Annotated in this window: 49 protein-coding genes; 25 read left to right on the top strand and 24 right to left on the bottom strand. The window is 64.7% G+C overall.

Translation table 11 applies throughout. From position 1 onward, the window contains the following. The 4 genes from xsc to FHP89_RS17445 all read left to right on the top strand — a co-directional run. A partial coding sequence (gene xsc / locus FHP89_RS17460) for a sulfoacetaldehyde acetyltransferase (RefSeq protein WP_144224977.1) occupies positions 1-1,519 on the top strand: 1,519 nt, incomplete at its 5' end. Between the two features lie 164 nt (positions 1,520-1,683). Next, positions 1,684-2,697 carry a phosphate acetyltransferase gene (gene pta / locus FHP89_RS17455; RefSeq protein WP_144178309.1) on the top strand — a complete coding sequence of 338 codons (1,014 nt, stop codon included), beginning with the start codon at positions 1,684-1,686 and terminating at the stop codon, positions 2,695-2,697. A gap of 5 nt (positions 2,698-2,702) precedes the next feature. After that, positions 2,703-3,461: a sulfite exporter TauE/SafE family protein gene (locus FHP89_RS17450; RefSeq protein WP_144178307.1), complete on the top strand. Its 759-nt coding sequence runs from the start codon at positions 2,703-2,705 to the stop codon at positions 3,459-3,461. Positions 3,462-3,553: 92 nt separating this feature from the next. Further along, on the top strand, positions 3,554-5,434 hold the full coding sequence (locus tag FHP89_RS17445) for a methyl-accepting chemotaxis protein (RefSeq protein WP_144178305.1): 1,881 nt from the start codon (positions 3,554-3,556) through the stop codon (positions 5,432-5,434). 24 nt (positions 5,435-5,458) lie between these two features. On the opposite strand, the gene FHP89_RS17440 is transcribed toward FHP89_RS17445, so the two are convergent. Further along, positions 5,459-6,313: an IclR family transcriptional regulator gene (locus FHP89_RS17440; protein ID WP_144178303.1), complete on the bottom strand. Its 855-nt coding sequence runs from the start codon at positions 6,311-6,313 to the stop codon at positions 5,459-5,461. Between the two features lie 150 nt (positions 6,314-6,463). On the opposite strand from FHP89_RS17440, the gene FHP89_RS17435 reads away from it, so the two are divergent. The 4 genes from FHP89_RS17435 (at position 6,464) to FHP89_RS17420 (ending at position 11,267) form a co-directional block, all read left to right on the top strand. Further along, positions 6,464-8,059, top strand: a complete 1,596-nt coding sequence (locus FHP89_RS17435; RefSeq protein WP_144178301.1) for a GMC family oxidoreductase — start codon at positions 6,464-6,466, stop codon at positions 8,057-8,059. Positions 8,060-8,130: 71 nt separating this feature from the next. Further along, positions 8,131-9,357, top strand: coding sequence for a TRAP transporter substrate-binding protein (locus FHP89_RS17430; protein WP_144178299.1), 1,227 nt, complete (start codon positions 8,131-8,133; stop codon positions 9,355-9,357). 85 nt (positions 9,358-9,442) lie between these two features. Further along, positions 9,443-9,976 carry a TRAP transporter small permease gene (locus FHP89_RS17425; RefSeq protein ID WP_144178298.1) on the top strand — a complete coding sequence of 178 codons (534 nt, stop codon included), beginning with the start codon at positions 9,443-9,445 and terminating at the stop codon, positions 9,974-9,976. 4 nt (positions 9,977-9,980) lie between these two features. Further along, on the top strand, positions 9,981-11,267 hold the full coding sequence (locus FHP89_RS17420; RefSeq protein ID WP_144178297.1) for a TRAP transporter large permease: 1,287 nt from the start codon (positions 9,981-9,983) through the stop codon (positions 11,265-11,267). 57 nt (positions 11,268-11,324) lie between these two features. Here FHP89_RS17420 and FHP89_RS17415 read toward each other — a convergent pair whose 3' ends face one another. Next, complete coding sequence (locus FHP89_RS17415; protein WP_144178295.1) at positions 11,325-12,137, bottom strand: AraC family transcriptional regulator; 813 nt, start codon at positions 12,135-12,137, stop codon at positions 11,325-11,327. Positions 12,138-12,222: 85 nt separating this feature from the next. Here FHP89_RS17415 and FHP89_RS17410 point away from each other — a divergent pair, with 85 nt between their 5' ends. Next, complete coding sequence (locus FHP89_RS17410; RefSeq protein ID WP_144178293.1) at positions 12,223-13,215, top strand: bile acid:sodium symporter family protein; 993 nt, start codon at positions 12,223-12,225, stop codon at positions 13,213-13,215. Positions 13,216-13,276: 61 nt separating this feature from the next. After that, the gene (locus tag FHP89_RS17405; protein ID WP_144178291.1) at positions 13,277-13,996 is read left to right on the top strand and encodes a haloacid dehalogenase type II; all 720 of its coding nucleotides are present in this window, start codon (positions 13,277-13,279) and stop codon (positions 13,994-13,996) included. 68 nt (positions 13,997-14,064) lie between these two features. Here the strand turns inward: FHP89_RS17405 and FHP89_RS17400 are convergent, their stop codons facing one another. The 4 genes from FHP89_RS17400 to FHP89_RS17385 are packed head-to-tail and all read right to left on the bottom strand — an operon-like array spanning position 14,065 to position 18,778. Further along, positions 14,065-14,853 carry an enoyl-CoA hydratase-related protein gene (locus FHP89_RS17400; RefSeq protein WP_144178289.1) on the bottom strand — a complete coding sequence of 263 codons (789 nt, stop codon included), beginning with the start codon at positions 14,851-14,853 and terminating at the stop codon, positions 14,065-14,067. Continuing rightward, positions 14,853-17,027, bottom strand: a complete 2,175-nt coding sequence (locus FHP89_RS17395; RefSeq protein ID WP_144178286.1) for an acetate--CoA ligase family protein — start codon at positions 17,025-17,027, stop codon at positions 14,853-14,855. The genes FHP89_RS17400 and FHP89_RS17395 overlap by 1 nt, the downstream gene beginning before the upstream one ends. 2 nt (positions 17,028-17,029) lie before the next feature. Beyond that, on the bottom strand, positions 17,030-17,812 hold the full coding sequence (locus FHP89_RS17390) for an enoyl-CoA hydratase/isomerase family protein (protein ID WP_144178284.1): 783 nt from the start codon (positions 17,810-17,812) through the stop codon (positions 17,030-17,032). Between the two features lie 27 nt (positions 17,813-17,839). Further along, on the bottom strand, positions 17,840-18,778 hold the full coding sequence (locus tag FHP89_RS17385) for a MurR/RpiR family transcriptional regulator (RefSeq protein ID WP_222105434.1): 939 nt from the start codon (positions 18,776-18,778) through the stop codon (positions 17,840-17,842). A gap of 290 nt (positions 18,779-19,068) precedes the next feature. Between FHP89_RS17385 and FHP89_RS17380 the strand changes: the two genes are divergently transcribed. Beyond that, positions 19,069-20,022, top strand: a complete 954-nt coding sequence (locus tag FHP89_RS17380) for a restriction endonuclease (protein WP_144178280.1) — start codon at positions 19,069-19,071, stop codon at positions 20,020-20,022. Next, complete coding sequence (locus FHP89_RS17375) at positions 20,022-20,339, top strand: hypothetical protein (RefSeq protein ID WP_144178278.1); 318 nt, start codon at positions 20,022-20,024, stop codon at positions 20,337-20,339. Before FHP89_RS17380 ends, FHP89_RS17375 begins: the two co-directional genes overlap by 1 nt. 160 nt (positions 20,340-20,499) lie before the next feature. Here FHP89_RS17375 and FHP89_RS17370 read toward each other — a convergent pair whose 3' ends face one another. Further along, on the bottom strand, positions 20,500-20,877 hold the full coding sequence (locus tag FHP89_RS17370) for a RidA family protein (protein ID WP_144178276.1): 378 nt from the start codon (positions 20,875-20,877) through the stop codon (positions 20,500-20,502). 44 nt (positions 20,878-20,921) lie between these two features. Further along, positions 20,922-22,175, bottom strand: a complete 1,254-nt coding sequence (locus tag FHP89_RS17365; protein ID WP_144178274.1) for a D-amino acid dehydrogenase — start codon at positions 22,173-22,175, stop codon at positions 20,922-20,924. A 269-nt stretch (positions 22,176-22,444) separates the two neighbouring features. Between FHP89_RS17365 and FHP89_RS17360 the strand changes: the two genes are divergently transcribed. Together FHP89_RS17360 and FHP89_RS17355 are read left to right on the top strand one after the other, a co-directional pair. Further along, the gene (locus tag FHP89_RS17360; RefSeq protein ID WP_144178272.1) at positions 22,445-23,974 is read left to right on the top strand and encodes a sigma-54-dependent transcriptional regulator; all 1,530 of its coding nucleotides are present in this window, start codon (positions 22,445-22,447) and stop codon (positions 23,972-23,974) included. Between the two features lie 101 nt (positions 23,975-24,075). After that, on the top strand, positions 24,076-24,984 hold the full coding sequence (locus FHP89_RS17355) for an alpha/beta hydrolase (protein WP_186300318.1): 909 nt from the start codon (positions 24,076-24,078) through the stop codon (positions 24,982-24,984). A gap of 326 nt (positions 24,985-25,310) precedes the next feature. Here FHP89_RS17355 and FHP89_RS17350 read toward each other — a convergent pair whose 3' ends face one another. The 3 genes from FHP89_RS17350 to FHP89_RS17340 all read right to left on the bottom strand — a co-directional run bounded on the left by FHP89_RS17350 (position 25,311) and on the right by FHP89_RS17340 (position 27,372). Then, positions 25,311-25,844 (bottom strand): REP-associated tyrosine transposase, encoded by a 534-nt coding sequence (locus FHP89_RS17350; protein ID WP_144178266.1) that lies wholly within the window; start codon positions 25,842-25,844, stop codon positions 25,311-25,313. A gap of 238 nt (positions 25,845-26,082) precedes the next feature. After that, positions 26,083-26,367 (bottom strand): DUF2502 domain-containing protein, encoded by a 285-nt coding sequence (locus tag FHP89_RS17345; RefSeq protein ID WP_144178258.1) that lies wholly within the window; start codon positions 26,365-26,367, stop codon positions 26,083-26,085. Positions 26,368-26,520: 153 nt separating this feature from the next. Beyond that, entirely contained in the window at positions 26,521-27,372 is an 852-nt protein-coding gene (locus FHP89_RS17340) for a LysR substrate-binding domain-containing protein (protein ID WP_144178256.1), read from the bottom strand. Between the two features lie 129 nt (positions 27,373-27,501). On the opposite strand from FHP89_RS17340, the gene glyA reads away from it, so the two are divergent. From glyA to FHP89_RS17325, 3 genes are all read left to right on the top strand, one after another. Further along, positions 27,502-28,767, top strand: a complete 1,266-nt coding sequence (gene glyA / locus FHP89_RS17335) for a serine hydroxymethyltransferase (protein WP_144178254.1) — start codon at positions 27,502-27,504, stop codon at positions 28,765-28,767. A 16-nt stretch (positions 28,768-28,783) separates the two neighbouring features. Further along, complete coding sequence (locus FHP89_RS17330) at positions 28,784-30,163, top strand: L-serine ammonia-lyase (protein ID WP_144178252.1); 1,380 nt, start codon at positions 28,784-28,786, stop codon at positions 30,161-30,163. A gap of 66 nt (positions 30,164-30,229) precedes the next feature. Further along, positions 30,230-32,035 (top strand): ABC transporter transmembrane domain-containing protein, encoded by a 1,806-nt coding sequence (locus FHP89_RS17325; protein ID WP_144178245.1) that lies wholly within the window; start codon positions 30,230-30,232, stop codon positions 32,033-32,035. A gap of 10 nt (positions 32,036-32,045) precedes the next feature. On the opposite strand, the gene FHP89_RS17320 is transcribed toward FHP89_RS17325, so the two are convergent. After that, the gene (locus FHP89_RS17320) at positions 32,046-33,089 is read right to left on the bottom strand and encodes a GGDEF domain-containing protein (RefSeq protein WP_144178243.1); all 1,044 of its coding nucleotides are present in this window, start codon (positions 33,087-33,089) and stop codon (positions 32,046-32,048) included. Positions 33,090-33,302: 213 nt separating this feature from the next. Between FHP89_RS17320 and FHP89_RS17315 the strand changes: the two genes are divergently transcribed. Beyond that, complete coding sequence (locus FHP89_RS17315) at positions 33,303-33,635, top strand: thioredoxin family protein (RefSeq protein ID WP_144178241.1); 333 nt, start codon at positions 33,303-33,305, stop codon at positions 33,633-33,635. After that, positions 33,632-34,339, top strand: coding sequence for a hypothetical protein (locus FHP89_RS17310; RefSeq protein ID WP_144178239.1), 708 nt, complete (start codon positions 33,632-33,634; stop codon positions 34,337-34,339). The genes FHP89_RS17315 and FHP89_RS17310 overlap by 4 nt, the downstream gene beginning before the upstream one ends. A gap of 19 nt (positions 34,340-34,358) precedes the next feature. Here FHP89_RS17310 and FHP89_RS17305 read toward each other — a convergent pair whose 3' ends face one another. The 3 genes from FHP89_RS17305 to FHP89_RS17295 form a co-directional block, all read right to left on the bottom strand. Next, positions 34,359-34,757 carry a hypothetical protein gene (locus tag FHP89_RS17305; protein WP_144178237.1) on the bottom strand — a complete coding sequence of 133 codons (399 nt, stop codon included), beginning with the start codon at positions 34,755-34,757 and terminating at the stop codon, positions 34,359-34,361. Positions 34,758-34,955: 198 nt separating this feature from the next. After that, entirely contained in the window at positions 34,956-35,576 is a 621-nt protein-coding gene (locus tag FHP89_RS17300; RefSeq protein ID WP_144178235.1) for a flavin reductase family protein, read from the bottom strand. A 40-nt stretch (positions 35,577-35,616) separates the two neighbouring features. Then, entirely contained in the window at positions 35,617-36,540 is a 924-nt protein-coding gene (locus FHP89_RS17295) for a LysR substrate-binding domain-containing protein (RefSeq protein WP_144178233.1), read from the bottom strand. A 396-nt stretch (positions 36,541-36,936) separates the two neighbouring features. Between FHP89_RS17295 and FHP89_RS17290 the strand changes: the two genes are divergently transcribed. The 6 genes from FHP89_RS17290 (at position 36,937) to FHP89_RS17265 (ending at position 42,478) form a co-directional block, all read left to right on the top strand. After that, positions 36,937-37,404 carry a tripartite tricarboxylate transporter TctB family protein gene (locus FHP89_RS17290; RefSeq protein ID WP_144178230.1) on the top strand — a complete coding sequence of 156 codons (468 nt, stop codon included), beginning with the start codon at positions 36,937-36,939 and terminating at the stop codon, positions 37,402-37,404. 13 nt (positions 37,405-37,417) lie between these two features. Further along, a complete protein-coding gene (locus FHP89_RS17285) occupies positions 37,418-38,956 on the top strand; it encodes a tripartite tricarboxylate transporter permease (protein WP_222105433.1) in 1,539 nt (512 codons plus the stop codon). A 135-nt stretch (positions 38,957-39,091) separates the two neighbouring features. Then, positions 39,092-40,039 (top strand): Bug family tripartite tricarboxylate transporter substrate binding protein, encoded by a 948-nt coding sequence (locus FHP89_RS17280; protein WP_144178221.1) that lies wholly within the window; start codon positions 39,092-39,094, stop codon positions 40,037-40,039. A gap of 66 nt (positions 40,040-40,105) precedes the next feature. Beyond that, entirely contained in the window at positions 40,106-40,477 is a 372-nt protein-coding gene (locus FHP89_RS17275) for a RidA family protein (RefSeq protein ID WP_144178214.1), read from the top strand. Positions 40,478-40,480: 3 nt separating this feature from the next. Then, positions 40,481-41,725 carry an NAD(P)/FAD-dependent oxidoreductase gene (locus FHP89_RS17270; RefSeq protein WP_144178212.1) on the top strand — a complete coding sequence of 415 codons (1,245 nt, stop codon included), beginning with the start codon at positions 40,481-40,483 and terminating at the stop codon, positions 41,723-41,725. 36 nt (positions 41,726-41,761) lie between these two features. Next, a complete protein-coding gene (locus FHP89_RS17265; protein WP_144178210.1) occupies positions 41,762-42,478 on the top strand; it encodes an aspartate/glutamate racemase family protein in 717 nt (238 codons plus the stop codon). A gap of 86 nt (positions 42,479-42,564) precedes the next feature. On the opposite strand, the gene FHP89_RS17260 is transcribed toward FHP89_RS17265, so the two are convergent. From FHP89_RS17260 to FHP89_RS17220, 9 genes are all read right to left on the bottom strand, one after another. Next, positions 42,565-43,428 (bottom strand): universal stress protein, encoded by an 864-nt coding sequence (locus FHP89_RS17260; RefSeq protein WP_144178208.1) that lies wholly within the window; start codon positions 43,426-43,428, stop codon positions 42,565-42,567. 11 nt (positions 43,429-43,439) lie between these two features. Then, on the bottom strand, positions 43,440-44,921 hold the full coding sequence (locus FHP89_RS17255) for a SulP family inorganic anion transporter (protein WP_144178206.1): 1,482 nt from the start codon (positions 44,919-44,921) through the stop codon (positions 43,440-43,442). Positions 44,922-45,503: 582 nt separating this feature from the next. Further along, positions 45,504-45,701 (bottom strand): hypothetical protein, encoded by a 198-nt coding sequence (locus FHP89_RS17250; protein WP_144178204.1) that lies wholly within the window; start codon positions 45,699-45,701, stop codon positions 45,504-45,506. A 4-nt stretch (positions 45,702-45,705) separates the two neighbouring features. Continuing rightward, positions 45,706-46,077, bottom strand: a complete 372-nt coding sequence (locus tag FHP89_RS17245) for a Lin0512 family protein (RefSeq protein WP_144178201.1) — start codon at positions 46,075-46,077, stop codon at positions 45,706-45,708. Further along, positions 46,070-46,423 (bottom strand): Lin0512 family protein, encoded by a 354-nt coding sequence (locus FHP89_RS17240; RefSeq protein WP_144178199.1) that lies wholly within the window; start codon positions 46,421-46,423, stop codon positions 46,070-46,072. Before FHP89_RS17240 ends, FHP89_RS17245 begins: the two co-directional genes overlap by 8 nt. Before the next feature lie 3 nt (positions 46,424-46,426). Continuing rightward, positions 46,427-46,801 (bottom strand): cupin domain-containing protein, encoded by a 375-nt coding sequence (locus tag FHP89_RS17235; RefSeq protein ID WP_144178194.1) that lies wholly within the window; start codon positions 46,799-46,801, stop codon positions 46,427-46,429. A gap of 29 nt (positions 46,802-46,830) precedes the next feature. After that, the gene (locus FHP89_RS17230; protein WP_144178319.1) at positions 46,831-48,570 is read right to left on the bottom strand and encodes a cobaltochelatase CobT-related protein; all 1,740 of its coding nucleotides are present in this window, start codon (positions 48,568-48,570) and stop codon (positions 46,831-46,833) included. Further along, entirely contained in the window at positions 48,570-49,547 is a 978-nt protein-coding gene (locus tag FHP89_RS17225; protein WP_144178193.1) for an AAA family ATPase, read from the bottom strand. The genes FHP89_RS17230 and FHP89_RS17225 overlap by 1 nt, the downstream gene beginning before the upstream one ends. 80 nt (positions 49,548-49,627) lie before the next feature. Then, positions 49,628-50,174 (bottom strand): IclR family transcriptional regulator (locus tag FHP89_RS17220; RefSeq protein WP_144178192.1); only part of this gene is annotated, 547 nt, incomplete at its 5' end.

The raw sequence follows: 50,174 nt of genomic DNA, 5'->3' as shown, positions 1-50,174 counted from the left end.
GGCCGCTTACTGGGCGCACACCCCGGTGGTGATGATCACGCCGGAGACGGGCACGGGCACGATGGGTCTGGGCGGCTTTCAGGAGTGCAACCAGCTGCCGATGTTCCAGGAGTTCACGAAGTACCAGGGCCATGTGACGCATCCGGCCCGGATGGCCGAGTACACGGGTCGCTGCTTTGATCGCGCCATGAGCGAGATGGGCCCGACGCAGCTGAACATTCCGCGTGACTATTTCTATGGCGAGATCACCTGCGAGATTCCGAAGCCTTCGCGTCTGGATCGCGGCCCCGGCGGCGAGCAGTCGCTGAACGAGGCGGCCGAGCTGCTGGCCACGGCCAAGTTCCCGGTGATCATCTCGGGCGGTGGTGTGGTGATGTCGGGTGCGATCGAAGAGTGCAAGGCACTGGCCGAGCGCCTGGGTGCGCCGGTGGTCAATAGCTATCTGCACAACGATTCCTTCCCGGCCAGCCACCCGCTGTGGTGCGGCCCGCTGGGCTACCAGGGTTCCAAGGCGGCGATGAAGCTGATGGCGCAGGCCGACGTGGTCATCGCGCTCGGTTCGCGTCTGGGCCCCTTCGGCACGCTGCCCCAGCACGGTATGGACTACTGGCCCAAGCAGGCGAAGATCATTCAGATCGACGCGGACAACAAGATGCTGGGTCTGGTGAAGAAGATCTCGGTGGGTATCTGCGGCGACGCGAAGGCCTCGGCGATTGCGCTGACCAGCCGTCTGGCGGGCAAGGATCTGGTGTGTGACGCGAACCGTGGCGAGCGCGCCGCGATCATCGCCAACGAGAAGGCCGCGTGGGAGAAGGAGCTCGACGAGTGGACCCACGAGAAGGATGCGTTCAGCCTGGACATGATCGAGGAGAACGCGAAAGAGAAGACTTTCCAGGGCGGCGACTACCTGCACCCGCGTCAGGTGCTGCGCGAGCTGGAGAAGGCGATGCCGCCGCGTGCGATGGTGTCGACCGACATTGGCAACATCAACTCGGTGGCCAACAGCTATCTGCGCTTCGAGGAGCCGCGCTCCTTCTTCGCCGCGATGAGCTTCGGTAACTGCGGTTACGCCTTCCCGACCATCATCGGTGCCAAGGCCGCGGCCCCCGATCGCCCGGCCATCTCCTACGCCGGTGACGGCGCCTGGGGCATGAGCCTGATGGAAACCATGACCTGCGTGCGTCACAACATTCCGGTCACGGCGGTGGTCTTCCACAACCGTCAGTGGGGTGCCGAGAAGAAGAACCAGGTCGACTTCTACAACCGTCGCTTCGTCGCCGGTGAGCTGGACAACACCTCCTTTGCCGAGATCGCCCGCGCCATGGGCGCCGAGGGCATCACGGTCGACAAGATCGAGGACGTGGGCCCGGCACTGAAGAAGGCCATCGACATGCAGATGAACGAGGGCAAGACGACCATCATCGAGATCATGTGTACCCGCGAGCTGGGCGACCCGTTCCGCCGCGATGCGCTGTCCAAGCCGGTGCGTCACCTCGACAAGTACAAAGACTACGTTTAAGGGCGGCCCTGACCGTATTTCTCCTCCCGCCTCGCCCCGCCCTCGCATAACGGGGTAGAGGCTTTGCCGGAACGTCAGCATCATTCCCCCGATGCATCGTTCCGGCATATTTTTTTCGGTTGGCTGACGGGCTCCCCCGTCACCCGACACTGGAGCTGATGATCATGAAAGCACTGAATCGCATCATCGAGCAGGCCCGCAAAGCACCGGGCCGCATCGCCCTCTCCGAAGGCGACGACGCGCGTGTTCTGACCGCAGCCGTCCGCGCTACCCAGCAAGGCATCGCCCGAATCATTCTGGTTGGCAACCGGGCCAACGCCGAAGCGCTCGCCGCCAAGGAAGGCCTGCCGCTGGACGGCGTCGACTTTGTTGACCCGACCGATTCGCCACTCATGCCCGAGCTGACCGACGCCCTATTCGAACTGCGTCGCCACAAAGGCATGACCCGCGAGCAGGCCGCCGAACAGGCCGCCCAGCCGCTGATCTGCGCCAATTTGCTGGTCAAGACCGGCCACGCCGATGGCACCGTGTCGGGTGCGGTCCACACCACGGGTGATGTGGTGCGCGCGGCCATCCAGATTCTGGGGGTGAAGCCCGGCTTCAAGCTGATCTCCAGCTTCTTCCTGATGATGATGTGCGAGCCCTTCCACTCGCTCAAGGGCGGGCTGATCTTTTCAGACTGCGGGCTGGTGGTCGATCCGAATGCGGAAGAGTTGTCGGAAATCGCCATGGCCGCCGCCGACAGCGCGCGCGACCTGCTGATGGAAGAGCCGCGCGTGGCAATGCTATCGTTCTCCACACGCGGCAGCGCCCGACATGCGGCCGTGGACAAGGTGGTCGAGGCCGCGCGCCGCGTGAAGACACAGCGCCCGACCATGGCGATTGACGAAGACGTGCAACTCGACGCCGCCATCGTCGCTGAAATCGCCAACCGCAAACTGCCGGACTCACAGGTCAAAGGCAACGCCAACGTGCTGATCTTTCCCAATCTCGAAGCCGGCAACATCGGCTACAAGCTGGCCGAGCGGGTCGGCGGCGCGGTCGCCATCGGCCCGCTGATGCAAGGCCTGAGCCAGCCGGCCAACGACTTGTCGCGTGGCTGCAGCGCAGAGGACGTGTTCCATGTGATCGCCGTGACCGTGGTGCAAGGCCACAGCGCCGCCGCAGCCCAGGCCTGACCGGCATGCCCGATCCCGCCCTCATCGCCCTGCTGGCCTTCTTCGCCATCGGCACCTATTTCCAGACCGTCACCGGTTTTGGACTGGGCATGATCGTGATGGGGGCGGCGAGCGGCTTTGATCTGGCGCCGCTGCCGGTGGTGGCGGCGGTGGTCAGCCTGATGGCGCTGACCAACAGCGCGATCGCGCTGCGCGGGAACCTGCATCTCATCGACTGGCCGGCGGCCCGCGCGGTGCTGATCGGCGTGGTGCCGGCGATTGTCGCCGGCGTGCTGCTGCTCGACTATCTCAGCGCGGTCGCGGCCACCGCACTCAAGCTGCTGCTCGGCGTCGTGATCACCTACAGCGGCATCGTCTTTGCGCTACGCCCCACCCAGCTGGCCGAACGCTCGCCCAACCGCAGCTTCTTCGTCAGTGGCGTGCTCGCGGGTCTTTTTGGCGGCCTGTTCGGCATGGCTGGTCCGCCGGTGATCTTCCATTTCTATCGGCAACCGATGGCACTGCCCGCGGTGCGCAGCATGCTGTTGCTGGTGTTCACCTTTACCTCGGCCAGCCGCACCGTGTTCGTCGGCGCCCAGGGCGGGCTCACCACCGAGGTCTGGCTGCTCACCGGCTTCGCCTTCGTGCTGGTCGCAGGGGCCGCCTTTGCCGGGCGACGCTACCCGCCCCCGGTCGCACCGACCACGCTCAGGCGCATCGCCTTCAGCGTACTGATCCTGATTGGTCTGAGCCTGATCGCCTCCGCAGTCAGCGCCCTTCAGTAAACCGCCGCATGTCCGATAACACCGGAAACCAGACATCGATCTGGGCTTAACCCGAGTTGCGCTCAAGGCGCAGCCCAACGGAGACATGCATCGTGAAGATTTCCCACAAAGTCGGCATCGCGGCCGCGGCCGTACTATTTCTGACCGTCGGCATCCTGTCATGGATTCAGGTCAGTCAATTACGCAGCAGCCTGCAAAGCCAGGCCGAGTCGAGCATTTCGCAATCGGGCAGCGCGCTGGCGCGGCAGATCGAGAACTGGCTCAACGGCAAGCTGCAACTGATCGACATGATGTCGCAAAGCGTGGACGCCGAATTCACCCCCGAGCACATCCAGCGAGTCTTCGACCAGCCGATTCTCAAAGAGCAATTCCTGCTGATCTTTGGTGGCCTGGAGACCGACGGCCAGCGCATCACCAACACCCAAAGCTGGAACCCCACCGCCTGGGACGCCCGCAAGCGGCCCTGGTATCCCGTGGCCAAGGACAGCCCCCGCGCCGCGCTCACCGAGCCCTATGCCGATGCCGCCACCGGCGAGATCCTGATCTCGGCCGTGGCCAAGCTGACCGACAAGGGCCAGTTCATGGGCGCCTTCGGCGGCGACCTGAGCCTGAAGACCATCTCGGACGCCGTCAACGCGCTGGACCTCAACGGCGCGGGCCAAGCCTTCCTGATGGCGGGCAACGGCAAGATCATTTCGCACCCGGACGCCAGCCGCAATGGCAAGCCGTATGAAGAACTGTTCGACAACCAGCGCCCCGCGCTCCAGGCCACGCTGGCCACGGTGCAAAGCGGCGGCAAGGAGCTGATGGTGTCCTTCACGCCGCTCAGCAATCTGAAGGGCATGGAGTGGTATCTGGGCATCGCGCTGGATAAAGCCGTGCTGATGCAGGAGGCGCAGGCGGCCACCGTGCGCGCGATCATCGGCACGGTCATTGGCGTGGTGCTGAGCATCATCGTGCTGGCCGCGCTGATGGGCCGCATGCTCACCCCACTGCAACGCCTGCATCAGGCCTTGCAGGAGATCAACGGGGGCGCGGGCGACCTGACCCGCCGTCTGCCGGCCGATGGCAAGGACGAGGTCGCGCAGCTGTCGCAGGAGTTCAACCGCTTTGTTGAGTCGCTGCAGTCGCTGATCGGCAACGTCATGGGCAAGGCCAGTCAGGTCAGCGACGCCAGCTCCGAAACCTCCAGCCAGGTACAAACCGCGGCCGGCCGGCTGCACCGCCAGCTCGAAGAGCTCGATCAGCTGGCGGCTGAAATGGATGGCATGAACAGCACGGCGATCTCCGTGGCCGATCAGGCGGCCGCCGCGGCCCATGCCGCCCAGGCCGCCAACACCCAAACCGAGCAAGGCGTGAAAGTGGTGTCGCAGTCCTCGGACGCGATCGGCCGCCTGGCCAATGACCTGAGCGACACGGGCCAGTCGATCAACAAGCTGGTGCAGCTGAGCAAGAACATCGACAGCATCCTGGCCAAGATCACCGGCATCGCCGATCAGACCAACCTGCTGGCACTCAACGCGGCCATTGAAGCGGCGCGCGCCGGCGAGTCGGGGCGGGGTTTTGCGGTGGTGGCCGACGAGGTGCGCACCCTGGCCTCGCTGACCCAGGAGTCCACCGGCGAAATCCGCAACATCATCGAGCAGCTGCAAAGCGGCGTGACGCTGGCCGAAAACAACATGCGCCAATGCAGCAAAACCGCGGTCCAGACCGTCGAAGACGCCAGCACGGCGAACACCATTCTTGGCGAAGTCAGAACGGCGATTACCCGAATCAACGACTTGAATCTGCAGATCGCCGATAGCGCCAAAGCGCAAAGCACTCGGGCCGGCGAGTTGAACCAGCGCACCGGCAGCATCCGCGACATCAGTCAGGAGGTCGCTGGCGGGGCGAAGACGCGGGTTGGTCTGTGCGCCTCCATGGTCGAGCACATCGGCCAGCAAAACGCGCTGCTGGCGCGATTTAAAGTCTGAGCACGCCGGGGGCCCGCCCCCGCGTCACGCCTCGCGCGGCAGCAACACATCACGCATGAGTTCGGCAGCGGTGCGCATCTGCGGCACGTTGCCGAGCAAGTCCTCGAGCGACACGCGGGCGCTCGGCCCGTGACAGGCGATGGCCGCCACCAGCTTGCCCTCGTGGTCGCGCACCGGCACGGCGACGGCGATCATGCCGCGCACGAACTCCTCATTGTCGATGCCGACGCCGCGCTTGGCGATGCGGTCCAGCTCGACTTCCAGCGCGGCCCGGTCAGTGATGGTGCGCGGCGACGAGCGCGGGAGCGGCATGTGCGCGAGCACCGCCTGCCGCTCAAGCAATGACATCGAGGCCAGAAACAGCTTACCGCTAGCGGTGCAATGCATGGGCACCCAGGTGCCCGGCTGCACATACATGCGCAGCGGCTCGGCGGTGTCGACCCGCTCGACGTAGAGCACCCGCCCGGCGTCGGGCACGGTGAGGTTGCAGGTCTCGCCCAGGCGCCGCACCAGAGCGCGCAGCACCGCCCGACACTCCCGGCGCATGTTTGACCCGCGCAAGGTGTTGAGCGCCAGCGCCACCGAGCGCGTGCCGGTCACATAACCGCGGTCGGCCGGCATGTGCAGCACATAACCCTGCGCCTCCATCGAATGCAGCAGCCGCATCAGCGTGCTCTTGGGCACCTGCATCTGAAGCGCCAGTTGCGCCAGCGTCAGCGGCTGCGGTGAGTGGGTCAGCAACTCCAGCACGGTGAGCGGGCGCAAGCGCCGGATGTCCTCATTGGCGCCCGAGGTGGCCGCGTCTTCCACATCGTCAAAAACGGGCTCAATCGGTGTTGCAGTGCGATTCTGGTTCGTCTCGTCCGGGTTTCGTTTCATTTCAGGCCTCTTGTGCGATTAGCGCTTGGCTTTTCATCTCAATGCCACAATAGTGCATTCAAGGATTTATTGGAACGATACGTTTCATTTATAACTAGATTTTCGGTAGGGCACGCCGTGTCATCGACCGAACCCCAGGAGACGAGAAACATGTCCATCGACGTTGACTACATTGTGGTCGGTGCTGGCTCTGCCGGCTGCGTACTGGCCAATCGCCTGTCGGCCGACCCGGCCAACCGCGTCCTGCTGCTCGAAGCGGGCGGCCCGGACAACAACCCGTGGATTCACATCCCGGTCGGCTACTTCAAGACCATGCACGACCCGAAGTACGACTGGTGCTACAAGACCGAGGCCGATGCCGGCATCGCCGGACGTCAGCTGCAGTGGCCGCGCGGCAAGGTATTGGGCGGCTCCAGCTCGCTCAACGGCCTGCTGTATGTACGCGGTCAGCACGAAGACTACGACCGCTGGGCTGCGCTGGGCAACGAGGGCTGGAGCTTTGCCGAGGTATTGCCCTACTTCAAGAAGTCCGAAGACCAGGAGCGCGGCGCGAGCGAATACCACGGCGTCGGCGGCCCGCTGAAAGTCTCTGACCTGCGCCTGCGCCGCCCGATCGCCGACCACTTCATCGCGGCGGCCAAAGACATCGGCATCCCCTACAACGACGACTACAACGGCGCGGTACAGGAAGGCGTGGGTTACTTTCAGCAGACCGCCCACAAGGGCTTCCGCTGGAGCACCGCCAAGGGCTTCCTGAAGCCGGCGCGTAGCCGCGACAACCTGATCGTCGAAACCCGCGCGCAGACCACCCGCGTGCTGTTCGAAGGCAAGGTCGCCGTCGGCGTGGAATACATGAAGGGCGGCAAGCTGCAGCAAGCCCGCGCCAAGGCCGAAGTCATTCTGGCCTCGGGCGCCATCGGCTCACCGCAGATTCTGCAGAACTCCGGCGTCGGCCCGGCCGAGGTATTGCAAAAAGCGGGCGTCGCGGTGCTTCACGACCTGCCCGGCGTCGGCGAGAACCTGCAAGACCACCTGCAGGTCCGTCTGGTCCTCAAGACCCGCGAGCGAACGCTCAATGACGAGGTCAACAACCCGATCAACAAGCTGTGGATCGGCATGCAGTACATGCTCAACCGCACCGGCCCGCTGACGCTGGCCGCCAGCCAGGTGACCATCTTCACCCGCTCGGGCCCGGATGTGGATCGCCCGGACATCCAGTTCCACATGCAGCCGCTCAGTGCCGACAAGCCGGGCGAAGGCGCGCATCCGTTCTCGGCCTTCACCGCCTCGGTCTGCCAGCTGCGCCCGTTCAGCCGCGGCCATGTGCGCATCACCAGCTCCGACCCGCTCAAGTATCCGGCCATCCAGCCCAACTATCTGTCGGATGAACGCGACCACCCGGTGGTGATCGGCGGCATCAAGGTGGCCCGCGCCATTGCCGAGGCGCCCTCACTCAAGAAACACATCATCGACGAGTTCGTGCCCGGCCGGCAGTTCCAGACCGACGACGAACTGCTCGACGCGGCCCGCCGCTTCAGCCAGTCCATTTACCACCCGGCCGGCACCTGCAAGATGGGGAATGACCCGATGGCGGTGGTCGACGCACGCCTTAAGGTGCACGGGCTGGGCAATCTGCGCGTGGTCGATGCCTCGATCATGCCGGAGCTGGTCTCGGGCAACACCAACGCGCCAACGATCATGATCGCCGAGAAAGCGGCCGACATGATCCTGGCCGACAAGCGCTGAACATCGCGATACCTATAAAACGTTTCACAAGGGCAATCATGCCCGCCCTGCCACCCAGAGGAGACACTCAAATGGCTAACGACAACACTCTCGATCGTCGTGGATTCCTGCGCATTGCGAGTCGCTACGGTCTGACGTCAACCGCCTTTGCCGCGGCGACCGTCGCCGGCCCGCTGACACTCAGCAGCGTCGCCCACGCAGCCTCGAAAAACGCCGATGCACGTGCCGCCAGCACCCCGCTGGTGACGCTCAAGTTTGGCGCATCGGGTTTTAACGAAAACAACCTGAAGATTCAGGAGTCGGGCCAGCTGTGGTTCGCCCAGCAACTGGAGCAGCGCAGCAACGGCGCGATGAAGATCGAATTCATCGGCAGCAACGCCATCTGCAACCAGCTCGACTGCGTCAAGAAAACCCAACAAGGCATCGTCGATCTGTACTCCGCCAGCACCCAAAACTCGGCCGGCTCGGCACCGTATTACAACGTGCTCGACTTCGCCTACATGTTCCCGTCGCGCGCGGCCCAGCATCACTTCTTCTATCACCCGAAGAGCGAGAAGCTGCTGCGCGAACCCTTGCGCAAGCTGCACAACATCCAGTTCCTCTACACCCACTGCGAGCTGCGCGGCATCATGCTGGGCAAGAAGTTCGCCGACAAGCCACTGGTCACCAGCATCGACGAGCTCGCCGGCACCAAGAACCGTGTCACCGGCACCCAGCTGGGCCGCATCGCCATGCAGTTGATGAATCTCAACCCGATCCCGCTCGCCTGGGAGGAAACCCTCGACGGCCTCAAGCAAGGCCTGATCGACGGCGCAGAAACCTGGATGGGCGCCGCCGCCTACGCCAACATGTCGCCGGTGCTGTCACAAGCGGTGGATCTGAAGTTCTTCTGCGGTACCGAACACACCGCCATGAACAACAAGACCTTCGAAAAACTGCCCTCCACACTGCGTGACATCGTGATGGAAACCGCTTACGACGCACAGCAATACACTCAGCGCGAACAGGAACGAGCGCTGATCGAAGTCGTCGGCGCCGCACCCAATCCGGGTCCGAACACCGAGTTCGGCAAGAACGGCGTGCGCGTTGCGACGCTGTCCGACGCCGAAATTCTCAAGGCCGAAAAAATGTGCTCGCCCGAGTACCAACCGAAGCCGTGGGAAGAGTGGCGCGAGCGTCTCAACAAGATGTCGGGCGGTCAGGATGTGTACAAGGAAATCTACGCCATCGCGCGCGAAATCCCCAAAGACATGGCCGCCACCGATGTGAAGCCCCGCCGCTGGTGGCAGAGCGCCTGATCGGCGCCTGATTCACCCCGTCATCACTCTCCCAGCCCCGGCAAAGACCGGGGCGGGCTTTCCCCCTGACTTCGGAGGCCACCTCATGTCTTTCCTGATGGCAATACTTCGGTGGCTGGACCGCCACGCCGAGCGCACGCTCATACTGATCGCCTACTCAAGCATGGCTTTGATCATTGTGTACGCGGTCTTCGAGCGGTACGTGTTCAGCACCCAGATTCCCTGGAGCGCCTCGATCCCGATCTACCTGTTTTTGTGGGTCACCTGGGTCGGCTGCGCCTACAACGTCAACCAGCGCACCCACCTCGTGTTCAACGAGTTTCGCCTGCGCATGTCCTACGGATGGCAGTTCGCCATGATGTGGCTGGACGCCATCCTGTGGATCAGCTTCGGCTCCATGGTGGCCTGGTTCACCATCGAGCAGACCCAGCTGGCGTACATGAACTTCGCCATCGTGCAGGGCACCGACAACGTCATGCAGTGGTGGTTCTATCTCGCTACGCCGATCGGCTGGGGCCTGCTGATGTTCCGCGCGCTACAGAACCTGATTCAAGACATCGGCCGTTATCGCCGCGGCGATCCCTTCCTGGTCGACATCCAGACCATCGGCGGAGACTGAGACCATGGACCAAACACTGCTTATTTCGCTCGTCACCCTGGGTGTCGGCATCCTGTTCCTGGTCGGCGTACCGATCTTTCTGGTCATCGGCTTCTGGGTCACCGGCGTCTCGATCGTCATCGACTTCACACTGGCCAACATCGGCGTCACGCTGTTCGAAGGCCTCAACTTCTTCGGCCTGCTGTCACTGCCGCTGTTCATCCTCACCGGTGACCTGATCGCCGCCGCCGGCATCGCCACCCGCCTGGCCAACTTCGCCCACGCCTGCCTGAGCTGGATGCGTGGCGGTCTCGGCCTGGCCACCATCGGCTCCTGCGGCCTGTTCGCGGCCATCTCGGGCTCCAACTCGGCAACGACGGCCACCATCGGCGGCATCATGCATCCGCTGCTGGTCAAGGATGGTTACGACACCCGCTTCGCCGCGGCCACGGCCGCCGCCGGCGGTACGGTCGGCATCATCATCCCGCCATCGATCATCTTCATCGTCTATGGCTTCCTGATGAACCTGTCGATCTCCGACCTGTTCGTCGCCGGCATCCTGCCTGGCTTCTTGATGGTGATCGCCATGCAGCTGGTGTGCTGGTGGATGTGCCGCAAGCACGGCTGGGGCTCGGTCACGCCGCTCGACATGGGCCGCGTGCTGCGCACCGCACGCAGCGCCTACCTCGGCTTCTTCGCGATCTTCATCGTCATCTTCGGCATCTACTCGGGCATCTTCTCGCCCACCGAGGCAGCGGCGATCACCGTCGGCTTCTGCCTCATCGCCGGTTTGCTGATCACGCGTGAAATCAAGTGGAAGGCGCTGCCCGACATCCTGCTGCGCTCCGGCCAGCTCACCGGCATGCTGGCACCGATGATCGCCATCTCCATCGTCATGCAGCAAGTCTTTGCCCTGCTCGGCGCGGCCGAGACGGTGCAAGCCTTCGTGGCCTGGTTCGGTGACGGCGAGATCGTCGTGCTGCTGGTGTGCATGGCCATCGTGCTGGCCGCCGGCTGCATCCTGGAGAGCCTGCCGGTGACCGTCATCTTCGCCCCCATCCTGGCGCCCATCGCGGTGGCCACAGGGGTCGATCCGGTGCATTTCTCGGTGATCTTCCTGGTCGGCGCCGCCATCGGCTTCATCACCCCGCCCTTCGGCCTCAACCTGTTCGTGGCCAGCGGCGTCACCGGCATCCCCTACGCCAAGCTGGTGAAGTTCGCGGTGATGTACATGACCGGACTGATCATCTCCTGGCTGATCATCGCCTTCATCCCGTGGCTGTCGCTTGGACTGATACCGGCGCCGGGCTGAGCACCGCCCATGCCCGCAACACCGCCCCGGTTGTCCCTTGGACACCGGGGCGTCTTCTTATGTGTCCTCGGCGAGGTCGCGATTGGCCAGCACGAACGCACCCGGCGTGGCGTCGAACTGCTGCTTGAAGGCGGCGATGAAGGCCGACAGTGAATCGTAGCCGCAGGCCAGCGCCACGTCGGTGACCCGCTCGCCCCGCGCCAAGGCCGGCAGCGCACCCAGTAAGCGCACACGCTGCCGCCAGACCCGAAAGCTCAACCCGGTTTCGCGCAGAAAAATACGGCTCAAGGTCTTCTCCGACACCCCGACCCGCGCGCTCCAGTCGGCCAGCTTCACGCGTCGATCGGGGTGGGCCTGCACTCGCGCGCACAGCGTTCGCAGCCGCGGGTCGGTCGGCAGGGGCAGCATCAGCGCCATCTCGGGCGCGGCAGCAATCTGATCGAGCAACACCGCCGCCAGCCGACCGTCGGGGCCGGCCTCGTCATAGGCTTCCGGCACCTGACTGAAAGCGCGGATCAGTTCGCGCAGCAAGGGGCTGACCGCCAGCACTCGGCAGCGGTCGGTCGCCCAGCCGGGGATCTCGGGCGCCACATACAAGCTGCGGATGCGCGTCTGCGCGCTGCACACCACCCGATGCATCACCTCCGCCGGAATCCACACTGCTCGCTGCGGCGGCGCCACGAAGCGCCCAGCGCTGCTGCGCACCTCGACCACCCCTTGTTCGGCGTAGGCAAACTGCCCCCACGGGTGGCGGTGGCGATACCCCAGCACCAGATTAGGCAAGGCTTCGACATGGCCATAGAGCGGGCGTGGCAATTGCGTCAGTTCGCTCAGCCGGCGGGCGATGCCGCCGGGCGTTTGTCCGTTCATCGACACTTGATGGCCTTTCTGCGTTAGTCGGAAATTTCAGGTCACGCTACCGTGTGCCCTATCTCAACGCAAGCCGGGGCTCGCCATGCTCTTCCTCCGACGCCTGTTCGACCCATTTTCCATCGCGGTCATCGTCGCCGTGCTGATCGCTACGCTGTTGCCGGCGGTCGGCCGGGGCGCCACCGTGTTCGGCGGCCTCACCCACCTGGCCATCGCGCTGCTGTTCTTCCTGCACGGCGCCCGCCTGTCGCGCGCGGCGATCCTCGCCGGCGCCGGCCACTGGCGCCTGCATGCGCTGGTGTTTGCCTGCACCTTCGTGCTGTTTCCGGTGCTGGTGCTGGCGCTCAAGCCGCTGATTCTGCCGCTGGTGGGCGAGACGCTGTACCGCGGCATGGTCTACCTGTCGGTGCTGCCGGCCACGGTGCAGTCGGCCATTGCCTTCACCTCGATGGCGCGCGGCAATGTGCCGGCCGCCATCTGCAGCGCCGCGGCGTCCAGCCTGCTGGGCATCGTCCTCACGCCGCTGCTGGTGATGGTGCTGATGGATGCCGGCGACGGCAGCGGCTCGGGCCTCGACGCGGTGGGCAAGATCGTGCTGCAGCTGCTGGTGCCCTTCCTCGCCGGCCACGCCGCGCGCCACTGGATTGGCGCCTGGGTGGCACGCCACCAGCGTTGGCTGAAGTTCGTCGATCAGGGCTCGATCCTGCTGGTGGTGTACACCGCCTTCAGCGATGCGGTGACCGGCGGCCTGTGGCAACTGGTGCCGGCAGCCGATCTGCTCGCGCTCGCACTGGTGTGCTGCCTGCTGCTGGCCATGGTGCTGTGGATCACCCAGTTGCTGGCGCTGCGCCTGGGCTTCAGCACCGAAGACTGCATCACCATCGTCTTCGCCGGCTCAAAAAAGAGCATGGCCACCGGCGTGCCGATGGCGCAGATCCTCTTTGCCGGCGGCGCGGTGGGCCCGCTGATCCTGCCGCTGATGCTGTTCCACCAGATCCAGCTGATGGTCTGTGCGGCGCTGGCGCAACACTATGCGCAGCGCGACGAGACGCCGACAGGCACAACCGACGCCGCCTGATACCGGCCAACGGCCGGCCTCTGCTATCGTCGGGACAACGCAATACCGACAGGAGGGGCGCATGGCCCGGATCAAGGCACTGGTGTTCGACGTTTTCGGCACACTGGTCGATTGGCGTACGTCCATCGCACGGGAAAGCGAACAGGCGCTGACCCCGCTCGGCATCGCCGTCGATTGGCTCGCCTTCGCCGACGCCTGGCGCGATCAATATCAACCGGCGATGGAAGAAGTGCGCGCCGGCCGCATCCCCTTCTGCAAACTCGACTGCCTGCACCGGCGCAACCTCGACGTGGTGCTCGCCGACCTCGGCCTCGACCAGCTTAACGAAGCCACCCGCCAGCAGCTCAACCTCGCCTGGCACCGCCTCGACGCCTGGCCCGACGTCAGCGCGGGCCTGCATGCGCTGCGGCAGCACTACCGGCTCGCGCCCTGCTCCAACGGCAACATCTCGCTGATGGTCGACCTGGCGCGGCGCAACGACTTCCCCTGGGACGCCATCCTCGGCGCCGAAGTGGCGCGCGACTACAAACCCAAGCCGACGGTGTACCTGTCGGCCGCCGACGCCTTCGACCTGCGCCCCGACGAGGTCATGATGGTCGCCGCCCACTCGTCCGACCTGGCCGCGGCGGCCGAGGCCGGATTGCGCACTGCCTTCATTGCCCGGCCAGACGAGTACGGACCGGGGTTGGGGGAGTCGGCAGCGACGGTGCCGGTCGATGTATCGGCTGGCAGTTTGATCGCGCTGGCGCAAGCGCTCAGCACCGCGAACACGCCGCCCTGATGAACATGGGCACACCAATAGAAAACGGACCTCGCGGTCCGTTTTCTATTGCAGCGGCCTGACGTCGCCTAGCGCTTCAACATCTGATGCACCGCTTCCAGGTGCTCCGGCTCGTTGTGGCACATACCCTGGAAGGTGGCGCACAGGTCGAGGAAGTCTTTCAGCTCCATGCGCTGCGCCATCTTCATCAGGCGTTTGGTCAGGCGGGTGGCCTTGGGCGGCTGGCTGGCGATGCGGGCGGCGATCTCCTGCGCCCGCGCCATCAGCTGCTCAGGCGCCACCACGTCGAGCACGATGCCCAGCGTCTTGGCTTCATCGGCGCCGACGATGCGGCCACTCAGCGTCAGCTCGAAGGCTTGCTGGTAGCCGATCAGGCGCTGCATGAACCACGCCCCGCCGTCGCCCGGGATGATGCCCAGGTTGAGAAAGGTTTCGCCGAACTTGGCCTTGCTGGAGGCCACGCGGATGTCGGCCATGTTGGCGAGATCGAAACCCGCGCCGATGGCCGGGCCATTGACCGCGGCGATGACCGGGATCTCGACATTGTGCAGCGCCAGCGGAATGCGCTGGATGCCGCGGCGGTAGCGGTCGGCGCATTCGGCCACGTCGCCGGCGAAATCGCCGCCGCGCTCGGCCATGTCCTTGACGTTGCCGCCGGCAGAGAAGGCGCTGCCGGCGCCGGTCATGACCAGCACCGAGACCTCGTCGCAGCCATTGACCCACTCGGCCACCTGTACGATGTCGTCGATCAGGCCGGTGCCGGTGAGGGCGTTGCGCACATCGTCACGGTTGAAGGTCAGCGTGGCGACGCGGTTTTCGACGCTCAGCAGCGCGTCTTTCAGGATCGGTGGAGTCATCAGATGGCGTCCTTGCGATTGACGATGATGCGGGCATCAACGATGGCGTAGCCGTCGTCGTAAGCCAGCACAGGGTTGAGGTCCAGCTCGGCCAGTTGCGGATAGGCCGAAACGATGCTGGAGACCTTGAGCAGCAGGTCGACCAGCGCGGCCTTGTCCACCGCCGCCTCGCCGCGCGCGCCTTCGAGGATCTTGCGCGCCTTGATCTGGTTGACCATCGACTCGGCCGCATGCCGCGACAGCGGAATGGCGCGGAAGGCGACGTCTTCGAGAATTTCGACAAAGATGCCCCCCAGGCCGAACATCAGCACCGGGCCGAAGATCGGATCGCGGCTCACGCCGATGATGATCTCGGTGCCCTTCTTGGCCATCGGCGTCACCAACACGCCCTTGATCTCGGCGGTCGGCAGATAGGCCTTGCACGAGCGCATGATCTGCTCGTAGGCGTCTTTGAGCGCCACTTCGCCGCGCAGGAAGAGCTTCACCCCACCCGCGTCGGACTTGTGCAGGATGTCTTTTGACACCACTTTCATCACCAGCGCCTGATCGCCAAAGTGCGCGGCGACATCGCCCAGTTCCTTGGCGTCTTCAACCAGAATCTCTTCGGCCACGCTGACGCCATGCGAACGCAGCAGCGCCTTGGCTTCAACCTCGAACAGGTCGCGCCCCTCGGCTTGCGCCTTGGCGAACACCGCCAGTTGGTCGGCATGCGGCACCACCGCTGCAGCCGGCACCTGCTCGGCCGCACCCTTGAGGTAAATGCCCCGCTCCCCCAGCGCCGCCAGCACACGCACGGCAAGTTCGAGCGAGCTATACACCGGCAGACCGGCTTCGTGCAGGCGACGCAGCGGCGGCGGCTTGACCGGCGCATACAAGCTGTAAATCACCAGCGGCTTATCGATGCGGTGGGCCAGCTCGATCATTGTCTCGGCGCCACGCATCTCGTCGCCGAGCAGATGTTCGGCAAAACGAATGCTGTAGCCGCCGAACATGCCGACCAGGAAGATCGCATCGACCCCTTCGTCGTCGGCCACGATTTCCATGCAGGTGGCGAGCAGCGCGGGGTCGGCGTCGGTGCTGCCAGCCACGTCGACCGGGTTGATCACCGAGGCTTGCGCAAACAGCACCTCGCGCAAGCGCGCCTGGGTGGCGTCAGACAACTCAGCCAACTCCAGCCCCGCCTCCGACAGCCGGTCAGAGGCAATGGTGGCCTGACCGCCACCGTCGGCGATCACCGCGATGCGCTTGCCCGGCGCCTTCTGCAACTGCGCCAGACCCTCGGCCACCGGCAGGATCTCGTCGGAGTTCTGCACCACACTGACGCCCACCTGGCGCAGCAGATCGACCGTCATCGCATAGCTGCCGGCCAGCGCGCCGGTGTGCGAACTGGCGGCCTTGGCGCCCAATTCGGTCGAGCCGGACTTGTACACCACCACCGGCTTGACCGCAGTCACATCGCGCGCCACTTCGAGGAAGCGCTCGCCGTCGCGGAAGCCCTCAACATACAGCGTCGCCACATGGGTGTTTTCGTCCTCGCCCAGATAGCGCAGGTAATCGTTGAAGCCGATGTCCACCTGGTTACCCGGGCCAACATAGGTCGAAAAGCCAACATGGCGGTTGTGCTCGGCTTCGAGCACCAGCGACAGCAACATGTTGCCCGACTGCGAGATGAAGCCCACATGCCCCGGCTTGACGTTTGACAGCGCCAGCAGGTTGACCTGCTTGTGCAGGTTGAACATGCCCGAGGTGTTCGGGCCGATGATGCGTACGCCGCCCGCCCGCGCAGCCGCCATCATCTGCTCTTCGAGCGCCGCGCCTTCGGGGCCAACTTCCTTGAAGCCGCTGGCCAGCACCACCGCGCCCTTGACGCCCTTCTTGCCGCACTCGGTGAGAATGCCGGGCAGCGTCGCCGCCGGCGTGCAGATCAGTGCCAGATCGATCTTGCCGGGAATCGACTCCAGCGACGGGTAGGCCTTGACGCCCAGCACCCGGTCCGCCTTGGGGTTGATCGGATAGATGTCGCCGGCGTAGCCGTCCTTGATCAGGCCGACCATGGCCTTGTAGCCGCGCTTGGTCGGGTCGGCCGACGCGCCAACAATGGCGATCGCGTCGGGGGAGAGAAACTCATGCAGCGGGCTGCGGCCGCTCAATGATTGATGTTTTGCAATTGCCATGTTCAAACCCCCTTGAAAACCGGTGTGCGCTTCTCGGCGAAGGCGTCGATGCCTTCCTGCCAGTCCTGGGTCGTGCCGACAAACATCATGCCTTCGAGCTCGGCGGTGAGCGCCGCGTCGAGCGTGCGCTCGGCGGCCATGTTGAGCTGCTCCTTGGCCAGTTGCATCGAGAACGGCGCCTTGCTGGCGATGCGCTGTGCAAACTCGCGCACCCCGTCCAGAAAGCCCGCGTCCGGCAACACCCGGTTGGCCAGGCCAATGCGCACCGCCTCCTCGCCCTTGATTCGCTCACCGAGAAACACCAGCTCGCGCGCCTTGGCCAGCCCGACCAGACGCGGCAACAGATAGGTCACGCCACCACCCAGATAGTTGCCGATGCTCACCTCGGGCAGCCCGATCTGCGCGCTCTCGGCCATCAGGATGAAGTCCGAGGCCATGGCCACTTCGGCGCCTGCGCCCAAGGCATAGCCATTGACCGCCGCAATCACCGGCTTCGACAGCAACATCAGCCGCTTGCAGACAATCTGCTCGCCTTGCAGATACTGGCGCCGATCAAACGCCGTACGGCCGGTCTTGTGTTCTTTCAGGTCGGCACCCACGCAAAACGCGCGGCCCTCGCCGGTGAGCAGCACCACACGCGCGTCCTTGTCGGCCTCGGCCACGCCCAGCGCATCGTTCAGCTCGTCATACAGCGTCTGCGTCACCGCATTCATGCGATGCGGCCGGTTGAGCCGGATCTCGGCGATGCCATTTTTCATCTCATACAGAATCGTTTCGTAAGCCATGTTGTCCTCTCCGAATCCCGTCAAACCTCATCTCATCTCGACGCCCAGGGCATCGAGAAACTGCTCTTGTCGCTCCAGCGCCCGCAGCGCCTTGCCGCCCAACTCTTTGGCCACCAGATTGATCAGCCCCTCGCTGAACACCACGTAGGCGCCAATGCTGTTGCTGATGAAACTGCTCTGATGCGGGATGAAAAACGTGTGCCGGGCCCGCGCGGCCAAGGGGGATGCGCGCGAATCGGTCAGCGCAATCACCGCAACGCCCGCCTCGCTGGCCACCCGCGCCACCTCGACCACACGCCGGCTATAGGGTTTGACGCTGGACACCACCAGCACATCGTTCTTGCTCAATTGCGCCAGCCCTTCGGCCAGCCCCTGCCCTGGCATGTCCAGTTGCGACACCCCCGGTCGTACCAGGCTCAAGCCATACGAGATCAAACTGGTCACCGCGTGGATCTGCCGCACCCCAAACACCCGCACCCGCTGCGCACGCGCAAGCAGTCGCGCCGCCTGGCGCAGCTCGGCGGCATCGAGTTGGGAGAGAAAGCCATCCACATTGGCAATCGATTCACGCGCCAACTGGCCGACCACGCCGATGTAGTCGTCGCCGCCGGCATCGGCATCGATCAGGCGGTGGCCCTGGCGGCTATAGAAGTTGCCGTGCGCGCCGGCGATGCGGTCGCGAAACACATTCTGGAAGTCCGAAAACCCCGCGTAGCCCAGGCTGCGCACCAGGCGCGACAGCGTCGAAGCGTTGACCCCGAGCGTGCTCGCCAGCTCGGTAATCGAACGCACCGCCACTTCCTCGGGGCGATCCACCAGCCGCGCCACCACATCCAGCGCCTTCTTCCCCAAGGACACCGCAGCCTCGCCCCGCCGAATACACACCACCAACTCACGCAGCGCTTCCAGGCTACGCGGCGGGAGTGGCGGCTCAACAAGCTGCGCCGAAGAAAGCGGGGAATTCACGAGGGGGGGAAGCTCCTGATCAAGGCCGGAATTGATACCGCGCCAGCGCGCAATAAAATTTGCATCACGAAGAACAACATCAAGAATAATTGCATTTTGCTCGCCATGGCAAGTCGGCCGGGCCGGCGACGCAGGCGTAAAAACATCCATATGACATCGCTGCAGCGCAATGCATCGGCCGGGCTTCACCGCGGCGCCGCACACGCCTGGCCACACCCGTAAAGAATCATGCGTCCCCTTTGGCATATACTTCGCCACTCGATGACTGCCCATGGAATGACACCCCGCACATGGCCCGACGACGACGCAAATCGAAGGACTCCCCGCTCGACCTCGCCCTAGCTTCCGATTGGCGCTTCTCAGCCGTCATGGCCGGCGTGTGCTTCTTTGGCCCCAGAATCCTGAGCGCCATCCTCGACACATCGCCCCTGCTCAAAGGCCTGGGCACCGCCTTCTCGATGATTGGCACCGTGCTCGCTGCAGTGTTCGGCGCAATCGCCGTGATCAAACTGGGCAAACAGCTTCTCAAACCCCGCCCCTTGCCCGAGTGGCCCAGCCTCTCGCCGGCGGACCGCCAGATACTCAAAGGCACACCGCGCAGCGAGCCCAGCATTCGCGTCGCCCCGCGCGGGCCCGTGCCGACGCCCGCGGCCACGCCCGAAGCCTGGTCCATCGACGTGTTGCATCGCATTGAATGGAAGCGTTTCGAAGACCTGTGCTGCGCCTTTTATGTCGAAAAAGGCATTCGCGCGCGCACCACGGCGCTGGGGCCGGACGGTGGCGTAGACATTCATCTGTTTCAGGACGACGCCGCGCCCAGCCAGGCCACCGCCATCGTTCAATGCAAGGCACACAACAGCCGCATTGGCGTCAAACCGATCCGCGAGCTGCGCGGCGTGATGGTCCACGAGAAGGTCGACAAGGCCTTCTTCATGGCGCCCGGCGGCTTCACCGACGAGGCCCGCGCCTTTGCCACCGAACACCGCATTACCCTGCTCGACGCCAAACTGTTCTACGCCATGATCGCCCGCCTGCCCCCCGAGTCCCGCCAACGGCTGCTCGCGCTAGCCACCGATGGCGACTGGACCACGCCCACGTGCCCAAGCTGCGGCAAAAAGCTCGTCGCCCGCAACAGCAAGCGCGGGCCGCTGTGGGGCTGCCCGAGCTACCCACGCTGCAAGGGCATGATCCCAATGCGGCAGAGCGACGCCGCCGCGCGTGCGCCCGCCATGGAGATGTCCTGATGACAAAGACCTTGCTCACTTGCCTGCTGGCCGTGCTGTCCGCCAACGCCACGGCCGAGTCCATGCTGCACAGCGCCGGCAAGGCGCTTGGTCAGATCAGTACCGGCATTGCGGAGGGCGTGACCCAGCCGCTGCGTGAAACGCAGCCAGAGTGGGTGACCATCGCGCCGCGATCGAAGCAGGAATGCATCGCCGAGTCTGGCGGAGAGCTGAACACGATCTACATGCGCTGTCGCAACGGCCGCCAGGAATATATTCGCCACGACGCCGCGGGCCGCAAGCGCGTGCTGTCCGAGCGCCCGATTCCGCCGTACTAAAAAAAAAGCCCCAACACACGGTCGGGGCCATAAACCACGCAAGCGGGGGGGCTTGCGCGCTTTGGGCGCCATCCGGGTGATCCTGAGGGAGATCGGGACGGCGCCCTGGGAGCGTGTCCGGGCGGGGGAAGCCGCCGGGACGGGGTAGCTGGATCGCGCCTTAGCGCGGCAGACGGGCGATGGCTTCGATCTCGACGCGGGCGCCGGTCGGCAGGGCGACCACTTGCACGGTCGAACGCGCCGGGCGGTGCTCGCCGAAGCGCTTGGCAAACACGGCGTTCATGGCGGCGAACTCGCCGAGATCCGTCATGAACACGGTGACTTTGACCACGTCGGACAACGTGGCGCCGGCGCTGGTCACGATGCCCTCGAGGTTGTTGAACACTTGCTCGGTCTGTGCGGCGATATCGCCTTCGACCTTGGCGCCATCGGCGGTCAGCGGGATCTGGCCGGAGGTGAACAACAAGCCGTCGAGCGCGATGGCTTGCGAGTAGGGGCCGATGGCCTGCGGTGCTGCGGTCGTGGAAATAATCTTCATTGCGGGTTCTCCTTTGGTGCGTCAGTTTTTTTATTGGGTATCAGTCAACTGTAGCGGGCAACGGTCAGCCCTTCCATGCTGATGTCGGGCTGGCGGCCGCTGATCAGGTCGGCCATGACGCGGCCCGTGCCGGCGGCCATGGTCCAGCCCAGCGTGCCGTGCCCGGTGCTGAGGTAGAGGTTGCTGTAGCGCGTTTCGCCCAGAATCGGCGTGCCGTCCGGCGTCATCGGGCGCAGGCCGGTCCAGAATTCGGCCTTGCTCACATCGCCGCCTTTCGGGAACAAGTCAGTCACCACATGGTTGAGCGTCTTCTGGCGCGAGGCGTCGAGCGCCAGGTCGTAGCCCGACAGCTGCGCCGTGCCACCGACCCGGATGCGGTCGCCCAGACGGGTCACCGCCACCTTGTGGGTCTCGTCCATGATGGTCGACTCCGGCGCCATGGTGGCATCGGTGATCGGCACCGTGATCGAGAAGCCTTTGACCGGATACACCGGAATCTTGATGCCGATCGGCTTGAGCAACTGCGGCGAATAGCTGCCCAGCGCGAGGATGATCTTGTCGCCAGTGAGCACGCCCGCATCGGTGCGCACACCGGTCACGCGGTCGCCTTCGCAGTCGATGCCCTGAATGTTCACGCCAAAGCGGAACTTCACGCCCAGCGCCTCGGCCATCGTGGCGAGTGTCTGGGTGAACTTGAAGCAGTCGCCGGTCTCGTCGGCCGGCAGGCGCAGCGCGCCCACAAACTTGTGCTTCACCTGCGCCAGCGCCGGCTCGTATTGCAGATAGGCATCGCCCGCCAGCACCTGATAGGGCACACCGTATTGCTTGAGAACGTCGACATCCTTGCCCACGCTGTCGAGCTGCTTCTGGGTGCGGAACAACTGCAGCGTGCCCTGGGTGCGGTCGTCGTACTGGATGCCGGTGTCGGCGCGCAGCTGCTTGAGGCAATCGCGACTGTACTCGGCCAGACGCACCATGCGGCCCTTGTTGATGCCATAGCGCGCCTCCGTGCAGTTGCGCAGCATGGCCAAGCCCCAGCGCCACATGGCCGGATCGAGCATGGGCTTGATCACCAGCGGGCTGTGATGCATCAGCATCCACTTGACCGCCTTCACCGGCACGCCGGGGCCGGCCCACGGTGCCGAGTAGCCCGGCGACACCTCGCCCGCGTTGGCATAGCTCGTCTCCAGCGCCGGGCCGGGCTGCCGATCCACCACCGTCACCTCGTGCCCGGCCTTCGCCAGGTAATAGGCCATGGTGGTGCCAATCACGCCGCTACCAAGAATGAGGACTTGCATGAGGCCGCTCCGCCGCTGTGAATGAGGCAGCACCAAAGCGGCGCCGCAATGCTAGGTCAATTAGCAACCGCCATGCCAGAAGCAAAAAGGCAGGAAAACCAATCACTTGCGCGACATCGCCGCAGGCGCAGGTGCGGAATTGTGTATCGATATCAATACACCTCGGCTCAATGGCATGTCACCGACGGCTATTGACCATTACGAATCAAAACGTTGCAACAGCTGTACTGATATCCATACACTGTACGCAAATCAACACGGAAGCCGCCATGCGCATTGCCATCCTCTTTGCCGACCGCGTCGGCATCGCGCAGGAAATCCTCGCCGTCCTCGCCCAGCGCGCGCTCAGCGTGACCGCCGTCGAAGTCGAGCCGCCCTATATCTATATTGAAGCGCCGGCATTGGCGCAGGCCGATTTCGTCAAACTGCGCGGGCAACTGCAACAGGTGCGCGACGTGCAGTCGGTCGACGTGGTCGATATGCTCCCCGGCGCCCAGCGGCGGCTCTACCTCGCCGCCCTGCTCGCCTCCCAGGCCGACCCCGTGTTCGCCATCGACGCCCAGGGCCGCATCGTCATCGCCAACGGCGCCGCCGTCACCGCCTGTGGCATGCCCGAATCCGCGCTGCTCGCCACCACCATCCAGACCCTCATCGGCGACCCCAGCCTGCTCGACGTGCTGGTCGACGGCGGCTTTCACCTGCCCGTGCGCGAGATCGAAATCCACAGCGAACCCTACATGCTCGAAACCCTGCCGCTGCACGAAACCAGCGGCCGCGCCGCCGGCGCCGTGCTCACCTTGCACGCCCCCAGCCGCATGGGCGAACGCCTCAGCGCGCTGCAAAACCACAACGCCGGCGGCTTCGAAGCCATCCTCGGCAAATCGCCGGAAATCGAACAACTCAAACAGCGCGCCGCGCGCATGGCGCAAGTCGACGCCCCGCTGCTCATCACCGGCGAAACCGGCACCGGCAAAGAACTGCTCGCCCACGCCTGCCACGCCGGCAGCAGCCGCCACGCCGAACCCTTTTTCGCGCTCAACTGCGCCGCCCTGCCCGAGAGCCTCGCCGAGAGCGAACTCTTCGGCTACTCCCCCGGCGCCTTCACCGGCGCCCTGCGCGGCGGCAAGCCGGGCCTGCTCGAAATGGCCGACGGCGGCACCGTGTTTCTGGATGAGATCGGCGAAATGTCGCCCTACCTGCAAGCCAAGCTGCTGCGCTTTCTCAACGACGGCAGCTTCCGCCGCGTCGGCGGCGACCGCGAAGCCAAAGTCGACGTCCGCATCATCAGCGCCACCCACCGCCCGCTCGAAGCCATGGTCGAAGCCGGCCACTTCCGGCAAGACCTGCTCTTCCGCCTCAACGTGCTCAACCTGCACATGCCCGCCCTGCGCGACCGCCCCGGCGACATCCTCCCGCTCGCCGACACCTTCCTCGCCCGCGCCTGCGCCCAGGCCGCCCGCCCCGCCATGCGCCTGTCACCCACCGCCAAAGCCGCCCTGCTCGCCAACCGCTGGGTCGGCAACGTGCGCCAACTCCAAAACACCATCTTCCGCGCCGTCACCATGGCCGAACGCCTCGTCATCGACGCCGCCGACCTCGAACTCGCCGACGCCGCCACCCCGGCCGACACCACTGCCGACGGCGACATCACCACGCTTGACGCCGCCGTCGCCGACTTCGAAAAGTCGCTGCTCCAACGGCTTTACCGCGACTACCCGTCCAGCCGCCGGCTGGCCAAGCGGCTTGCAGCATCGCATTCGGCGATCGCGGTGAGGTTGAAGCGCTACGGGATTGGGTGACATCCGGCACACGACGCCGCTGCGCGCTTGTCCAGATCCGCAAAGCGGCGTTTAATCCTCATTAGGCGTCAATTTCAACTCGGTAGAGGTGCTCGGTGCCTGTGGAACAACAAGTCGATTTCCAGTCTGAGGGCGCAACGCTGCGAGGCGTTCTGATCACCCCAGACGACCACTCCGGGAAGTATCCAGTGGTTGTCATGGCTCACGGCACCTCGGCCACCATTCAGATGGTCGCAATCGAGTACGCCAGGGCCTTCGCCCAAGCAGGCATCGCCGCGTTGATCTATGACCACAGGAGCTTTGGCCGCAGCGGCGGAGAACCCCGCAGCGAGATTAACCCCTGGGTGCAGTGCCGCGGCTACGTCAGCGCCATAGACTTCGCTCTGGAGCTACCGCAGGTGAACCCCAGCAAGCTGGCACTATGGGGCGACAGCTACACGGGCGGTCAGGTCATGGTCGTCTCCGCGTGTGATGCACGGGCGAAGGTAATCGTCGCTCAATGCCCCGTGTTAGGCCCCAGTGCGCCAAGTTCCCCGCCGAGTATCGAGGCGATGCAGCAGATTCGGTCAACCTTGCAGACAGGCAACGTTCAGGGGACCCCTGACACAACGACTGGCCCGCTTCCTGTCGTCTCACCCAGTCAGTTGGCGTATCCGTCGCTGCTCGCGCCGATCCAGGCGTTCCGTTGGTTCCTCGACTACGGAGGTCGCCCGGGGTCCGGATGGATCAACGAAGCAAAGCGAGTTCTACCGCCGACCCCTGTTCTCTACAGCCCGTTCCTGTGCGCGCCGTACGTGCAGGCGAAGGTACTGTTCATGGTCGCGCCCGAGGACGAGATGGTTCATGCCAACTACAGCGTCGCTCAGCAAGCGTACGAGCTGATTCCCACCGAGAAACGCTGGTACGACATCCGCGGTGGTCACTTTGGCCTGCTCTATCACCCCGGAGAGCTCTTCAACGAAGCAATCGATGTTCAGGTCCACTACCTGCGCGCCGCGCTTGACGCCTAACGACTAAGGTTAGATCGTGATCGCGAAGCGAGCCACGATCTGAACCGTTTGTTGGACGAGCCCGCGTAGAACGCAATAGCCGAAGAACACAGCCCGCGTAGGGCGCAATAACCGAAGGGCATTGCGCCGTATGTCTCGCCCAATCCGCAAGGCACATCCGAAGCGGCACCCCCGGCCAACCCTCCAAGGCATTGGCGCGCCAACGAAATTTCGGCGCCCGCCGATCGGCAATCGCGTCTCTTCGAAAGGCATCGCGGCGGCAACCGTTGAATGGTGCAATGCCCTTCGGTTATTGCACCCTACGAAGGTGCGCGTTCCTCGGCATGTCACTCCAGACCATCCAACGCGTCTGCGTCGGCACTGCCCGCCCAATCCTGCGGATACACACCGACCGCCACCAGCCGATGGAAGGTTGAGTACGGCCAGTCGACTACACGTGACACATGCCCGTGCTTGACCGGGTTGAAGTGCAGGTAGTCCATGTGCGCCGCGAAATCGCGCTCATCGCGAATCAGGTGTTCCCAATAGCGCCGTTGCCACAACCCGCGCTCGCCTCTTGCCCGCCGCACGGTCGACCGGTGTTCGACGTCGGGCAGGCGCTTTGAAAACCCGGCCTTGATCAAGCGCCAGCGTGTGGCGAAGTTGGCGTCATTCGGGGGCAACTCGATCACGCAGTGCATGTGCTCTGGCAACACCACCCAACCGTGAATGACGAAGGTATGCCTTTGGCGGACATCCTGCACGACATCCCGTAGCATTTCGATGTGGCGGGTGAAGATGTCATTGTCGTGTCGCTGCAAGGCATTGACGGTGAAGAAGTAGGTGCCGCCGGGGTGCCGGGCGCGTCGGTAGTCGGGCATGCCGAAATAATGACAACGCCAAATCGATGAGGCAATCCCTTTGTAGGGTTCTACCCCGGTTCTTCCAGACATCGCCGCGACAACCGTTGAATGGTGCAATGCCCTTCGGTTATTGCACCCTACGGGAGGCGTTTGGCGCGTCGGGCGGAAGAGCGAAGCTTCATCCGCCATCTGTCATGGCTTCAGCCTCGTTCGGCGAAAGGCGTTGCGCTTTTCAAGGCGACGCGAGGCGCCAAGGTCAGCAGTTGCCTTTCTTGGCCTGCCCCGGCGGGCAGTGATAGCCCTTGTTCCCTTTGCGGCGGTGGTCGTCGTCGTAGTCACGGTGGTGGTGCTTTTTCCAATACACCGGATCGCGCCACACGCCACCATCCCAGTAGTAGCCGCGTCGGTCGCGGTCGCCGATGGAAACGGTAACGCCGCCGGCCTGGATTCGGACACTGTCGACGTCGATACGGACGTCCGACGCGTGGCTTAGCGCGGAGGCGCCAGCCAAGAACGCTGCGACAAGCACAATCTTCTTCATTCACTGCTCCGGGTCATGGGTCGTCCGTAGCGCGCTGCTACCGCTGATGAACGGTTCGCGCCGCCTGATTCTGCTAACGACATGGAAGGGGCGAAATTTACACCGCCTCGGCCTGAAGACGGTGACTGTTTGATCTCACGATGTATCGCGCGCTCAGGCCAGGCTGCTGGCGATGTAGTCCGACAGGCAGGCGGTAGCTTCGCTGGCCGACGCCGGCGCGGTGTGCAGGCGCACGTCCAGGCTCCCGATGGCGGGGAAGCCGTCGCGCTCGCCGAGCCGGCGCACGCCGTCCGGAATCGTGCTCTCGGCCAGCACGGTCACGCCAAGGCCGGCGCGCACGGCGGCGGTGATGCCGCTGTAGCTTGAGCTGGTGTAGGAAATCTGCCAGGGCATGGCGAGGCGATTGAGGTTGAGCAAGACGCGGCTGCGGTAGATGCACGGCGGCGGCGCGACCACCAGCGACAGCGGGCGTTCTTCGTGGCGCGCATGGTCCTGGCTGGTGACCCACACCAGCGGCTCGGTGAGCACTTTGACGCCGCTGGCGTCGTCCGGCCCGTCATGCAGGGCCACCACGAGATCAAACTCACCTTCGTCCATCCGCTTGAGCAGGTTCTTGGAGAGGTCGCAGGTGACTTCGAGCATCACCTTGGGGTGCGACTGGGCGAACTTGCCGAGGATGATCGGCAGCAGCGAGGCGGTGTATTCATGCGGCGCGCCGAGCCGCACGCTGCCGGCCACCTTGGGGCGAAACAGGCTGCTCACCGCTTCGTCGTTGAGCGCCAGCATGCGCCGCCCATAGTCGAGCAGCATCGTGCCCTGCTCGGTGAGTCGCACCCGATGCGAGCCGCGCACCAACAGGGGCGCGTCCAGCAAATCTTCCAGCCGGCGGATCTGTAGGCTGACGGCCGACTGGGTGCGCCCGACCGCCTCGGCGGCGCGGGTGAAGCTGCCGGTTTCGACGGTTTTGACAAAGGTGCGCAGCAAATCGGTGGGCAGGTTGAGCATGGCGACATTCCATTGACGTTGCCAATGATTTTATTGGAACTATCAACAATGACAATACACCGCCCGTCGTAGGATGGCCGGATCCCAGGCCCGAAGGCCGATCCGTCCACCCCGTCCACAGGAACGCCCATGTTCGACAAAACCATGCAAATCGCCGGCTACGACCCCGAGCTGTGGGGCGCCATCGAAGCCGAACGCCAGCGCCAGGAAGACCACATCGAGCTCATCGCCTCGGAAAACTATGCCAGCCCGCGCGTCATGCAGGCGCAGGGCACGGTGCTCACCAACAAATACGCCGAGGGCTATCCGCGCAAGCGCTACTACGGTGGCTGCGAGCATGTGGATGTGGTCGAGCAACTGGCCATCGACCGCGTCAAGCAACTGTTCGGCGCCGACTGGGCCAACGTGCAGCCGCACTCCGGCTCGCAGGCCAACGCGGCGGTGTATCTGGCGCTGATCAAGCCGGGCAACACCATCCTCGGTATGAGCCTGGCCCACGGCGGTCACCTCACCCACGGCGCCAAGGTGAACTTCTCGGGCAAGATCTTCAACGCGGTGCAGTACGGCGTGACCGACGAAGGCGTGATCGACTATGACGCGCTCGAAGCGCAGGCCGTTGCGTGCCAGCCGAAGATGATCGTCGCCGGCTTTTCGGCCTATGCCCGCCATCTGGACTTCCCGCGCTTTCGCGCGATTGCGGACAAGGTCGGCGCGCTGCTGTTTGTCGACATGGCGCATGTGGCCGGCCTGGTCGCCGCGGGGCTCTACCCCAACCCGGTGCCTTACGCCGACATCGTTACCAGCACCACCCACAAGACGCTGCGCGGCCCGCGCGGCGGCATTATCATTGGCCGCGCTAATACCCCCACCCAGGCCGAAATCGAAAAGAAGATCGCCTCCATGGTTTTCCCCGGCACCCAGGGCGGCCCACTGATGCATGTCATCGCTGCCAAGGCCGTGGCCTTCAAGGAAGCACTGGAGCCGGCCTTTGCCGACTACCAGAAAGACGTCATCGCCAACGCCCGCGCCATGGCGGCGGTGTTTGTCGAGCGCGGCTACAAGATCGTCTCCGGCGGCACCGACGACCACCTGTTTCTGGTCGATCTGATCGCCAAGGGCATGACCGGCAAGGCCGCCGACGCGGCCCTGGGCGCCGCGCACATCACGGTCAACATGAACACCGTGCCCAACGATCCGCAGTCGCCCTTCGTCACCAGCGGCATCCGCATCGGCGCGCCGGCGGTCACCACCCGCGGTTTCGGCATTAGCGAGGTGAGCGCACTGGCGGGCTGGATTTGTGACATCCTCGACGATATCGAAAACCCGGCCGTGATCGATGCGGTGCGCGCCAAGGTCGCCGAGGTGTGCGCGCGCTTTCCGGTGTACGGCCGCTGAATCGGAGCGAGCAGCCATGGCCATCAGCGTATTCGACCTGTTCAAGATCGGCATCGGTCCGTCGTCCTCCCACACCGTGGGGCCGATGCGGGCGGCCATGCTGTTTGCCACCGCCCTGAAAGACGCCGGCGCGCTGGGCCGCGTTGCCAGCGTCAAGGCCGAGCTGTTTGGCTCGCTCGGCGCCACCGGCAAAGGCCACGGCAGTGACAAGGCGGTGCTGCTCGGTCTCGAAGGCGAAGCGCCGGACGTGGTCGACGTTGAGCAGATCGACGGCAAGCTCGAGCGCATCCGCGGCGAGCGCCGCCTATTGCTCGCCGGCGAGCACGCCATCGACTTCATCGAGCGCGAGCACCTCGTCATGCACCGGCGCACCTCGCTGCCCTACCACCCCAACGGCATGCGCATCAGTGCCTTCGATGCGGCCGGCGAGGTGGTCAAAGAGAAGGTGTATTACTCGGTGGGCGGCGGTTTCGTGGTCGACGAAGCCGCCGCCGGTGCCGACCGCATCGTGGCCGACACCACCCGGGTCACCCACCCCTTCAATAGCGCGGCCGACCTGCTGGCGCATTGCCGCGACAAGCGCATCCCGATCAGCCAGGTGATGCTCGAAAACGAGCGCGCCTGGCGCACCGACGCCGAGACCCGCGCCGGCCTGCTCAACATCTGGGAGGTGATGCAAAAATGCGTGCGCCGCGGCTGCGAGCAAGAGGGCGTCATGCCCGGCGGCCTGAAGGTCAAGCGTCGTGCCGCCGGCCTCTACCGCAAGCTGTCGAGCGCCCCCGAAGCCGGCATGCGCGACCCGCTCACCACGCTCGACTGGGTCAATCTCTACGCCCTGGCGGTGAATGAAGAAAACGCGGTCGGCGGCCGCGTGGTGACCGCGCCCACCAACGGCGCCGCCGGCATCGTGCCCGCCGTGCTGCACTACTACAGTCGCTTCGTGCCCAACGCGACCGAAGACGGCGTGATCCGCTTTTTGCTCACCGCCGCGGCGATCGGCATTCTCTACAAAGAAAACGCCTCCATCTCCGGTGCCGAAGTCGGCTGCCAGGGCGAGGTCGGCGTGGCCTGCTCGATGGCCGCCGGCGCGCTGGCCGAAGTGCTGGGCGGCACGCCCGAGCAGGTCGAGAACGCCGCCGAGATCGGCATGGAGCACAACCTCGGCCTGACCTGTGACCCCATCGGCGGGCTGGTGCAAGTGCCCTGCATCGAGCGCAACGCGATGGGATCGATCAAGGCCATCAACGCCGCGCGCATGGCCTTGCGCGGCGACGGCACGCACTTCGTGTCGCTCGACAAGGTGATCCGTACCATGCGCCAGACCGGCGCCGACATGAAAACCAAATACAAGGAAACCGCGCGCGGCGGCCTGGCGGTGAACATCATCGAGTGCTGAGCGCACCGACCGCCTGACGCTGGCCGGCACCAACGCACGCCATGCCGCGATGAACGATAATCGCGCATGGCCCGTCGCTCCCCCTCCGCTCCCAACCGCCCTGTCGGCTCCCGCAAAGTCTCAACCCTGCGGGGTCTGTGGCCGTTTCTGCGCCCTTACCGCCCCCGCATCGCGCTCGCCTTTGTGCTGCTGTGCCTGGCCTCGGCCACACTGCTGATGGTGCCGCTGGCCTTTCGCGATCTCATCGACGCGGGCTTCGGCAACACGGCACAGCCCCCGTCCGGCCTGCTCGGCGGCCTGAGCCTCAACGACCACTTTCTGGCCTTGTTTGCGCTGGCCAGCGTGTGGGCGCTGGCCGTGGCCGGGCGCTACTACACGGTGTCGTGGATCGGCGAGCGCGCCACCGCCGACCTGCGCAGCGCGGTGTACGCGCGCGTGCTGAGGCAGTCGCCGCAGTTCTTCGAGACCACCCAGACCGGCGAAGTGCTGTCGCGCCTGACCGGCGACACCACGCTGATCCAGACCGTGGTTGGCAGCTCGATCTCGATGGGCCTGCGCAGCCTGTTCCAGTTTGTCGGCGGCATGGTCATGCTGGCCGTCACCAGCTTTCATCTGTTTTCGCTCAACCTCGGGCTGATGGCCCTGCTCGCCCTGCCGATCTTCGTCATTGGCCGCAAGGTGCGTGCGCTCTCGCGCGAGTCGCAAGACCGCATCGCCGACGCCTCGGCGCTGGCCGGCGAAATCCTCAACGCCATGCCCACCGTGCAGGCCTACACGCAGGAGCCGGCCGAAGCCAGCCGCTTTGCCGAGCGCACCGAAACCAGCTTCGTCACGGCCATCCGCCGCACCCGGGTGCGCGCCGCGCTCACCGCGCTGATCATCACCGCCATCATGGGCACCATCATTTTTGTGCTGTGGATCGGCGCGCAGCAGGTCGCCGCCGGCAGCATGACCGAAGGCCAGCTCTTCTCCTTTGTGCTCTATGCCGCGCTGGTGGCGGGCGGCGTGGGCACGCTGGCCGAAGTGTGGGGTGACGCGATGCGTGCCGCCGGCGCCACCGAGCGCCTGCTCGAACTGCTGCACGCCGAGCCCGCCATCCACGAAACCGCCACGCCAATCACGCCCGCCGCCTCGCCACAAGCCGCGATCCGCTTCGAGCATGTGCGCTTTGCCTACCCCGCCCGCCCGCAACTCAACGCGCTCGACGACATCTGCCTCGACATCGCACCGGGCGAGTCGGTGGCGCTGGTCGGCCCCTCGGGCGCCGGCAAAACCACGCTGTTCCAGTTGCTGCTGCGCTATTACGATGTGTCTGACGGCAGCATCGCCATCAACGGCCAGGACATCCGCCAGCTCAGCCTGCACGCGCTGCGCAAGGACATCGCCATCGTGCCGCAAGACCCGGTGATCTTCTCGGCCAGCGCGATGGAAAACATCCGCTACGGCCGCAGCGACGCCAGCGACGACGAGGTGATCCAGGCCGCCCGCGCGGCACGGGTCGATGAGTTCATCGACCGCCTGCCCGAGGGCTACCAGACCTTTCTGGGCGAGCGCGGCACCCGCCTGTCGGGCGGTCAGCGCCAGCGCATCGCCATTGCCCGCGCCATGCTCAAGGGCGCCCGTCTGCTGATGCTCGACGAGGCCACCAGCGCGCTCGACGCCGAATCGGAAATCCTCGTTCAGCAAGGCCTGGCCGCCGCCATGGCCGGGCGCACCACGCTGATCATCGCCCACCGTCTGGCGACGGTGCAGCAGGTCGATCGCATCGTGGTGATGGACGCTGGGCGCATCGTTGAAATCGGCACGCCGGACGACCTGCGCCGACAAGGCGGGCTGTATGCCCGGCTGGCATCGCTACAGCTGGATCTGTAACAACGCGCCCTCAGGCCGCCAGCATCACCCGATTTCGCCCGCCCGACTTGGCCTCGTAGAGCGCCTTGTCGGCGCGCTGAAACAGGGTTTCCATGTCGTCGCGCAGGCTGCGCTTGGCGATGCCGATTGAAATGGTGAATTGGGAAATCGCCATCTTGTCGTGGCGACGGATCAGGCGCAGCTTCTCGATGGTCTCGCGGATCGATTCCGCAATGCCCTTGGCCTCATCCGCGGAACTGCGCGGCAGCAGCACGGCAAACTCTTCACCGCCATAGCGTACCGGCACCGCACCGGTGGGGATCAGCCGCTTGACGGTCTGAGCCACCTTGCGGATCACCACATCGCCCACGGCATGGCCGTAGGTGTCGTTGATGCGTTTGAAGTGATCGATGTCGAGCACCAGCATGGCCGCCTGGCCCTCAACGTCTTCGCCCAGCACCCGCGACATCTCCACTTCCATACCGCGACGATTGAGCAGGCCGGTGAGCGGGTCGGTCATGGTTTCGCGGCGATGCTTTTCAAGTTCGCTGCGCAACTGCCGGGCTTCCTGGTCGGCGGTTTCGAGGTTTTTCTTGAGCACATCATTGGTCTCGCTGGCCTTGAGCGCCGATTCGAGCAGGCTTTGCGCCACCTGCTTGAGATGCAGCGCGTCGCTGGACTGGCCAACTTTGCCGATATTTTCCTGCAAGGACGCCTGGTATTCCAACGAGCCCTGGTCGGCCGTACGCAGGCTGTCCATCAAGCCGTCAAGCAAGCGCTCGACATCGGAACCCACGCCACGAAAACGGCGGATCGCCTCAGCCGCGAGATACTCCTCATAGAGCTCACCCACAAAAAAGGCATCCAGTGGTTTGCCCGCAGCCAACTGCCCATCGACCGCCGCGCAGATTTCCTGATGCTTGCCATCGAAATACGCATGCACAACGGCATAGTGCACCGGCGTCGTACTCAAGCGGTGCACAAACAGGAAGTCAATGACCCGAAAGGCGACGTCATCTTCCCGCACTGCCGCATCCATCGGGGTGGCTGAAGAATCCATGTCGGACGTCGTCATACGGGCCTCGTCGAATATTGCATTTCGCTACTACAGATGCTGGCTTGGCGTATGCGCCAATCATCCGTTGGTGATAGCGCAAAAAAATCTGACGCATTATGACAGAGATGCCTCCATCATCACCATACCAAGGACGCGGTTAATGGCATTGCAGTGCACTACGCCCGACGCTGGATTATGCTATTGCTCTCATCCATTTGGCCGAGCGCCGCCATGGCCCAGCACACGCCCTACCTCGACACGCCGCTCACCCGCCAGACGGTCGACGCACTCGATCAGCCGACCGTGCTCGACTTCGGCGCGAACTGGTGCGGCTACTGCCTTGGCGCCAGCGCCATGGTACAAGCCGCGCTGGCGCGACACCCGGACGTGCAGCATATCCGGGTAGAAGACGGCCCGGGCCGGCGCCTCGGGCGCAGCTTCACTGTGCGACTGTGGCCGACGCTAGTGTTTCTGAAAAACGGCCAGGAAGTCGCCCGACTGGTGCGCCCGGAAGACGCCGCCGCCCTTGAGCAGGCACTGGCACTGCTCGACGCCAACGCGTGAGCCCGCCCGATTTCAGCGCGCTCGACGCCGTCGGGCTCAACCTGCAGGCGGTCTTCAACCTCGCCGAACTGCCCGCCCCCCTGCGCGAGCGCGTGCTGCACGCCACGTGTCCGCAAGCGGGCTTTCAACAACTTATCCTCATCGGCAACGCCGGGCCTGCGCTATGGCGAGCGCTCTGTGCCGACGACATCGACGGCGACGATCCGATCGATGCGTTCAGTGTGCGCGAGGTCAACCGGTGGTTCGAACAGCGGCACCCGGGCCGCACCCAGCATCGCCTCTACCCCGGCAATGCCCCGGTCAACCTGCAGCAACTCGGACAACACGCCGGCTGGCACCATGACAGCCCATTCAAGGTCGGCATCCAGGCCGAATTGGGCACCTGGTTTGCCTATCGGGTGGCCTTGCTCACCAACACCACACTCCGCACCACCACGCCCCTGCGCACCCGGTCGCCCTGCCGCGACTGCGCCGACACGCCCTGCATCACCACCTGCCCGGCGGACGCGATGGCCGGCGGAGGCTTTGCACTCGACGCCTGCATCGACTATCGCCAGCAGCCCGGCTCACGCTGTGCCGACACCTGTGTCGCGCGGCTGGCCTGCCCTGTCGGCGAAGCGCGCCGCTACGACACGGCGCAGATCCGGCATGTCTATTCGAATTCGCTGCGCATGATCCGACACTATCGCGCGACGCAGGCCTGACACCCCGACAGGGCGCCGCTCACTGGCATTTCCCCGGCGCCAGCGCCGTGATGCGCTGATAGCCCGAGCCGTCGGTCGCGTAGGCCTGAATCCACGGCGAGCCACGACCGATCTGGCAGGCGCCGACCTCGGCGCGGCAATCGCCGGCTGCACCGCACTGGGTGTAGCAGCTCTTGGTGCTGATGCCGCACACCCGCCCCGCCAGCTGGCACTTGTTGCCTGAATTGAGCTGGTACTCGCGGGACTTGCCACGCGCCGTCCACATCACCACGTATTTGTAGGTCGCCTTGCCATCACACATCGGCTGGCTCTGCGCCAAGCCCAGATCCACCCGGGGCACCGCCGCCGTCACCGGCCCGCCCAGCCCCAAGGCCAGGCTCAGCCACAAGGCACCGAGCCCCCATCGCCACGGTTTCATCTCGCTCTCCTCACATCATCCGGCCGCGGACAGGACGTCCGCCGCCGTGGTCGAGGGCACGGCCAGGGGCCGCGGGGGTCGATGGTCATGGACTCGATCAGGGCGGCGCCCGACGCATTGAGGGCGCCTGTTTTTACTACTAGATCACCGGCGCTCAACTTGCCAGTGCGACGTGCATTGCTGCCGTGAGCGGGCGACTCAGCGTGGCCGCTGCATGCGAAACAGCTGCGCCGGACCAATCGAAAAGTAGTCGCCCGCCCCGCCGCCGCGTAACACGTGGCCGGCATTGGCGGTGTCGTAGATGCCGTCCTTGAGCAGCGCGCGGTCGATGTGCACCGCCACCACCTCGCCCAGCACCAGCCAGGTCGGCACGGTTTCGCCGGCCGCACTTTGCAGCTGAATGATCTGGGTGCGGCGACACTCGAAGCTCACCGGACTCTCGGCGACACGCGGCACCGCGATCAGGCGCGACGCCACCGGCGTGAGCCCGGCCAGCGCAAACTCATCAACCTCGGGCGGCACCGCTGCGCAACTCTGGTTCATCGCCTCGGCCAGCTCGCGCGTCGCCAGATTCCAGGCGAACTCGCCGGTCTGCTCGATATTGCGCACCGTGTCCTTGTAGCCGGTGGACGCGAAGCCGATGATCGGCGGCGTGTAGTTGAAGGCATTGAAGAAGCTGTAGGGCGCCAGGTTGAGCACGCCGTCGGCGCTGCGCGACGAAATCCACCCGATCGGCCGCGGGCCGACGATGGCGTTGAAGGGGTCATGCGGCAGGCCGTGGCCCAGACGCGGTTCGTAGAAGTGTTCGGTGTCGGACATGCGAGTCTCTGCGCTAAGCGTGACCTGCACGTTAGCAGTTTCACCTGCCGGGAACATCGTGCGTGGCTGGCACCAGGCTACGCAGTCGGTCTCGCACCTGCTCGGCAAAGGCCTGCGTCAGACGCGACTTGGGCGTGTGCGCCGGGTAAAGAATGCCAACCCGAAACGGCACAGCCGGCGCGAAGGGCTTGAACACGATCTTGTCGTCGCGGCCATAGGCGGAATAGCTGGCAACGGTGATCGGGTCCATGAGGCAGACGCCCAAGCCGCGCTCGACAAAGCGCAGCGCGGGGATAAAGAACCGGGTGCGCAGACGCACGCTCAAACGGCAACCGGCCGCTTCGAACACACTGTTGAGCGCATGCGAAATGACATGGTCGGCATACAGCGTGATCATCGGCTGGTTGTCGAGCAACTGCGGCGTGAGCACGGCCTCGTTGGCCAGCGCATGGCCGGCCGGCACCGCGCAAACGCACTCCAGGTCGAACAACTCCTGGTCGATCGACGGCGCCGGCCCGCTGATTTCGGCCAGCGCCAGATCGTATTGCGCGGAGGCGGTCCACTCCTTGATGCCCTCGGAGGTCCGGGTCTGCATCGACACCTGCACCTTGGGGTGCGCGTCGAGAAAATCGGCGATCAGATCGGGCATGAACGAATACGACGGCCCCGGCATGCAACCGATGCGCAAAAATCCATGCTGCTTGTTCTGGATGTCCTTGATCGTCTCCGACACATCATGAATGCGCGAGAAGATGCCCTCGACTTCCGAATACAGGTAGTTGGCCTCGGGCGTCGGAAAGAGCCGCTTCTTGCGGCGCTCGAACAACTGAAAGCCAATCTCGGACTCGAGCCCGGCGATCATCATGCTCACCGCGGGCTGGGTTTTGAACAGCCGCTTGGCGGCTTCGGACACCGAGCCGGTCAGCATCACGGCCCGGAAGGCTTCCATCTGACGAAGATTCATGCGGCAACAATATCAGCAAATCTGATCAAGTACTAAGAAAATAAGATTTGTGCTGATACGTGAAATTGACGAGTATCAATCCACCGACAACGCGTTCTGACTGCACACACCGCAATCAACACGAAACGCACCTAAAACGATTCGGAGACAAGCCATGACATCCCAACGACTCCCGCACCGATAGTTCGCATCGCTGGCGCAAGGGCACAGCCCCCGCGCGTATGGCGAAGCAAGCGCAGCCTCCTCGTCCATCGAGCACCGCCTGCCTTTCAAAGGCACGCCAGGCATCTCGCGGCAGCACCGCTTCGCTCATCCGACGCCTCAGGTGTCGGGACACGTTCATCGCACCGAGATGGCTCATCCGGCGCGACCGACAATGTTCAACAGGATAAATCCATGAACAGACGGAAAATTGATGTCGCCTTTACAAGCCTCCTGATCATTGTTTCGCTGGTGATCCTGAGCAGCGACAAACTGGTTGAAGGCGGCATGGAGACTGACCTCGGCTCCCTGTTTCTGCCCCGCATCGTCGCGGTGTTCATCATCCTGTTCTCAGTCATGATCGGCATCCCCTCGCTGGCCAAGCTGCTCAAGAACGCCCCGCTCGGCGGTCTGGAGCGCATCGACACCACCGGCTTTCTGGGCATCGGCATCTACATCGCCATCCTCGTCGCCTACTGGGCGGCCATCCCGCATGTCGGTTTTCTCATCGCGACGCCAATCGCCATGTTCAGCATTGCCGTGTTGCTGGAGGGCCGCAACTGGCCGGTGATGGCGGCGGTGTCGGTGCTCACCCCGCTGGCGGTGTATTACGGGAGCAGCACCTTCCTGCGCGTTTTTCTCCCCACCTGGTCGCTGAGCTGAAGGGGCGAAGAACATGATTGATATCCTCAACAACTTCTTCGGTGGCGTGGCGTCCGTCATGGCCGTCGGCCCGATCGCCGGGATCATCGCCGGCGTCTGCGTCGGCATCTTCTTCGGTGCGATTCCGGGCATCTCGGCGATCATGGCCATTGCCATCATCCTGCCGCTCACCTTCTATGTAGACCCGATCATCGGCATCACCATGCTGCTGGCGGTCTATAAAGCCGGCATCTACGGCGGCTCGATCTCGGCCATTCTGATCAACACCCCGGGCGCGGCCGCCTCCTTCCTCACCGCGCAGGACGGCCACGCCCTCACCAAAGCGGGCAAGGCCGGCAAGGCCTTGGCGATGGCGCTCTACGCCTCGGTCACCGGCGAGGCGCTAGCCACGCTGGTGCTCATCTTCGTCGCCGCGCCGATCTCGGTCATTTCGCTGCAGGCCGGGCCGATCGAGAAGGTGTTCCTGCTGATCTTTGCCTTCACGGTGGTCGGCTCGATGACCGGCGAGTCGATCCCGCGCGGCATCCTGTCGTGCTGCCTCGGCATGCTGTTCGCCATGGTCGGCATGTCGTCGATCACCGGCGCGACACGCTTCACCTTTGGCGTGCCCGAGTTGATGAGTGGCTTCACCTTTTTGCCGCTGCTGATCGGCGTGTTGGTGATGCCCGAGGTGATTGACGCGATCAAAAACCGCAAGATGCCGCACCACGATCTGGTGCTCAGCAAATCGGCCAACCCGGATGACAACCGCGTCACCTGGAAGGAATACCGCTCGGTGTTCGGCACGCTGATCAAGTCCACCGGCATCGGCACCTTCATCGGCGCGCTGCCGGGACTGGGCTCCAGTGCGGCGGCCTTCCTGGCCTACGGCGAAGCCAAGCGTACGTCGAAGAATCCCGAGGAGTTCGGCAAAGGCTCGCTCAAGGGCATCGCCGCCGCCGAGTCCGCCAACAACGCCGTGTGCGGCTCGAGCATGATCCCCATGCTCACACTGAGCATTCCGGGTGATGACGTCACGGCCTTGCTGATGGGCGCCTTCCTGATTCACGGCATCACGCCGGGGCCGACGATTTTCTATGAACACACCGACGTCATCTACGCGATCTTCGCCGGCTTCCTGATTACCGACCTGTTCTTGCTGATCATTGCCCGCGCCGGGTTCGGCTTCTGGACCAAGATCGCCTCGATTCAGCGCTATTACATCTTCCCCTGCGTCACGGTCTTCGCCATTGCCGGTGCATTCACGACCAATCAGGACATGTACGACGTACTGATCCTGATCTGCTTCACGGTCTTCGGCTACGGCATGCGACTGGTCGGGCTCAATCCGGCGGCCTTCATCATCGGTTTCATCCTCACGCCGCTGCTCGAACAAAACCTCGACCAGGCCATCGCCATCGTCGGCACCGACTACAGCATGATCGCCGCCTCGCCCTTTGCATGGATCTTCACCGCGCTGTCGGCGTTCTCGGTGTATTCGGCGATGCGCATGAAGAAGAAGGGCAAAAAGAAAGCCGCAGCCACCCAGAACGCAAGCGAACAAGCGGCGTAGCGCCTCACCCCCCACACCAAGGAGGAAGCCTTTGCAGCACCAGAACGAACCGGCGAACCCGCCAGAAAACTGACACCGTTTCAGCTTTTTTCGTGAATCAAAAACAGCAGCACCCCCACCCCCAGGAGGCATGACATGAAGAAGTTTGCACAATCCCTGCTCGGCATCACCGCCGCCATCGCCGTCACCCTGACCGCCGGCCCCGCCCTCGCCGAATACCCCGAAAAGCCGATCAACGTCATCGTCCCCTGGGGCGCGGGCGGTGACTCCGACCTGACTACCCGCCTGTGGGCCGACGCCATGGAAGGCATCCTCGGCGGCCCCGTCGTGGTCATCAACAAAGCCGGCGGCGGCGGTGTGATCGGCACCACCTTTGTCGCCAACAGCGCCAAAGATGGCTACACCCTGATCAACGCCGGCCTGAGCAACGTGCTGGTCACGCCCAACTTCAGCAAGACGCCGTACGACTTCGGCAGCTTCGAGCCGGTGGTCAAGCTGTCGTCGGTGCCGCTGGGCATCCTGGTGCCGGCCGACAGCCCCTACAAGACCTTTGACGATTTGATCGCTGCCGCCAAGGCCGGCAAGGTCACCCAGGGTTCGTGGGGTGCCGCCTCGTCGGGCACCGTGCTCGCCAACATCATTGCCGACCAAGCGGGCTACACCGTCAAGTTCGTCCACGGCAACACCACCGCCGAGTCGATGGTGGCGCTGATCGGCGGCCATATTGATTCGGCCGTGTCCTTCCCGCCCGCCTTCGGCCCCCACGTCAAATCCGGTCGCGCCCGACTGCTCGTTCTGAATCAAAAAATGGATGAGTACCCCAACGTGCCGACCTTTGCCGATTACGGCATCAAGGGCAGCTTTGAAGGCTGGTCTGGCGTGTTTGCACCGAAAGGCACCCCGGCCGACGTGATCCAGAAGCTGGTCACCGCCAGCACCCAGGCCATGGAAGACCCGAAAGTGCGTCAGGCCTTCGCCAACATGGGCGCCAATGTCGACTTCCGTCATGGCGATGCCTGGGTCAAGGACATGCTCGAGACCTACGACATCATGAAAGACGCCGCCGCCAAGATGAAGCAGTAAGCACGCCGCGTTTCATCCCCACCCGAGTGTGGCGCTGCCGCACTCGGGCACTTACGAGGCATCGACATGACGATCGAACGTCACCGCTCCAACCAGCGCGCAAGCCAGGTGGTCTGCGCCGGGTCCATGGTTTTTCTGGCCGGCCAGGTCGCGCAAGACCCCACCGCCGACGTCGCCGGTCAGACCGCGCAGATTCTCGCCAAAACCGAAGAACTGCTCGCCCTCGCGGGCTCGGACAAATCACAGCTGCTGTCAGCCAACATCTGGCTGCCCGACATTCGCGACTTCCAGGCCATGAACACCGTCTGGGACGCCTGGATCGACGGCCAGAATCCGCCCGCCCGCGCCTGCGTCGAATCGCGTCTGGCCCGCCCGGAGCTCAAGGTTGAAATCCAGGTGGTTGCCCTGCGCAACCCCAGCACTGCCACAGGCGACTGAAGCATGAACGCCCCCCACAACATCGCGGTCATCGGCGCAGGCATTGTTGGCCTGTCGACCGCCTTGTGGCTGCAACGCACCGGCGCCAAGGTCACCCTGATCGACCGCGAAGCGCCCGGCGAAGGCACCTCGTTTGGCAACGCTGGCCTGTTCGCCGACTACGCCCGGCTGCCCATGGCCAACTTTGCCCAGCTGCGCAAGATTCCCGGCATGCTGCTCGACAAGACCAGCCCGCTGTCTCTGCAGCCGAGCTACGCACCGCAGCTGACGGCCTACGGCTGGCACTTTGTCAAAGCCTGTACGCCCGCCAACTACCGCCACGGCCGCGAGGCGCTCACCGCACTCCAGATGATCGCGCCGGCCGCCGACGAGGTGCTGTTACGCGACACCGGCGCCAGCGATCTCGTTCAGCACAAAGGCTGCCTGGCGCTGTTCAGCACGCGCGACGGCTTCGACGCCGCCCTCGCCGGCCACCTGAGCGAGCGCAAAGCGCAAGGCGTCAACATCCAGACCCTGAGCGCCGATGAGGTGCGCGCGCTGGAGCCCGACCTCGCGCCCTTCCACGCCGGCGGCGTGCTCTACCCCGACACCCGCTTCACCGTCAGCCCGATCGACATCAGCCGCCGCTACGCCCGCCACTTTGTGGCCCACGGCGGCCGGCTGCTGCAAGAGTCGGTCAGTGCGCTCAGCGACACGCCCACCGGCTGCCGCGTGCAGACCGCGCAAGCCAGTCATGACTTCGATCGCGTGGTGATCTGCACCGGCGTGGCCGGCGCCAAACTCGCCGCCCAGCTCGGCACCCGCATCCCGATGGTCAGCGAACGCGGCTATCACCTGATGCTCGACACCGCCGCCTGGCGCATCAGCCGCCCGGTGGGCTGGCTCGACCGTGCCGTGTTCATGACCCCCATGAACGAGGGCGTGCGCATCGCCGGCATGGCCGAGTTCGCCAAACCCGACGCGCCGCTGGGCGAGCGGCAGACTGGCATCATTCTCGACGTCGCCACCCAGATGATCGGCCACACCCCCCCCGTCAAATCGACCTGGGTCGGCAGCCGCCCCTCCACCCCCGACTCCCTGCCGGTCATCGGCCGCCTGCCGGGCCACCCCAACTTCATGGTCGCCTTCGGGCACGGCCACGTGGGACTGACACTCGCGGCAGCCACCGGCAAGCTGGTCGCCGAAAGCATTCAAGACCCTGCAAACGAATCGGCACTCGCCGCCTTCTCGCCCGCGCGATTCGGCTAAGCCAACACAGCCTTCATCTCACCAGAGCGATCCCTCATGATTCTTCAAGGCGGCTTCAACACCTACGGCATCCCGCTCGGCGTGATCTCGCTGGAGTCCTTCTTTCCCAAACCCGAAGGGCACATCAAATACGCGGCGAGCTTCGACTTCCCGGTGCTTTACCACACCGTCAGGGGCGCCACCGTCGACCGCCTCATCCGTGAGCGCGATCCGGCCCTGCTCGCGCCCTTCATCGATGCCGCCCGTCAGCTCGAACGCGAAGGCGTGCGCGCCATCACCGGTAGCTGCGGCTTTCTCGCGCTGCATCAGATGCGAATCGCCGACGCCGTGAGCGTGCCCGTCTTCATGTCCAGCCTGCTCCAGGTGCCGCTCGTCTCACGCATGCTCGGCAGCCACAAAAAGGTCGGCGTGGTCGTCGCCAACAGCGAGGCCCTCAGCCCCGACCACCTGCGCGGCGCCGGCATCGCCGACGAGCCCATCGCCATCGCGGGCATGCAGCTTCAGCCGCAGTTCGCCGACGTCATCCTCCACGGCAAACGCAACGACCTGGACATGGATGTCTTCTCCGCCGAACTCGGCGGCGTCGTCGAACGCCTGCTCGCCGACACCCCCGACATCGGCGCACTCGTGCTCGAATGCACCGACCTGTCGCACTTTGCCCCCGAGCTCCACCGCCGTTTCGGTCTGCCCGTATTCGACCTCACCAGCCTCACCCGCATGATCGCCGCCACGGTGCAGCGCACCCGCGCCTGAGTACCCGCATCACGCCCAAAAAAGCAGAAAGGCGCCATCGGCGCCTTTCTTGATTGAGCCAGCAACAGGCCACCCGGCCGCGCCGGTCAGCGCAGCAACAAGGTGGGCACGCAGGTCGAGGTGAGCATGTCGGTGGTCTTGCTGCCAAACAACAGGCTGCGCAGCGGGGAGTGACTGTAGGCGCCCATCACCAGCATGTCGAAGCCGCCGGTGGCCAGCGCGTCGGCGACGACCTCTTTCGGGCTGCCGGCGCGGGTGCTGGCGGTGGCGTCGATGCCGGCGGCGACCAGGCTGGCGACCGCGGCATCCAGCGACTTCTGCTCGGCCGCGCCGGGCTCACCGGCGGTCAGCAATTGCAGCTTGAGGCCGCGCAGCAGCGGGCTGCCAGCCAGCATGTCGACGCCCTTGCGGGTCACGCTGCTGCCATCAAAGGCAAACAGCACCGACTTCGGCTCCCGATAGGCTTCGGTCACCACCAGGACCGGCCGGGTGGCAGAGCGCACCACCCACTCCAGGTGCTGACCCAGGCCGGTCTTGGCATCGCGTTTGGGGTGCCCGTTGCGACCAATGATCAGCAGCCGGCTGCCTTCTTGCTGCTCGGCCAGGGTCTCTTCGATGTCGCCATGGCGCAGGCGGCTGTCGACGGTCGTCGCGCCACCTTGCTCGGCGCGTTCGCGCAGGCCGGAGAGCAACACGCGGCCTTGCTCGCGCGCGCTGCGGGTGCGCTCGGCATCCTCCTGGGTCAGCCGGTCCATCAGCTTCTCCTGGGCGTCGAGGCCAATGGCGCCGCTGTGGTCCTGATTGTCGGACAACTCGACATGCCGCTCGAGCACATGCAGCAGCTCCACCGGCGCATCGAGGCGGCGAGCCGCCCAGGTCGCGTAGTCGGTCACCACCTCGGCCATCGGCGTGGTATCCACGCAGGCGAGAATCTTGCGATCGATATTCATGTGCATTCTCCTCAGTGGCCCAGCAGCACGTCGTCGGCGCCGTCTTTGTCATGCACGGCAAACTTGTCCACCATGGTGGCGCTCGCTTCATTCAGGCCGATGACCTCGACCTCGGTGCCTTCGCGGCGGAACTTGAGTACCACCTTGTCCAGCGCGCTGATCGCTGTGATGTCCCAGAAGTGGGCGCGGCTCACATCGATGCGCACGGTGTCGAGCACTTCCTTGTAGTCGAAGGCGTTGGCGAAGCGTTCTGCCGAAGCAAAGAACACCTGACCACTGACCTGGTAGCTACGGCTGCGGCCATCGTCCTCGGTGCGCGAGCCGATGCGCAGGATCTGCCCGACCTTGTGGGCAAAGAAGAAGCCCGACAGCAGCACGCCGGTCAGCACGCCCTTGGCCAGATCGTGGGTCGCCACGGTCACCACCACTGTGGCAAACATCACCACCGAAGAGCTCTTCGGGTGTTCACGCAGGCTGGTGATGGAGCCCCAGTTGAAGGTGCCGATCGACACCATGATCATCACCGCCACCAGGGCCGCCATCGGAATCTGCTTGACCCAGTCGCCCAGGAAGACCACCAGGATCAGCAGCACGACCCCGGCCACCAGCGTCGACAGCCGGCCACGGCCGCCCGATTTCACGTTAATCACCGACTGACCGATCATCGCGCAGCCCGCCATGCCGCCGATGAAACCGGTCGCGATGTTGGCCACGCCCTGGCCGACGCACTCGCGGCTCTTGTCGCTCTTGGTGTCGGTCAGGTCATCGACGATGGTCGCCGTCATCAGCGATTCGAGCAGGCCGACCACCATCAGCGTCAGTGAGTACGGCAGGATGATCTGCAGCGTTTCGAGGTTGAACGGCACGTTCGGCATCAGGAAGGACGGCAGGCTGTCGGGCAGCTCGCCCATGTCGCCCACCGTGCGGATATCAAGACCCAGCGCGATCGACAGCGCGGTGAGCGACACAATGGTCACCAGCGGCGAGGGCACCGCGCGGGTGATGTACGGGAAGCCATAGATGATCGCCAGGCCGGCCGCCGTCATGGCATAGACATGCCAGGTCACGTCGATCAGCTCCGGCAACTGCGCCATGAAGATCAGGATCGCCAGCGCATTGACGAAGCCGGTGACCACCGAGCGCGACACGAATCGCATCAGCTGGCCCAGCTTGAGCCAGCCGGCGAAGATCTGCAGCACCCCGGTCAACACCGTCGCGGCCAGCAGATAGTCGAGACCATGCGTTTTCACCAGGGTCACGATGACCAGCGCCATCGCGCCGGTGGCCGCCGAGATCATGCCCGGCCGGCCGCCGAAGAAGGCGGTCAGCGTGGCGATCGAGAACGAGGCGTACAAACCCACCTTGGGGTCCACGCCCGCAATGATGGAAAAGGCAATCGCCTCGGGAATCAAGGCCAGCGCGACCACAAGACCTGCGAGCAGATCGTTGCGGACGTTCGAAAGCCAGTCCTGCTGGAGTCTGTGTAGGGACATAGTTATAGGTCTGTCGACCGCGATGGCCGAGTAACAAGAAAATGGAGAACACACGACGCCCGTCGGTACGACGAGCGAAAACGGCCAATCAGCTGCGTGCCAGCGTCATCGACGCGATGGCAGCACAAGCCTTCAGGTCAAACGGCGTCAGACGTGGATCAAGGAGGTGTTACAGCGCAGAAGTAGCCACGCGGCAAGGCGGCGCCACGATAGTTGACAGGCTGAGCCCCATGCACGGCAAAGCCACGGAGGCGGATGCATTGCAGTGCAATTGAGCGGCGCGCGGCGACTACGTTCATCGCCGCATTGTGCATCGCACAACAGCACCGCGTCAAGAAAGGCACCGACGCCCACTCGCTTCACCCACATCTGCCAAAGCCGATTCCGGCCAAACGCCGCCTACCGGATGCCACCTCGCCAACACCGGACGAGGTGTTTGCCGACACACTCGACCCAAGTAGAACGTTATCTCGACCCTGAACGTCGACTGACCACTCGACCTTCGACCTATCCATGAGCCTCCGCACCCGCTGATGCAGGGCGGATCAGCGAAGCATCATCCGCCGAATGCCTCCACTCCGATCACCGCATGCGGTGGAAGGCGCTGCGCTTTTCCACCCGACGCGGGCTGCGTCGTTCAGCGTAGCCGGCCGCATGCTGACGCGGTCGGGCGAGCACGGTCGCGCAAGAGACAAACAGAAAGGGCGTATCGCCGGGCCACTTCACCAGCGATACGCCCTGCCCTTTTGTTGCCGCCCACACCGTGTCGGCGAGCGTCACGTCATCACACGCCTTCGCTCAAGCGCCAGGCGCCCGCGGTGAGCGGCACGAAAGCTTCAACGGCTGCCGTGGCGATGATGTGGGTGGTGCCCTGCTCGGGGTCGTGCACGTTCAACCCGCCCTTCACCGCCTTCACTTCAGCGTAGCCGCGCGGCAGGGTGTCGGCGACCGCATCGGTGTCGACCTTGTCGGGCTCTTGCACGCCGATGGTGACTTGCACGCGCATGTCGCGGTGGTCGATGTCCAGGCTGCGAAACAGCAGGATGGACGAGTGGTGCAGCGCGTCCTGCACGGCGCGGCAGGCGGCCTTGGTGTAGTCCTCGCCGTAGAGGTCGTTGCCGGTGCCCATTTCGAGGATGATGCGTTTTTCAGTCATGGGCGGCCTCCATGTCGAAGGAAACGGTGATGGCGGCGTTGGCGATGACGCTGATACTGTCGCCGCTGGGCTTGGGTACGTCGAGCCCGCCTTCGATCACGCGAACCGTGACCTGCCCGTACGGAAACACCTTGATCAGCTCGGCTTCGTCGACCAGATCGGGGCGCTGCACGGCAACGACGGCGTCGATGACCATCGCGGTACGGGGGAAGCCGAAGGCATCGGCGACGTTGAGCGAGTGATGCCAGAGCGCGTCGCGGATCGCGCGTGCGCCGGCCTGAGTGTAGTTGCGGCTGCGGATCGAGGTCCCCATGCCGAACTGCACCACCATTTTTTTCAGGGCCATGATTTAGTCCTCGGTGGGGGTGTAGCTGCGGATGACGTAGTGTTTGGTGGTGGTTTCGATCACGTCCCAGTAGCCGCGAAAGCCATTCGGGATCATGAAGGCGTCACCGGCCATGAAGGTCTTGGCGGTGCCGTCGTCGGCGATCAGGCGGCAGTGGCCGGCGAGGATGACGCAGAACTCGTCGCGATCGGTGAAGGCGTGCCAGCGGCCGGGGGTACTGGTCCAGGTGCCAGCAATGAGTGCACCGTCGGCGCTTTGGTAGTGCAGTTGGTTGCGATGCTGCGGGTCGCCTTCAAGCACGCGATTGGGCAAGTCAGCCAGTCGGCTGTCAACGCATTCGGCGTCGCTCTCGGCAAAACTGATCACGGGGTTTGGCATGGGGCTTTTCGTCCGTATTGAGGCCGGCATCAGCGCCGGTGGCGTCCGCCGATCAGCTGGACGATGTCGTAAAACAGTTCGTTGTCGAGCGCCTGACTCATGTCGGTGGCCAGGCAGCGGCGGTAGAAGGGGCTCAGGTCGAGGCCGACGCCAAGGCCGAGGATCTCCACCGCGCCTTGCGCCTCGCGCCGCGCGACCACTTCCTTGAGGTGGTTGTCGAGGTAGAACTCGTCGTTGGCACGGCCGGTGGCGCTGTCGGCGGGGCAGCCGTCCGAGATCACGATCAGGATGCGGCGCTCCTCGCTGCGCGCGAGCAGGCGATTGCAGGCCCAGTCCACCGCCTCGCCGTCGATGCCTTCGCGAAACAGGTCAGGCTTGAGCAAGGCCATCATGTCGATGCGCGCGCGGCGCCAGTTACGGTCGGCCTCTTTGAACACCATGTGGGTGACTTCGTTGAGCCGGCCCGGATGCGCCGGCTTGCCGTGCGCCATCCACTCCTTGACCGCCCGGCCGCCGTTCCAGCCGCCAGTGGTGAAGCCGAGCATCTCGGTGGTGACGCCGACCATCTCAAGCGCGCGAATCAGCAGGTCGACCATCATCGCCACCGGTTCGGAATGGGTCTTCATCGAGCCGGAGCAATCGACCAGAAACGTGACCACACAGTCGGCCGAGGGCTTGTACTGGTCTTGCCGGAACAGACGCCGCTCAGCCGGCGAACTGATGAGCTGCGACAGACGGGCGCCGTCAATGCGCCCCTCCTCCTGACCAAACAGCCAGCCATCGCGCTGCGGTCGGGCCAGGATGGCGCCGAGCATGCGCGCCAGGCGCGGCAGGTTGATGCCTTGCTCGGTGATGCGCTTGTCGACACGCTCGCGGTACTCGCGCAGCAGGGCTTTGCGCACCAGCGTGCCGGCGGGCACCTCGGTGTCGAAGCGCGTGGTGTACACGTGGTAGGCCTGTTTGGCGTCTTCAAACACCTTGCTGTCGCCGGTGGTCGCGGCGGCGATGTTGTTGCCATCGCCTTCGTCCTGATCGAAGTCGAGCAACAGCGCGAAGCGGCTCTTGGCTTCGTCTTCTTCCTCGGGGTCGCGCTCGGCGTCGTCGCCACCGACGTCGGCCATGTCGGAGCGCATGGTCTCGTCGACCACCCGCGCCACTTCCAGCGCGTGCTTGGCGAACTCGGCCTGGTTGTCGCGGTGGCGGCGCATGCCGGCCAGCGGCGTGCCGAGCGCGCTCACCAGCGACGCGCGCGTGCCCTCGATGTAGTCCTCGGTCTCGTGCATGACCGGCTTGGCCATCAGGCGCGACCAACTCATCTGCGCCACGGTGTAGAGCAAAATGCCGAAGCGCCCCTCGGTCAGCCCCTCGCGGTAGAAGGTGCGCGACCAGTTTTCGAAGCGGTGGTGCAAGTTTTCGGCCATGCCGGGCATGTCGATCGGCACATGGGTTTCGACGCGCAACTGCTCCAGCCACTCGAACACCAGCCGCTGCACGCCACCCGCCGGGGCCAGACTGCGATGCAGTTCCGGGTCAGAATGCAGCAGCCGCAAGGCCATGCCGTCGGCCGCGGCGCGGCAGTCTTCGAACGCGTCCTGATCGGAGTCGATGCGCAAATGCGGCGCATGCATGGGCAGCGGCCGCGCGCCCTGGTGCAGGCGCCGGCCCCGGTAGTGCAGTTGGGCATCGCCGGTCAGCGCGCGCAGGGTGGCGGCGCAAAGCTCCTCCACCTTCTGCTGACGCTTGGCGCGCTGCTGCGCACTCGCCTGCATCAGCTTTGCGCCTCGCGCATCCACGACTCGTCCAGCTCTTCACCAAAGCAGCGCTGGTAATACTCGGCCACGATGGGGCGCTCGGCTTCGTCGCACTTGTTGAGGAAGGACAGGCGGAAGGCCAGCGGCGGGTTGCGGAAGATCTCGCAGTTCTCGGCCCAGGTGATCACCGTGCGTGGCGACATCAGCGTGGACAGATCGCCGGCGGCAAAGCCCTTGCGGGTCAGGTCGGCCACCTGCACCATCTGCGCGATCAGCTTGCGGCCCTTGTCGTAGTTCTTGGCGGGCACGCGGGCGAGCACGATGGCGACTTCTTCGTCATGCGGCAGGTAGTTGAGCGTGGCGACAATGTTCCAGCGGTCGATCTGCGCATGGTTGAGCACTTGCGTGCCGTGATACATGCCCGACAGATTGCCCAGGCCGACCGTGTTGGAGGTGGCAAACAGGCGGAAGTACGGGTGCGGGCGGATCACGCGGTTCTGGTCGAGCAGGGTGAACTTGCCGTCGCGCTCCAGAATGCGCTGGATGACAAACATCACGTCGGGCCGGCCGGCGTCGTATTCGTCAAAGATCATCGCCACCGGGCGTTGCAGCGCCCAGGGCACGATGCCTTCCTGAAACTCGGTCACCTGCAGGCCGTCGCGCACGACGATGGTGTCCTTACCGACCAGATCAAGCCGGCTGATGTGTCCATCGAGGTTCACCCGCACGCAAGGCCAGTTGAGCCGCGCGGCGACCTGTTCGATATGCGTGGATTTGCCGGTGCCGTGCAGGCCTTGCACCATGACGCGGCGGTCGCGCGTGAAGCCGGCCAGAATCGCCAGCGTCACATCAGGGTTGAAACGATAGGCTTCATCGATTTCCGGCACATGGTCGTCGCGCTCGCTGAACGCTGGCACCATCAGGTCGGAATCAATTCCAAACACGCTGCGAACGGACACTTGCTTGTCCGGCGCGGTGATCACATTGTCTGTCACGGGCTTCTCCATTCGGGTTGCGCGCCGCGGGTCATTGCCCACGGCGTCGGTTTTCACCCGAACAGGAGACCTCCCCCCGTTCAGGCCGAGTGCTGCAATTCGTTCTCTGCCTGCGTTTCGATATCGGCCAGCGCCTTGGCGGCGCGCTTGAGCGCCGGCAGCAGCGTGAGCACCTTGTCGTGGCTCAGACGCATGATCGGCGCCTGAATGGCGATGCCCATGTTCGAGCGGCCGTTCTGGCGCGGCACCAGCACCGCGGCGCAGATCAGCCCAGGCAGAAATTCTTCGTCGTCCAGCGCGTAGCCCTGGCGCTTGACCGTGTCGATCTCTTCGTCGAGCGCGTCGAGCGTGGTCAGCGTCTTGGGGGTGAAGCGCTCAAGCGGCACATGGGCGAGCAGGCGGCGGCGCTGGGCCGGGCTCATCTGGGCGAGAAACAGTTTGCCGCTGGCCGAGCAGTGCGCCGGCACGCGTGAGCCGGGGTGCAGATAGAAGCGCAGCGGCGCGGCGGTTTCGACGCGGTCCAGATACAAGACCTCGCTGCCCGAGAAGGCGGTGATGTTGCAGCTCTCGCCCACTTCTTCAACCAGCTGGCGCAGCACCACATGGCGCGCGCCGTGCACGGTGTTG

This window comes from Denitromonas ohlonensis (genome assembly GCF_007625205.1).
GTDB lineage: Bacteria > Pseudomonadota > Gammaproteobacteria > Burkholderiales > Rhodocyclaceae > Nitrogeniibacter > Nitrogeniibacter ohlonensis.
The sequence above is the reverse complement of the archived record's forward strand: the minus strand, read 5'-3'. Positions and strand labels throughout refer to the sequence as shown.

Bases quoted from the DNA above. Each gene is read 5' to 3' on its own strand.
- pta (WP_144178309.1), top strand. From the start codon at position 1,684: ATGAAAGCACTGAATCGCATCATCGAGCAGGCCCGCAAAGCACCGGGC.
- FHP89_RS17450 (WP_144178307.1), top strand. From the start codon at position 2,703: ATGCCCGATCCCGCCCTCATCGCCCTGCTGGCCTTCTTCGCCATCGGC.
- FHP89_RS17440 (WP_144178303.1), bottom strand. From the start codon at position 6,313: ATGAAACGAAACCCGGACGAGACGAACCAGAATCGCACTGCAACACCG.
- FHP89_RS17435 (WP_144178301.1), top strand. From the start codon at position 6,464: ATGTCCATCGACGTTGACTACATTGTGGTCGGTGCTGGCTCTGCCGGC.
- FHP89_RS17430 (WP_144178299.1), top strand. From the start codon at position 8,131: ATGGCTAACGACAACACTCTCGATCGTCGTGGATTCCTGCGCATTGCG.
- FHP89_RS17425 (WP_144178298.1), top strand. From the start codon at position 9,443: ATGTCTTTCCTGATGGCAATACTTCGGTGGCTGGACCGCCACGCCGAG.
- FHP89_RS17420 (WP_144178297.1), top strand. From the start codon at position 9,981: ATGGACCAAACACTGCTTATTTCGCTCGTCACCCTGGGTGTCGGCATC.
- FHP89_RS17415 (WP_144178295.1), bottom strand. From the start codon at position 12,137: ATGAACGGACAAACGCCCGGCGGCATCGCCCGCCGGCTGAGCGAACTG.
- FHP89_RS17410 (WP_144178293.1), top strand. From the start codon at position 12,223: ATGCTCTTCCTCCGACGCCTGTTCGACCCATTTTCCATCGCGGTCATC.
- FHP89_RS17405 (WP_144178291.1), top strand. From the start codon at position 13,277: ATGGCCCGGATCAAGGCACTGGTGTTCGACGTTTTCGGCACACTGGTC.
- FHP89_RS17400 (WP_144178289.1), bottom strand. From the start codon at position 14,853: ATGACTCCACCGATCCTGAAAGACGCGCTGCTGAGCGTCGAAAACCGC.
- FHP89_RS17395 (WP_144178286.1), bottom strand. From the start codon at position 17,027: ATGGCAATTGCAAAACATCAATCATTGAGCGGCCGCAGCCCGCTGCAT.
- FHP89_RS17390 (WP_144178284.1), bottom strand. From the start codon at position 17,812: ATGGCTTACGAAACGATTCTGTATGAGATGAAAAATGGCATCGCCGAG.
- FHP89_RS17380 (WP_144178280.1), top strand. From the start codon at position 19,069: ATGGCCCGACGACGACGCAAATCGAAGGACTCCCCGCTCGACCTCGCC.
- FHP89_RS17375 (WP_144178278.1), top strand. From the start codon at position 20,022: ATGACAAAGACCTTGCTCACTTGCCTGCTGGCCGTGCTGTCCGCCAAC.
- FHP89_RS17370 (WP_144178276.1), bottom strand. From the start codon at position 20,877: ATGAAGATTATTTCCACGACCGCAGCACCGCAGGCCATCGGCCCCTAC.
- FHP89_RS17365 (WP_144178274.1), bottom strand. From the start codon at position 22,175: ATGCAAGTCCTCATTCTTGGTAGCGGCGTGATTGGCACCACCATGGCC.
- FHP89_RS17360 (WP_144178272.1), top strand. From the start codon at position 22,445: ATGCGCATTGCCATCCTCTTTGCCGACCGCGTCGGCATCGCGCAGGAA.
- FHP89_RS17350 (WP_144178266.1), bottom strand. From the start codon at position 25,844: ATGCCCGACTACCGACGCGCCCGGCACCCCGGCGGCACCTACTTCTTC.
- FHP89_RS17345 (WP_144178258.1), bottom strand. From the start codon at position 26,367: ATGAAGAAGATTGTGCTTGTCGCAGCGTTCTTGGCTGGCGCCTCCGCG.
- FHP89_RS17340 (WP_144178256.1), bottom strand. From the start codon at position 27,372: ATGCTCAACCTGCCCACCGATTTGCTGCGCACCTTTGTCAAAACCGTC.
- glyA (WP_144178254.1), top strand. From the start codon at position 27,502: ATGTTCGACAAAACCATGCAAATCGCCGGCTACGACCCCGAGCTGTGG.
- FHP89_RS17330 (WP_144178252.1), top strand. From the start codon at position 28,784: ATGGCCATCAGCGTATTCGACCTGTTCAAGATCGGCATCGGTCCGTCG.
- FHP89_RS17325 (WP_144178245.1), top strand. From the start codon at position 30,230: ATGGCCCGTCGCTCCCCCTCCGCTCCCAACCGCCCTGTCGGCTCCCGC.
- FHP89_RS17320 (WP_144178243.1), bottom strand. From the start codon at position 33,089: ATGACGACGTCCGACATGGATTCTTCAGCCACCCCGATGGATGCGGCA.
- FHP89_RS17315 (WP_144178241.1), top strand. From the start codon at position 33,303: ATGGCCCAGCACACGCCCTACCTCGACACGCCGCTCACCCGCCAGACG.
- FHP89_RS17305 (WP_144178237.1), bottom strand. From the start codon at position 34,757: ATGAAACCGTGGCGATGGGGGCTCGGTGCCTTGTGGCTGAGCCTGGCC.
- FHP89_RS17300 (WP_144178235.1), bottom strand. From the start codon at position 35,576: ATGTCCGACACCGAACACTTCTACGAACCGCGTCTGGGCCACGGCCTG.
- FHP89_RS17295 (WP_144178233.1), bottom strand. From the start codon at position 36,540: ATGAATCTTCGTCAGATGGAAGCCTTCCGGGCCGTGATGCTGACCGGC.
- FHP89_RS17290 (WP_144178230.1), top strand. From the start codon at position 36,937: ATGAACAGACGGAAAATTGATGTCGCCTTTACAAGCCTCCTGATCATT.
- FHP89_RS17285 (WP_222105433.1), top strand. From the start codon at position 37,418: ATGATTGATATCCTCAACAACTTCTTCGGTGGCGTGGCGTCCGTCATG.
- FHP89_RS17280 (WP_144178221.1), top strand. From the start codon at position 39,092: ATGAAGAAGTTTGCACAATCCCTGCTCGGCATCACCGCCGCCATCGCC.
- FHP89_RS17275 (WP_144178214.1), top strand. From the start codon at position 40,106: ATGACGATCGAACGTCACCGCTCCAACCAGCGCGCAAGCCAGGTGGTC.
- FHP89_RS17270 (WP_144178212.1), top strand. From the start codon at position 40,481: ATGAACGCCCCCCACAACATCGCGGTCATCGGCGCAGGCATTGTTGGC.
- FHP89_RS17265 (WP_144178210.1), top strand. From the start codon at position 41,762: ATGATTCTTCAAGGCGGCTTCAACACCTACGGCATCCCGCTCGGCGTG.
- FHP89_RS17260 (WP_144178208.1), bottom strand. From the start codon at position 43,428: ATGAATATCGATCGCAAGATTCTCGCCTGCGTGGATACCACGCCGATG.
- FHP89_RS17255 (WP_144178206.1), bottom strand. From the start codon at position 44,921: ATGTCCCTACACAGACTCCAGCAGGACTGGCTTTCGAACGTCCGCAAC.
- FHP89_RS17245 (WP_144178201.1), bottom strand. From the start codon at position 46,077: ATGACTGAAAAACGCATCATCCTCGAAATGGGCACCGGCAACGACCTC.
- FHP89_RS17240 (WP_144178199.1), bottom strand. From the start codon at position 46,423: ATGGCCCTGAAAAAAATGGTGGTGCAGTTCGGCATGGGGACCTCGATC.
- FHP89_RS17235 (WP_144178194.1), bottom strand. From the start codon at position 46,801: ATGCCAAACCCCGTGATCAGTTTTGCCGAGAGCGACGCCGAATGCGTT.
- FHP89_RS17230 (WP_144178319.1), bottom strand. From the start codon at position 48,570: ATGCAGGCGAGTGCGCAGCAGCGCGCCAAGCGTCAGCAGAAGGTGGAG.